The following is a 57200-nucleotide window of genomic DNA, read 5'->3' as shown; positions in this document are numbered from 1 at the left end:
GCGGCCAACTCCGCCGGCCAGGCCGCGCTGCATTTCGCGCGCTACGCCAACCGCGTCGTCATGCTGGTGCGCGGTCCCGACCTGCGGCTGCGGATGTCGGAATACCTGGTCGCGCGGATCGAGGCCGACCCCCGCATCGAGGTGCGCACCTGCAGTGAGGTGACGGCCACCGAGGGCGACGGCCGGCTGGAGCGCATCGTGATCACCGACACCCGCGACGGCGGCACGCAGACGCTGCCCGCCTCTCGGATGTTCGTGTTCATCGGAGCCGAGCCACCGACCGGCTGGCTCGGCGAGCAGTTCGTCCGCGACGAGCGCGGCTTCCTGCTCACGGGGCCGGCGCTGCTCGACGCCGACGGACGTACGCCGCACGAGTGGCCGCTGGCGCGCAACCCGTACCACCTGGAGTCCAGCGTCCCGGGCGTGTTCGTCGCCGGCGACGTGCGTGCCGAGTCTGTGAAGCGCGTCGCGTCCGCCGTCGGCGAAGGTGCCATGGCCGTCACGCTGGTACACCGCTACCTGGAGGCGACGTGACCACCGGTATGCCCATCGACGTCGAGGAGCTGCGCACGCTGTTCCTCTTCGAAGGAATGACCCCCGAGCAGCTCGCCGAGGTAGCCGCCAGCAGCGATGTCCGCGCCTACCCCGCCGGCAGCACCGTCTACCGCGCGGGCGAGCCGTCGGTGGCGCTGTGGGTGCTGCTGGAAGGCACCCTGCGGCTGGTCAGGCACGCCGACGGCGAGGACATCGTTGTCAACGAGACCGACTACCGCGGTGCGTACGCGGGTGCGGTGCGCGCCTTCGCCACGTCGGCCGCCGCGGCTGCCTACCCGACGTCGCTGCACGCGGTGACCGGCTGCCGGTTCCTGCGCTTCCCCGCCGACGCGTTCGCCGCGTTCGTGCAGAAGTGGTTCCCGATGGCGGTCCACCTGTTCGACGGGTTGTACCTGGGCATCCGGACCACCGAGGCGACGGTGCGCCAGCGCGAGCACCTGGCCCAGCTGGGCACATTGTCGGCGAACCTCGCACACGAGCTCAACAACCCCGCCGCCGCCACCGTCCGGGCCGCCGGGCAGCTGCGCGACCGCGTCGCGCACATGCGGCAGAAGCTGGGCATGATCGCCTCCGGCACGGTGGACCCGGTGGTGATCGCCCGGCTGATCGGCATCCAGGAACGCGCCGTCGAGATCGCCTCGAAGAAGCGCGAGCCGCTGACGCCGCTGCAGGAGACCGACCTCGAGGACGAGCTGACCGACCACCTCGACGACCTCGGCATCGGCGGCGCCGTCGACCTCGCATCGGTGTTCGTCGCCGCCGGACTCGACACCACGTTCCTCGACGACGTCGCCGGCGAAGTGGGCGCCGACCTCGAGGCGGCACTGCGGTGGCTCGGGTACACGCTGGAGACCGAGGCACTCATGAACGAGGTCGAGGACGCCTCGAACCGCATCTCCACGCTGGTCGCCTCGGTCAAGCAGTACACGCACCTCGACCAGGCCGCCCACCAGGAGGTCGACCTGCACCCCGGCCTGGACAGCACCCTGGTCATGCTCGGCCACAAGCTCGCCGACATCGAGGTACGGCGCGACTACGACACCAGCCTGCGGCCGGTGCCCGCGTTCGCCGCCGAGCTCAACCAGGTGTGGACCAACCTCATCGACAACGCCGTCGACGCGATGAAGGGCCGCGGCGTGCTGGAGCTACGCACCTACCGCGACGGTGACTGGGCCGTCGTCGACGTCACCGACCACGGTCACGGCGTCCCGGAAGAAGTCCGGAGCCGCCTGTTCGAGGCGTTCGTCACCACCAAGCCGATGGGCGAGGGCAGCGGCCTGGGCCTGGACAACGCCAAGCGCATCGTCGAGAAACGCCACCAGGGCACCATCACGTTCACCACCGGCCCCGGCGGCACGACGTTCACCACCCGCCTGCCGCTGACCCAGCAGCGCTGAACCGACCCGGGGCACGCCACTCGAACCGACATGGGCCAACGGTCCATGCTTCACCGATAGGTCAACTCTCGTCCATCTCGGTCGGCCAAGGTCGTGTCCCGTGACCGAGCGCAGACTCAGCAGACGGACGTTCCTCCAGCTCAGCGGGGTCAGCTCGGCCGCTCTCGCGCTGGGTGTCTCCGCACCAGAGGCGCTGGCCGCTGCCGCCGACGTGGAGGTGCCGGACGGTGTCTTCGGCCTGGGTGTCGCCTCCGGCGACCCGGCCAGCGACGGCGTCGTGCTGTGGACCCGGCTGGCGCCGCAGCCGCTGGCGCCGGACGGTCACGGCGGCATGCCGGCCCGGCCGGTGCCGGTGCGCTACGAGGTCGCCGCCGACGAGGGCTTCCGTCAGATCGTCCGGCGGGGTGCCGCAGTGGCCTCGCCGGAACTCTCCCACTCCGTGCATCCGCAGGTGAACGGACTGGAGCCGGGCCGGGAGTACTTCTATCGGTTCATCGTCGGCCGGCAGATGAGTCCGGTCGGCCGGACGAAGACGCTGCCCGGGGCGGAGCAAACGGCAGCCGGATTCCGGTTCGCCACCGCCTCCTGCCAGGCCTGGTACCACGGCCACTTCACCGCCTACCGGCACCTGGCCGCCGAGGAGCTGGACGCGGTCTTCTTCCTCGGCGACTACATCTACGAGTACGGCATCACCGCGGCCAACCTGTGGCGCGCCGGCGCCTCCGTCACGCCGGAGCACGCGGTCGAGATCCAGACGCTGGAACAGTTCCGGCTGCGCTACGCGCTGTTCAAGTCCGACCCGCACCTGCAGGCCGCGCACGCCGCCGCGCCGTGGATGGTCACCTGGGACGACCACGAGGTGCAGAACAACTACGGCGCCGACGGCTCTCGTTACGGCGTCAGCCCCGAGCACTTCGTCCACCTGCGCGCCGTCGCGTACCGCGCGTTCTACGAGAACCTGCCGGTGTCGCTGGCCGTGCTGCCCGCGGGCCCGGACAGCACGGTGCACCGGCGCTTCGACGCGGGCGGACTGGCCCGGTTCCACGTGCTCGACACCCGGCAGTACCGCGACCGGCCACCGGTCGACGTCGACGACCAGTACGCCGACGAGCGCACGCTGCTCGGACCGGACCAAGAGGCGTGGCTCTACGTCGGGCTGGTCGAGTCGAACGCGACCTGGAACGTCATCGCGAACGGCGTGACCGTCGCGGCCATCACCGAGGACCGCACCGACCAGTGGGACGGCTACCCGGCCAACCGGGCCCGGCTCCTCGCCGCTATGCGGCGCAGCAGCAACCCGGTCGTGCTCACCGGCGACATCCACAAGCACGTGGCGGCCGAGCTCAAGGCCGACTTCGCCGACCCCGCCTCGCCGACGGTAGGCGTCGAGTTGATCTGCACGTCGATCGCCTCCGACGGCGACGGCGCACCCACCGACGCCTACACGCCGGACTGGGTGCGGCACCCCTACGTCAAGCTCTACGACGGCCGTCGCGGCTACGTCCACGTCACGCTGACGCCGGACGAGATGACCTCGCACTTCAAGATCGTGCCGTGGATCGAGGCGGACGCGGACGCACCCCTGGAGACCGTCGCCACGTTCGTCACGCCGGCCGGCGCGCCGGGTCTGGAGCGTCTGGCATGAGCGGCCGCCACGTCCCCGCCGTCACCGGCCTGCGTGCCGAGGGCCAGCTCGGGCGGATCACCCTGGACTGGACCCCGGCGCCGTGGGACTTCGTCGTCGACCACTACGCGGTGTACGGCGCGCCGGACGCCGCCGACGTCGCCGTGGACCCGTCGACGCTGCTGACCAAGACCGTCTACCCGCGTTTCGTGCACCGCGGTCTGGGTGGCCGCGGCGCGAACTGGACCTACCGCGTCCTCACCGTCGACGCCGCCGGCGCCCGCAGCCGGGCCTCGGCGCCGCTGACCGCCAGCAGCCAGGAGTCGGTGACGGCGACCGGCGCGGCACTGGCCGTGGTCGGCGAGTACGACGGCACGGGCCTGGAGTTCGCGCTCTCCCCCGGCGGCTACGCCCAGTACCCGGCGACGTTCCCCGACGGAGTCGACTTCCGCCACGGCACCGACAACGCCGGCCTCGCCTGGAGCTATCTGCACCCCGGACCGGCCGACGCCTGGGCCGGCCGGCGCCCGCACGTCTTCCGGCTCCGCTTCGACCTGGCCGCGGCGCCAGCGGGTCAGGTCTGGCTGGCGCTGTGGCTGATCGACAGCCACGCCACCATCCCCGGCTCTGCGGTCCTGACGGTCAACGGCGCGACCGTCGAGCGGCTGACGTTCGAGGGTGGCGCGACCCGCGGCTCCACCGTCGGCGACAGCACCCTGCCCGGCTCGCCGCTGCGCCCGTCCTACGTCGAACGGCCGCTCCCGGCCGGGCTGCTGGTGGCCGGAGAGAACCTGCTCACCGTGACCAAGGACGACGGCTCCTGGATCGCCTACGACGCGATCGGCCTGTTCGCCCGCTGAGCTGCCTCACGCGGGTGCGACGACGCCGCCGTCGGACAGGCGCAGCCGCAGCGAGCGGACGGCGGCCGCGGCTCGTTCGCCAGCACGGTCGCCGTCGTCGACCGCGAGGACGTGGCCGAGGCGCGCGTTGTTGTCCGTCGCCCGCCGCACGGCACCGGGGACGTGGAGCTCCCAGCGGCGCACGGCAGGGTCGGCGTCCAGAGCGCCGGTGCCGTCGACCCCCGTGACCGTGGCGTCGACCGGGGACAGCACGAACGACACCGCCGCGCTGCCCGGCGCGTCGGCAGGCGGGGCGCCGACCCGCGGGGTCGCGCCCAGGGCGAGGTCGACGAGCAGCTCGAGCGGGTGCGTGCCGGTGACCAGGTGCACGAGGTCGAAGATGTAGCCGCCGGCCTGCCGGGGGTTGATCTCCACGATGCGCGGCCCGGCCGGCGTGAGCTTCAGCTCGGTGTGGCTGAGACCGTGGGTGTACCCGAGGGCGGCCAGGGCCGCGCGGACGTGCTCGGTCACCTCGGCGGCCACGCCGGCCGGCAGCGGCGCCGGGAACACGTGCCCGGTCTCGACGAACGACGGCGGGCCGGTCACGCCCTTGGCGGTGATGCCGACGACGGTGGTCTCACCGCCGCGGGTGACCGCCTCGACGCTGACCTCCGGCCCGGTCAGCACCTCCTCCAGCAGCAGCAGACGCGCGAGCGGCTGGTCGCGGGTGTTCCGCTCGACGCCGGCGACGTCCCAGAACGCGTCCTTGAGGCCGGCCTCGTCGTGGACCTCCAGCACCGACGTGCCGGAGTTGAGGTCCACCGGCTTGGCCACCAGCGGGAACCCGACCTCGGCGACCGCCGCGCGGGCCTCGTCCCAGCTGCCGGCGACGGCGAACCGCGGGCCGGGCAGCCCGGCGCGGCGCAGCGCCGCCCGCACCTCGTCCTTGCGGGTGGCCCGGCGCATCGCCTCCGGTGGCGCGCTGGGCAGGCCGAGCATCCCGCTCAAGCCGGCGACCGCCTCGAGGTAGTAGTCGCACGTGGTGAGGACGCCATCGATGCGGCGCCGGCACACCAGGTCGATGACGGCGCCCGTCATCGACGCACGGTCGTTCGTGTCGACGACGATCACCTCATCGGCGTCGCGGACGACGGGGTGCGCCCCGGCCGTGGCCGGCGGGTACAGCGCCGGGTCCCGCGTGAACAGGACGTATTGATGTCCCAGCTCACGGATCAGCGGCGGCAGCGCCAGCCCCGTGGACTGTGTCCAGCTCTCGACCATCAGCAGGGTCGCCATGTCATCTCCCGAGTGCCCGGGCCAGGACGGCGGAGTTGATCACGTCGTTGACCGGGTGGACCTGTGTGAGCAGCTCGAACCCGGCCAGGGCGGCCAGGTCGACCGGTGGGTACAGGAGCGTGCGCAGTCCGCGCGCACTGCGAGCGAGCAGGACCGCCCCCGGCCGCATTGACGCGCCCAGCCGGTCGAGGATGCGCCGCTTCGCCTCGACGGTGTCGCCGACCAGCGCGGCCAGCACCACGACGTCGTAGCCGGACAGGTCCGCCGCAGCGACGTCGACCTGGTGCGACGTGAGGTCCGGGTAGCCCAGCGCGGTCGCGACCCGGGCGCCGGCTTCGAGCGCGATGCCGTCGCGATCGAGGTTGTCAACACTCAGGTCGAGGTCGCCGGCCAGGAACAACGAGCTCAGCGGCAGCGGCCCGGAGCCGACGAACGCCAGCGAGCGGGCCCGCCGCGGCAGGGCGGAGGCCAGCACCCCGATCTCCATGCGGCTGAGCTGGCGGTAGTTGTCCAGGTACGGGAACAGCGCGAGCTCCTGACGCGGCGCCGGCGCTGACGCGATGCGCCCGGCCCAGGCCAGCTCCATCTCGCTCTCGCCACGGCCGCACAGCTCGCGCAGCCGCGGCGCGAGCTCCTGGACCTCGAGGTCGTTGAGGACCGCGGGGACGGCCTCGCCGGGTGCGGTCAGCACCAACCGGACCAGCCGGCCGAAGAGGTCGTCGACCTCCGGGCCCGGCCGCAGGTCGCAGCGGTTGTCGAGTTCCCGGTACAACCCTCGGAGCGACACAATAATCTCGCCGGCAGTGGCCCGGACGTCAGTCGGCGGAGGGACCGTGGCGGTTTGACCGAATATGTTGGTAGTGAGACTCATGTTCATCGGGAGCATGATCGCACACCGCGATCCCCGCGTGCCGAGCATCGCGAGAAATCTCCGTGCGACCCCGCGCGAGCGCATGACACGATCGGCTCCATGCCACCGTGCAGTTCGCGCCGGCCGCCGCGGCACGGTGCGGGCGAGTCGTCGGCGACGATTACGCCGAGCACGTGCGCACCGAGCACAGCACGTTCCGCTGGCTGCTGGAGCCGATGCTCGAACGCACCGGGTTCCGGATCGTCGCGTGTCCTACGGTGACGCGCTGTTCGGCGCCTACACCTGCATCAGGCGCTGACCTCGCCCGCGGTCAGCCGGCCGTGCGCCAGCAGCACGCTCACCGCCCACACCGTCTGGTAGCCGCGCCACTCCAGCGCGCCGGCCGGCGACGACGACGCGAAGTCGACGACCCAGCCGCCATCCTCCTGCTGCAAGCCGGCCAGGCGGTCGAGGTCGGCCGCGACGGCGTCCGGCGCCAGCAGGTCGCGCAACGGCGTGCCCGGCTCCGGCGACAGGTCGAGCAGGTGCATCGCCTCGCCCTCGATGCCGCCCTCGACCGGGATGCCGCCGTCGGCCGGGACCCGCTGGCCGAGCTCGCGCAGCAGCCCCGACGCCTCCGGCCTGGCGTCGTGCATCTCGACCAGGAAGCCGAGAGCGAACTGCAGCTCCATCGCCTGCAGGTGCGGCGACCGCTCGATCCGGCGCAGGCAGAAGTCGGTGACCCGAGTCAGCCACGGATGCCCGGCGACGACGGGGTCATGGCGCGCCACCCGGTGGGCCGAGCCAGCGACGGCCGCGCTGATCTGCAGCGACGACTCGTCGTGGTCGGCGTCGACCCACCAGCGGGAGCTGCCGGCCGGCTGGGTGACTGGCAGCGCGAACGGCAGCCCGCCGTCGGGACGGGTCACCGAGTTCAGCCAGTCGCACAGCGGACCGGCCAGCACGCTCGTGGCCGGCGCCACGTCGACCAGCGCCTCGAACGCGTGCAGGGCGCCGGCGGGCTGGCTCTCCGGTGACCGCAGGTCGGGCTCGAGACCCCAGCCGAAGCCGCCGTCGTCGTTGCGGTAGCCGGCGAGTGCCGCCAGCGTGGCCGTCGTCGCCTCTGGTCCGCCTCGCCCGACGGCGAGATCGAAGCGGTGCCGGTCGAGTAACCGGGCGTGGCCGGCCATGAACGCGGCCGCGCGATCGAGTACGTCGTCCATGCACCCATCCTGCCGCGCCGCCCCGCCGGCGGCTTGGAGGAATCGGACGACCTCGACTCTGTCAGACCCCCGGTGCATGCTGGACCGACACGGCGGAACAAGGAGGTTCCCCATGGACCACGCGATCTGGGCCGACGGCCTGGTGAAGCGCTTCGGCGAGACCACCGCCCTCGACGGCGTCAACCTCGGCGTCCGCACCGGCACGGTGCTCGGCCTGCTCGGGCCGAACGGCGCCGGCAAGACCACGGCCGTGCGGGTCCTCGCCACCCTGCTGCGCCCCGACGCCGGCACGGCCAGCGTCGGCGGCTACGACATCGAGCGCCAGGCGCACCAGGTCCGCCAGCTCGTCGGACTCACCGGGCAGTACGCCGCCGTCGACGAGATGCTCACCGGTGCCGAGAACCTGCTGCTCATCGGCCGGCTGCTGGGCATGCCCCGGCCCGCGGCCAAGCAACGGGCCCGCGAGCTGCTGTCCGACTTCGACCTGACCGACGCCGCCGACCGCGCGGCAAAGACGTACTCCGGCGGAATGCGCCGCCGCCTCGACCTCGCCGCCAGCCTGGTGGGCCGTCCGCAGATGCTGTTCCTCGACGAGCCCACCACAGGGCTGGACCCGCGAGCACGCAGCGAGCTGTGGTCGCTCATCCGCCGGCTGGTGTCCGGCGGTGTCACCGTGCTCCTGACCACGCAGTATCTCGAGGAGGCCGACGCACTGGCCGACGAGATCGTGGTCATCGACCACGGCCGGGTCATCGCCACCGGAACCCCCGACGAGCTGAAGGCCAAGACCGGGTCGCAGACGCTCGCGGTCCGGCCCGAGGACGAGTCGCACCTGCCGCTGGTCACCGCCGTCGTCGGCGAGCTGACCAAGTCCACGCCGGAGCTCCAGGGCTCCAGGGTCACCGCACCGGTCACCGACCCCGCCGTCCTGCCCGCGGTGGTGCGCCGGCTCGACGACGCCGGTGTGCTGGTCACGGAGCTGACGCTGCGGGGCGCCAGCCTGAACGAGGTCTTCCTCTCCCTCACCGGCCACCCGGCCGAGGACGGAGACGGGGACGAAGGGCCGACCGAGGGGAGCCTGACATGACCGCAGCCGCCACCACCGCACCGCCCCCGGCCGAGCTGAGCCCACGCGTCGGCCTCGCCGAGGGCCTGCGGCAGACCATGACGCTGGCCTGGCGCACCATCGTGCAGGTCCGGCACAACCCGTGGGAGCTGGGCGACTTCAGCATCCAGCCCATCATGTTCGTGCTGCTGTTCACCTACGTGTTCGGCGGGGCCATCGCCGGCTCCACCGGCGAGTACCTGACGTTCGCCCTGCCCGGCATCATCGTCATGAACATGCTGTTCATCACCATGTACGTGGGCACCGGGCTGAACATCGACCTCACCAAGGGCGTCTTCGACAGGCTGCGCTCGCTGCCGGTCGCGCGGTGGGCGCCCATGGCCGGGCGCATCCTCGCCGACCAGGTCAAGCAGGCATGGTCCATCTTCCTGCTGCTGGCGGTCGGCATGATCCTCGGCTTCCGCATCGGCACCGACGTCGCCTCGCTGCTGGCCGCGGTGGGGCTGATGCTCGTGTTCGCACTCGCGTTCTCGTGGGTGTCGGTGCTGGTGGGAGTGCTGGCGAAGGATCCGGAGAAGGTGCAGCTGTTCGGCTTCACCGCGCTGTTCCCGGTGACGTTCGTCAGCAACGTGTTCGCGCCCACTGACACCATGCCGGGCTGGCTGCAAAAATTCGTCGAGGTGAACCCGGTTACCATCCTCGCCGACGCCTCCCGCGCGCTGATGCTCGGCGACGAGACGACCGGCACGCAGTGGCACGTCGCGTCCGCGACGACCCCCGCGCTGCAGTCGCTGTTGTGGGCCGCGGTCATCGCGGCGGTCTTCGCGCCGCTGTCGGTATGGGCGCTGCGCCGCCGGGTCTGAACTACCGCGTCGAGTGATCCGGGAACAACTCCGGCACCAGGCGGCGCACGTCGTCGCGGGCCGGGGCGACCGCTTCGGCCGGTGCCGACGACGCCGGCCAGCGCAGCGCCACCCCGACATCGGCCCAGCCACCGACCGCCGCGAGGAACTTGTCCAGCGCCGGGTTGGACAGGCCCTGGGCCCGCAGCGGCGCGATGTGCCGGCTGAAGAACTCCGCGATGCGCTGCTCCACGTCGGCGGCCGCCGCGGGCCGCGCCGTCATCAGCCGGTACCAGTCGACGGCGCCCCGCGGCGACATCGCGGCAACATTGGAGTAGCTGCCGTGCGCGCCCCTGGCCAGCCCGGACGCGAGATGGTGACCGGCCACGAAGATCGACAGCGCGGGCACGGCGGCGGTCATCTCCGCGTACCAGGAGTCGTCGCCGCCGGCCATCTTCACGCCGATGAGCCCGGGCGCCTCGGCCGCCGCACGGGCTAGCAGGGCCGGCGACACCTGGGTCTTGGCGTGCGGCGGGTTGTAGAGCACCAGCGGCACGTCGCCGGCGGTCTCGGCCGCACCGGCCAGGAACCGCACGACCTCGTCGTCACCGAGCGGCACCCAATCGGGCAGGATCACCTGGATCGCGCCGGGCGCGAGCGCCGCCGCGCGCCGGATGCGGTCGAGCATCACCGGGGTGGCCGGGTGCGACGCGCCGAGCTGGAACGGCAGCCCGGCTGCCTCGCAGGGCCGCGCCAGCAGCTCGTTCACGCGGTCGAACTCGCCTTCGTCCAGGGCATGGAACTCCCCTGCGGTCCCGTGCGCGTAGAGGCCGTCCAAGCCGCTGGCCACGAGCACGTCGACCTGGTCGGCCAGCCGGTCCCAGGCGATCGTCCCGCGCCCCTCGATGGGTAGCAGGAGCGTCCCCCACACCCCTCGGACCTGGTCCGCGCTCAATGGCTTCATCGATGCTCCCTCCGGACGGCACGAGCTTAGAGCGCCATGATGGGCACATGCGCATCGTGGTCATCGGCGGAACCGGGCACGTCGGCACGTATCTCATCCCGCGGTTGGTCACCGCCGGGCACGAGGTGGTCAACTTCAGCCGTGGTATACGCCGCCCGTACACCGATCACCCGGCGTGGCGGGAGGTCCGGCAGGTGGTGGTCGACCGTGCCGCCGAGGATGGCGCCGGCACCTTCGCCGGCCGGGTCGCCGACCTGTGGCCCGACGTCGTCGTCGACATGGTGTGCTTCGATGTGGAGTCGGCCCGGCACCTGGTCGATGGGCTGCGCGGCCGGGTCGCGCACCTGCTGCACTGCGGCTCCATCTGGATGCACGGCCCAAGCCTGCGCATCCCCGTGGACGAGGACGACGAGTCCGAGCCGGCCGGCGAGTACGGCATCCAGAAGGCCGCCATCGCCCGGCTGCTGCGGGCCGAGACCGCCGGCGGCGGGCTGGTGACGACGTCGCTGCACCCGGGCCACATCAGCGGACCCGGCTGGCCCGTGATCACCCCGCTGGGCAACCTCGACCCTTCGGTGTGGACGCGCCTGGCCGCCGGCGAGCCGCTCCTCGTCCCCGGCCTCGGCGCCGAACTGCTACACCACGTGCACGCCGACGACGTCGCCCAGGGATTCCAGCTGGCCATCGAGCACCGCGACCGGGCGGCCGGGCAGGCCTTCCACCTGACCGCGCCGTCCGCGCTGACAGTGCGGGGCCTGGCCCAGCAGGCCGCGTCGTGGTTCGGCCGGTCCGCGGAGCTGGAGTTCGTGTCGTGGGACGAGTTCCGGGCCCGCACCGCGCCGGAGTACGCCGAGCAGAGCTGGGACCACCTGTGGCGCAGCCAGTACGCCTCGATCGACAAGGCCCGCCGCCTGCTGGGATATGCGCCCGTGTACGCAGCGGAGGCGGCGGTCCGCGAGGCGGTGGCCTGGCTCGCCGGCAACGAGAAGCTGGCGGTCACGCTCACCGGCGGATGAGGTAGGTCGCCAGCAGCACCACCGACGCCGTCGAGCTGACCAGCCGCACATGGTTCCAGCCGGTCCAGCGCGACAGGTAGTGCGGCCAGAGCTCGGCCGCGGGCCGGCTGCCCGCGTCCGCGGCGGCGAGCTGGTCGTTGAGTGGCACGTTGAACGCCATGGTCGCCACGATCGTGCCGATCAGGAAGACCACGACGGCGGTCAGCAACAGGGCCGCGGACGGCCGGTCCAGCCGGACCAGGGTGGTGACCGTCAGCACCAGCGAGAGCAGCGCGGTGCCGCCGAACACCATGCCGAAGGCCGGGTTCAGGATGACCACGTTGATCTCCTGCATGGTCGCGATCGCCTCCGCGGCCGGCCGGCGGGCCAGAGCGGGCATCAGGACGAACGAGCAGAAGAACCACAGCCCGGCCAGCAGCGCACTGCCGGTCAGCGCGGCCACGACGGCGATGGTCTCGATGCGGTCGGTTCCCATCTGGATCAGCGCTCCCAGGCGCCGCGCGCAGCCGCGTCGCGGGCGAATTCGGCGAAGTCCTTCGGCTCGCGACCCAGCGCCTGGCGTACCCCGTCTGCGAGGTAGGCGTTGCGGCCGTCGAGGACTTCGCGGAACAGGTAGGTGACCAGCCAAGTGAGCCCTGGCGGAAGGCCCTCGTCGGCCAGCGCGGCCAGGTAGTCATCCGCCGGTACCGTCACGAACGTGATGTCGCGGCCGGTGGCCTCGGAGATCTCGCCGACGGCGTCCGCGAAGGTGAGCAGCCGCGGGCCGGTCAGCTCGTAGACCCTGCCGGTGTGGCCGTCCTCGGTCAGGGCCGCGGCGGCGACGTCGGCGATGTCGTCGGCGTCCACGAACGGCTCCAGTACGTCGCCGACCGGCAGTGCAACCTCGCCGCTGAGGACCGGCTCGAGCAGGTAGCTCTCGTCGAAGTTCTGGTTGAACCACGCGCAGCGCACCACGGTCCACTCCAGGCCGGACTCCTGGACCACCCGCTCGGCCTGCTGTGCCTCCTCCTCGCCGCGGCCGGACAGCAGGACCAGCCTCCGGACGCCGGCTTCGCGGGCGGCGTCGGACAATGCCCGGACCGCGTCGACGGCGCCGGGAACCGCGAGGTCCGGGTAGTACGCGACATAGACGGCTCCGACGCTGGCCAACGCGGCCGGCCAGGTTGAGCGGTCCTCCCAGTCGAAAGGGACGACGGCGGACCGCGAGCCGACCCGGACGTCGACGCCGCGGGCGGTCAGCCGGTCGATGAGCCGGCTGCCGGTCTTGCCGGTGCCGCCGAGGACGAGAGTGGTGGCGTTCATGGTGAGCTCCTCACGGTTCGCTTCTGACAACGCGTCCAGTGAAACAGCGCTTCATTGGCGTTTCCATGACCGCTAGGCCCCAATACATGCTCGATCGTCCAGAGACGCTGGATTGCCGAGCATGACCCGATGGATACTGGCGCCATGAGCGTGACGACGGGCCACTGGGCACCGACCGATCCCCTGGGCGAGGCACTGCACCAACTGCGCATGAACGGCGCGTTCTACAGCCGCGCGGAGCTGACGGCCCCGTGGGGCCTGACCTTGCCGGCGATGCCCGGGCACATCTGGTTCCACGTGGTCACGTCCGGCCCCGCCTGGCTGCGCACCGAGGACGCCGACCCGCGCCGGCTGCTCCCCGGCGAGCTCGCGCTGGTGCCGCACGGCATGGGTCACGAGATCCTCGGCGCGCCCGGTGCGCCCGCGCCGAACGTCATGGACCTGGAGCGCGAGGCCGTCAGCGACCGGTACGAGCTGATCCGCTACGGCGGTGGCGGCGACCCCACCATCCTGATCTGCGGTGCCGTTCGGTTCGACCACCCGGCCGCGCGCAGGCTGGTCCAGACGCTGCCCGAGACCATCCACGTCGAGGTCGGCGGATCGCCGCAGTTGGACTGGGTGCACAGCACTCTGCGGCTGATGGCGGACGAGGCGCGGCAGCTGCGGCCGGGCGGCGAGGAGGTCATCACTCGACTCGGCGACATCCTGGTGATCCAGGCCATCCGGACCTGGATCGACACCGACGCGGCGGCGCGCACCGGCTGGCTGGGCGCATTGCAGGACGAGCAGATCGGCCGGGCCATCTCGCTGATCCACAAGCGTCCCGAGCACGACTGGTCGGTGGCCAGCCTGGCCGCCGAGCTGGCGATGTCGCGCTCGGCGTTCGCCGAGCGCTTCACCCGGGTGGTCGGCGAGCCGGTGATGCAGTACCTCACCATTTGGCGGATGAACCTGGCGCTGGACGCCCTGCGGCATGAGCAGGCGACGGCGGCCCAGCTCGCCCACCGCCTCGGCTACCGCTCCGAGGCCGCTTTCGCTCGCGCCTTCAAGCGCGTCATCGGCCTACCGCCCGGCGCCGTCAAGCGCGGCGCGGAAACCCCAGCATCGTGAGCAGCGATCGAGTTGTCCACAGGCCGGCAAAGGCGAGTTGAGGCTCGCACGATCAGAGACCAGGCTGATGCCGAAAGCAATGACCCCGGCGGCATGTGGCTTCTGGCGCTACCTGCTCACCTCCCGGTACGAGCGGACGCTTTGGATCCCGTCCCTCCGTCACGCCTGGCCAGGCCTCCGCGGCTGTGGCATGCGGCGAGACGCGCACAACCCTCGTCCGCCAGCTTCACCTGCTGCGCAATCTGATCGCACACCACGAACCGATCCACCACCGCGATCTGCGCCGCGATCACGCGGCCGCGACCACCGTCGCGCGGTGGGTCTGTCCCGTCTCAGCTCGGTGGGTCGACACGCTGTCGGCGATTCCCGAGGCCCTGGCGCGGCGGCCGATGCCTGCGTAGATCAGCTGACCTGCGCCACTCCCTCGACGGCACCGTCGGCCGACCCGCGCGGCTATCTGACCAGCCGGTAGCGCAGCAGCGTCCCGGTCGCGTCGAGCAGCTCGAGGTCGACACGCTCGCGTCCTGGCCCGCCGTACAGCCGGACACCGTCACCGAGCAGCAGCGGCGCGACGTTCACCAGGAGCTCGTCGACCAGTGCCGCCTCGACACACTGCAGCGCGACGTCGGCGCCGATGACCAGGAGGTCCCTGCCGTCCGCTGCCGCGAGCGCCGTCGCCACCGCGTCGCGCACATCGCCGGAGAGGAACGTCCGCGACGGGTCGCCGGCGGGCGGGTGCGTGGTGAGCACGAACTCCGGCCCGGACCACGCGCCCTCGAACACCTCTGCGTTGGCCTTGCCGGCATCGCGCTGCCCGACGTCGTAGCTGCGCCGGCCGCTGAGCACCGCGCCGACCCGCTGGACGACGTCGTCGTCGGCCTGCGGTCGGGGCTGCTCGAAGACCCAGTCCATGTCGTCGTCAGGGCCGGCGATGAAACCGTCGACCGACATCGTCACGTGCCACAGGACCTCGCCCATCCCCAGAACCTATCCGGTCCCATACTTGCGACATGCGAGCAGTGTTCGCCCATGACGCCGTCGTCGTCCTCGAGCCCGGCGGAGGCGGACGTGCGCCGGCGCATCGGCGTCGCCCTCGGCTCCGCAAGCCTCGCCGGACCGGACGGCGTCACCTCCCGCTGGCGGCTCCGGACCGAGACCGCGAGCCGGCCTCGCCCCGACGAGGCCGAGCACGCCGGCCGCCTCGTCGCACACACTGCCGGCTGACCCGAGACGGAAGGACACCGCCATGGCGTACGACGAAGGACTTGCCGTCCGCATCCGCGAGCTCGTCGATGACCGGCTCGACCTCGCCGAGAAACGGATGTTCGGCGGGCTCGCGTTCCTGGTCAACGGCAACCTGGCCTGCGGCGTGCACCACGACGACCTCATGGTGCGGCTGCCTCCCGACGAGCACGGCGAGGCCCTCGCCGAGCCCGGCGCGCGGGCGTTCGACCTGACCGGCCGGCCGATGAAGGGCTGGCTGGTGATCGACGCCGCCGCCCTGGCCGAGGACGACGACCTGCGCCGCTGGGTCGGCCGGTCGGTGGCGTTCGCCGGCTCGCTCCCGCCCAAGTGATGGTCGACGAACGCTAGCTCCGCCGAAATGACTCACTGCGCCGGCGCCGGAGCGGCCGCCGGGCGGGCGGCGAAGGGCTGGCCGAGGATCGACGACGTGAGCGCTTCGACGGGCTCGGCTGGCGAGCGTGGGTTGGCCACGAGCGTGAAGTCGATGTCGCCCAGCTCCGGCAGGCCGACCGACACGGGGAGAGCCTGCAAGTCCGGCGGCACGAGGCTGCTGGGGAACACCGCCACGCCGATGCCGGCACGGACCGCGGCGAGCACGCCGTTCACCTCCAGCGTCTTGCAGGAGATGCGCCACGGCCGGCCCGACTCTGCCAGCACCCGCAGCGCCGTCACCCGGCTGACCGACGGCGCGGAGTAGGTGATGAGCGGGATCGGCTCGTCGGGCGGCACCTGGGTGCCGGGCACGCCGATCCAGACCAGGCGGTCGCGGCGCACCACCCGGCCGACGGCCTCGCCCGGGAACTCCTTGATGAAGACGAGGTCGAGCTGGTTGGCCTCCAGCCGGCGCAGCAGCGTTCGGGTCTGGGTGACGGTCAGCTCGAGGTTGATCCGCGGGTGCAGCTGACGAAACGCCCGCAGCACCGCCGGCAGCTGGGCCAGCGCGAGGTCGTCGGCGGCGCCGAAGCGGAGCCGGCCGCGCATGGCCGAGCCGGTGAAGTAGCTGGTCGCCTCGTCGTGCGCGGCGAGGATGGAACGGGCGAAGCCGGCCATCGCCTCGCCGTTGTCGGTGAGGGTGACCGCGCGGGTGTCTCGCTGGAGCAGTTGCCGCCCGGCCGCCTCCTCCAGCCGCCGGATGTGCTGGCTGACGCTGGGCTGGCTGATGCCGAGCTGTTGCGCCGCCTGGGTGAAGCTCAGCGTCGACGCCACCGCCAGGAATGTTCGCAGATGCACCGGATCGAACACGACCGCCCCTCCACCTATTGGAGTTCCTGATGACATTTATAGCCTTTATCGGCTTAGCGAATCGGCGTTCAGCACCTAACGTAGTACTCGGTCCTGCCAACCGAGCAGGATCTTCACCCGTCCGTCATCGCACCACCAAGGAACATCACCGTGAGCTCGGCGTCCACCGCCCTGAAATCGACCTCACAAGCCACCTACCCTTCACATACCCCCGCGGCCGCCGTTCGCTGGGCCGACACCTTCGCATCGCTGCGGGTCCGCAACTACCGCCTCTACGTCACCTCCCAGGTCCTCACCAACACGTGCGGCTGGATGCAACGCGTCGCACAGGACTGGCTGGTGCTCAGCCTGACCGGCAACGTCGCCTGGGTCGGCTTGACCGTGACCCTCCAACTCGCCCCGATGCTGGTCTTCGGCCTCTGGGGCGGCGTGATCGCCGACCGCTTCGACAAGCGGAAGCTGCTCATGGTCACGCAGTCCCTGTTCGCGTGCTCCGCGCTCACGCTCGGTGTCCTGACGCTCACCGGCGCGATCCGCCCATGGCACATCCTTGTCAGCGCCACGTTCCTGGGCCTGGCCACGGTCGTCGACAACCCGGCCCGGCAGGCGTTCGTGCCGGAGGTCGCCGGCCACCAGCACCTGCGCAACGCCATCAGCATCAACTCGACGGTGTTCCAGCTCGGGGCGCTCGTCGGCCCGGCGCTGGCCGGCGCCGGCATCGCGCTGGTCGGCGAGGGCTGGGCGTTCGTCGTCAACAGCGCGGCCGGCATCACCGCCGTCGGCCTGCTGCTCATGATGCGCGCGGCCGAGCTGTCGCCGGCACCGGCCATCGCCCGCGGCCGCGGGCAGCTGCGCGAGGGCCTGCGCTACGTCGGCGGCAAGCCGGAGATCCTCTGGTCGGTGGTGCTGGTCGGCTTCGTCGCCGTCACCGGCATCAACCTCGCCACCGTCCTGGCCGCGTACGCCGACGACGTCTTCGACATCGGCTCGGGGGGCTACGGCCTGCTCAACTCCTGCCTGGCCACCGGTGCGGTGATCGGCGCGCTCGCCTCCACCCGCCGTCGCACGCTCCGGCTACGTACGCTCGTCTACACCGCCGGCGTACTCGGGCTACTCCAGGTGATCACCGGGCTGATCGGCTCGCTGGTGGCGTTCAGCGTCCTGCTGGTCGCCGTCGGCGCGGCGTCGCTGCTGTATTTGACCGGCGGCAACACCATGGTCCAGACCGCGGTGGCCACCACCATGCGCGGGCGCGTCATGGCGCTGTACATCCTGGTGCTCTTCGGCGCGCAGGCCGCGTCCGGCACGTTGATCGGCTGGATCGCCCACACCCACGGCGCGCACGTCGCGATGATGGCCAGCGGCTGCGGCCCACTGCTGGGCGCGTTGATCGTCGGCACGGTGCTGGCGCGGCGCGGCCGGCTGGCCCCGCGGGTCATCCTGCGCGACCGGCCCGGCCGGGGCGTCGTGTATGTGCTGCCCCGGTCGCACGCCACGACGACCCGCCGGCCGGCGACGGGGTCCGCGCCGGCTCGGCCCGTGCTGCTCAGCAGAGGGCTGCGCGCGGAGGTCGGGAGGCTGCGCGAACCCCGCCCCGCGGACGGCTGCACCGACCCGCGGCGGGAGCCGCCGCGGCGGCGACGGACCGGCCAGCGGGACGTCCGCGCGGCTCGCCGGACCGGCCGCGCCCGGGTCCGTGCGGCCGCGGTCCGCGCGCACCGTCGCGGGTGAGCGGCCCGATGGCCTAGCGCGGTCCGTGCAGCCAGGCTCAAGGCCGGCTACTCGCAGCCGACGCCGTCGGAGTTGGAGTCCAGGTCGTAGATGTCCGACCCGACGACGTTCACCGGCCCGTCGGCGTAGGAGGGCCCGTTGCCGCTGCCGCCGGCGCAGTCGACATCGCTGTCGATCGGGACGCAGCCACTGTAGTTGGGGTCGCAACCGTCCTGGACGGCCGCATCCACCTCCGGCTCGGGTTCTGGCTCGGGTTCCGGGGGCGGCTCGTAGGTCCCGACCGTGGTCACTTCGTCCACCGGCGCCGTCGTGACCTCGTCGCCGACGAGAGTGCGCGACGTCTCGACCCCGTCGGTCAGCACGACCTCGTACGTGAGCGTCCGCACCCCCTCGGCCCCAGTGGTGGTGACGGCGCTGGTGCCGAGCTCGATCGTCGGGTCCTCGACGGTGACCTGGTCGAACGGGACCGCCTCGGTCTCGGTCACGGTCGCGACGGTGACCACCGGCTCCGACGGCGTGGGTGACGACGGTGCCGCGGGCGACGACGGCGCCGGCGCGGCCGTGCTCGACAGCGCCGGCTCGTCGGCGCCGCAGCCGCCCAGCGTCAGCGCGACGGCGGCGAGTGCGGCGGTGCCAAGCGACGTGAGCGCGCGCGAGCGCGCGACGATGACAGACATGAGCCCCCCGGCCTTCCCGCCGCAGAACACCCCTGCTGGTGTTGATCAACCGGCGGATCAGGCCGACCGTACGCCACGATGATCACCGGGTCAAGATCGGCGGTGCCGCGGCGATCAGGACCAGCCGAGCGGCTCGGTCCGGCGCCCGCAGTCCGACGCCTCCTGTGGCTCGCCGCCGCCGGTCAGGTCGGCCAGGTACGCGGTGCCGGAGTCGGGGACCTCCGGCGAGGCGATGCAGATCAGCGCACGGCTCTCGTCCGGCGCCACGACCGACCACAGGGCGAGCTGCTCGTCGCCGCCGACAGGCACCAGCGGATCGAGCGTCACGTCCTGCGCGGCCGGGTCGATGGTCGCGTGCGCCACCACGCCGTACTCGCGGGCGGCTTCGGCGCCGTCGTCGAAGCCGATCTCGGTGGGTGCGTGCGCCACCACGATGAACTCGGCCGGCCCGACGCGCAGCTCCTCGGTGTAGGTGGCCTCCACGTTGCTCTCCGCCCACACCGAGACCGCGGGCGCGACCACGCCGCCGGCCTCGTCCAGCCAGTACGTGGCTCGCCAGTCGCCGGGCTGACCGGTGGTGTCGCCGCCGGCACCGATGGCCACCTGGGCGTCCTCGGTGGCCAGGACCGGATCGCCGGTGCTGGCGAACCGCCACTCCGGCTCGTCGGCGCCGAGCTGGCCCGCGGGCAGGCTGACGTCGGAGTCGTCCAGGTCGTCCGCCGCTGCGTCGTCCCCGACCTCGATCGAGGCCAGCATGACATCGTCGCCGCGCTGCACCTCCACCCACAGGTCCGAGCCGTTCGGCGCGAACGCGGGATTCCCGTACTGGACGCCGCCGCCCGCGTATCCGCCGTCGCCGGGATCGAGCGTGAACAGCTCGGTGTACGTGCCGGCGGCCGGGTCGAGGCGGCCGACGGTGACCGGGTCGTCGCCCCAGACCGCGTACCGCCAGTCGGCGGAGAACGACGACCGCCGCCACGTGCTCGACGGCGCGTCCGGCAGCTCGACGATGGACCGGGGGTCGCCGCCGACGTCGTCGGGGTCGTGGATCTCCAGCCGGGTCGGCACGCCCGGGATCGCGCTGACGCTCACGATGCCGCTGAACTCGACGACGGCGGAGTCCGGTGCCGCCGCGGTCGACGAGCCGCCGGGCGTCGGCGCCGCGGGGTCGCCGTCGTCGTCATCGTCGGAGTCGCCGGACCCGCAGGCCGCGACGAGAGTCAGCGCGAGGAGGGCGCTGACCAGAGAACGGTGATGCGTCCTCGGCCGGGTCACGGCGATCCTTCCGACTCGACTCGAAACGAGTCACATGATCGCACAGAGTGCCAGGCCGGCGAGACCCTCACCGCCGGCCTGGCGGCCCGGGGACGCGCGCGGCGTCAGCGGCCGACCGCGCGCTCCAGCTCCTCCTTCGTCATCTTCGAACGGCCCTCGATGCCTTTGCTCTTGGCCTCGGCGTACAGCTGGTCCTTGGTGCGGCCGCCTGGGCCGGAACCGGAACGCAACCCGCCGCGCCGTCCGGAGGAGATGTCCTTCGTCGAGGTCCTGCTCTTCGCTTTCGACTCTCCGGACCGCGCGCGCTCCTTGTTGACGGTGCGCGCCGCGATCTCCTCAGCGGTGTCCTCGCTGTAGTCGCGGTCCTCGAGCCCGGACTTGATGTGCTCGTACTGGCGCTCGCGCTTCTTGTTCCACTGCTCCTGCGGCATGTTCTTCACCTCCGCGTCTCGTACTTGTTCCGTACCCGACGACGTCGAGGTCACGCTCGCCGTTTGCCTCCCGGGCGACCGGGTAGCAGGTGAACGATGAGCACTTCGTCCGACCGTGCCGCAGTCGCCGTCGAGCGGTTCGGCACCACCTACGCCGAGCAGGCCGGGATCCGGCTGAAGGACAAGCCGGCCCCGTTGTACCAGCTCCTCGTGCTCTCGCTGTTGCTGTCGGCCCGGATCAGCGCCGACGTCGCCGTGGCCGCCGCGCGCGAGCTCTTCGCGGCCGGCTATCGCACGCCGCGGCGGATGGCCGAGGCCAGCTGGCAGGACCGGGTGGACGCGCTGGGCCGCGGCCACTACCGCCGCTACGACGAACGCACGTCCACGATGCTGGGCGACGGCGCACAGCGGCTACTGGACACCGACCGTGGCGATCTGCGCCGCCTGCACGAGCGGGCCGGCTCGACCAGGCAGATCGAGGAAGGGTTGCGGGAGTTCCCCGGCATCGGGCCGGCCGGCGCGGCCATCTTCTGCCGCGAGGTGCAGGGCGTCTGGACCGATGTCGCGCCGTACGTCGACCGGCGGGTGTCCGACGGTGCTCGCCGGCTGAAGCTGCCCGCCGGCGCGGACCGGCTGGCCGGGCTGGTGGACCGGGAGCAGTTGCCGCGGTTGACGGCCGCCTGTGTCCGGGCGGCGCTGGACAAGAGCCTGACCGTCGACTGACCCCTGGAGTTGGAGGGAGCGCCACGATGAGCGACAGCTACGACGACCCGCTCGATCCCGACGCGGAGTTCAACCGCGATCCCGGCGCCTCGTTCGAGGACGCCGGCATCCCGGAGACCGCCGACGACAACGAGCCCGACTCCGAGGCGCCCGACCCGCAGACCCCGAGTGTGCCGACCGACGCACCGGTGTCCGCCGAGCTGCCCGAGGACTACACCGAGCCCGACACCGCACGGACGGGATACGTCACCGACGAACCGTGACCAGGCACACCACCGCCCCGACGCGAAAGCCGCAGCCGACCCGAGGAGGACGAATGCGAATGAACGCCCTGGCAGGGATCCTCGACCATGAAGGGCCGTATGCGAGCGCACTGTTCGACGTAAGCCGGACGACCGAGGATGCCCGGCAGAAGTTCGACCTGCGGGCGCGCGCGGCCCGTTCCCGGCTGGACGAGGCCGGCGCGCCCGCGGCGGTGAGCGACGCGGTGGTGGAGCGACTGCTCGAACCCACCGGTGTGCCCGGAAAGGCCGGCCGATTCGTCGTGGCGACGCCCGGCGGAGTAGAGGTGGACGAGACTTTGCCGAACTGGGCCGGCACCGAGGTGCTCACCTGGGGACCGCTGCCCGACGTCACCTCGTGGCTCGCCTACCGCGACAGCACCGCGCCGGTCGTAGTCGTCGTCGCCGACCGGATCGGGGCGGACCTGTACTGCTACCGGGCCTGGGGCGACGATCCCGAGCTGACCCGGACCGTGGACGGCAGGACCCTGCACGTGTCGAAGGTGCCTGACGGCGGCATGGCCCGGGCCGACCTGCAGAATCCCACCGAGGAGGTGTGGCGCGGCAACGCCCGCGAGGTCGCCGCCGAGATCGAGCGGGTCTGCGAAACCGACCCGTGGCTGGTCGTGCTGGCCGGCGACCCCCGCGCCAAGCACGAGATCCGGGCCGCCGTCGGCCCGTCGATCGCGCACCGGCTGGTCGAGGCCGAGCACGGCAGCCGGGCCGAGGGAAGCTCGCCCGACACCCTGCACGCCGACGTCGACGCGGCCGTGCGCCGCGCCGTCGACGACCGCCGGCACGCGGCGGTGCGACGGCTGGAGGAGCACGCCGGCCGCGACAGCGCGGTCGCGGTCGGCCTACCGGACGTGCTCGACGCCGCCGTGCAGCGAAGCCTCGACACCGTGGTCCTGGACGGCGAGCGCAGCGCGGCTCGGACGGTGCGGCCGGCCGACCATCCCGACCTGCCGCTGCCGCGGACCGCGCGGTCCGCCGCCGAGCTCCGCGCAGACCTGCTCGTCCTCGCCGCCGCGGCGAGCAGCTCGGCCGAGGTCGTGTTCGCCGGGGCGGAGATGCTGCCCGACGACGGAGTCGCGGCCATGTTGCGCTGGGACCTCCCGGGCAGCTGACGCCACGGGAGGTGTCGGTCGCTCCAGCTAGAGTGACTGGCATGTCCGGCGACGAGCCTGCGCGGGAGTCCGATCCCTCCGACGACGGTGCCCTGTTCCGGGCCGCGAGCCGTCGGGCCGACGACGTCGACGATGCCCGGTCCCCCGCCGAGCGCGGCCGCGCCTGGGCCCGTTTCGTGCCCACCGCACTGAGTGCCCTGGCCGAAGGGTTCCTGCGCGACTCCATGGTCATCGGGACGGCGACGTTCTCGCTGATCATCGCGGTCGCCGGCCTGCTGTCAGGTGATACCGGCAAGGCCGTTGTCGGCGTCGTCGCGGGCGTGGGCGGTGCCGTGCTGGTGGTGGCGGCGGTCGCCCGCCGGTGGCCGACCGGACGCCAGTGGCTCACCATCGCCGTCGTGCTGGTGGTGGAGGTCGGGCTGATCGCCGCCTGGCTCGGCTGAGGCAGCGCCGCCGGGCAGCACCTACTCGCCGGCGACGATCCCCTCGGCCCGCTCGCTCAGCTTCACGCCGCGGTCGCGTGCCCTGTTGCGCAGCATCGCGAACGCGGTCTCGGCGTCCAGACCGTGCCGCTCCATCAGGATGCCCTGCGCCTGCCCGATCACGTGCCGGGCGTCCATGGCCCAGCGCAGGCCCGACTCCGCCTGCGCGGACGCCAGCGCCACGGCAGCGTGCTGGGCATAGACCCGGGCGAGCTCGGCGACGTCGCCACCGAACGCGTGGGCTCGCGGACTGTAGACGCTCAGCGCGCCGATCGCGGTCCGGCGGGTGTCCAGGCGCAGCGACAGCACGCTGGCCCACCCGGTCCGGGCCAGCGAACCGCAGGTTGCCCACATCATCGCGACGCCGTGACCCGGTGTGAGCACGACGGTGGCTGCTTCGGCACCGGTGATGGCCCGAGCGTGCCGGAGCACGACGTCAACGGTGCTCTCGACGTCCTTCTCCTCATGCAGCACGGCGGCGACTTGGGCCAACTCCGCGGATGGGCTCGACCGCACGGTTTCCACCTCCCGGCGCCTCACCCGGCCCTCCGCACGGCTGGGTGCCGGCGCTGGCGACGACGGACGGTCCTACCTGCCTATCGCGGCCCGTGACGCACTGTCAACGACGACGGATGACGGCGTCGGTCGCTCCGCTCCCGGAAGGGGGGCTTCAAGGAGCGGAGCGACGGATCCCCCGTCGACGGACCACCGGCAAGCGCCCCGTCACTTGATAAGAGGCGACGCCCCGGGCGATCAGCACGCACGCACCGCAACTTTCTCCGAACCCACATCCCGTCCGCCGCGATCGATGGATGCGTCAGAAGAGCCCGAAATGGTCACGTTCAGCACGAAATCTCGTGTCGCACCATGCTCGCAATCATGGTGATGTTCAGGGGATCCTGCTGAACGTGATCATTTCGACGCCGTTGGCATGCGCTGCGAGCGACGCCAGCCACGGACGCAGCAGAAGCACCCCATTTGGCGGCCAATGCCCCAATTGCACTGTCCCCCCGCGTGGGATACGTAGGGAAAGTATGTGGATTACCAGGATGTGCCGAAATAGCCCTGAGCGGAACCGTTTCTTCCGTGATCAGGGGTGGACGAAGTGACGAGAGAAATCTGCTGCGCCGGGTGCGGAAGGGGGACGCCGAGGCATTCGCCGAGTTGTACGAGAGCTTCGCGCCCACCGCCCGCAGGACGGCCCGCCGGATGGTCGCGGACCGGCACGACGCCGACGACCTCGTCCAGGAAGCGTTCTACATCGTGCTGCGCGCGATCCGCCGCGGCGGCGGACCGGACGACTCCTTCCTCGGTTACCTGCTGTCGACGGTCCGGCGGCTCGCCTTCCGGCAGACCAGCCGGCAGCAGCGGCTGGTCGTCACCGCCGACGTCGACCCGCAGCAAGTCGTCGGTGAGCCGGTCCCGGGGTCGACCCAGCTCGACGACATCGCCGCCGCGTGGGCGGGTCTGCCCGACCGCTGGCGCGCCGTCCTGTGGCAGCTGGAGGTCGACCGGTACTCGCCCGCCGAGCTGGCGCCGGCCCTGGACATGACGCCGAACGCCGTGTCGAGCCTGGCCAGCCGCGCCCGGAAGGCGTTGCGCACGGCATACATCGCACATCAACGTGCCGCCTACGACGTCTGAGTGCCGGTGTCGTCGGCACCGCTGACCACCATGCTGGTCAGCTCGGTGCGCGAGCGGATGCCGAGCTTGCGGAAGATCCGCCCGAGGTGCGCCTCCACGGTCCGCACCGAGACGAACAGCTCCGCGGCGATCTCCCGGTTCCGCTTTCCGCTCGCGACCAGCGCCGCGATGCGGTGCTCGGCGTCGGTGAGATCGCTCAGCCGGGCCGTCGCCGGCACCGAGCCGCCGGCAGCGCCGAGCTCCTGCCCGGCCCGGTCCACCAGCGCCGCGGCCCCGCACTCCTGGGCCAGCACGATGGTGCGCTGCAGCCAGGTTCGCGCCTCGGTGCGCCGGCCCAGGCGGCGCAGGCGCTCGCCGAAGCACAACAGCGTGCGGGCCTGCTCGACCTGCGACACCGTGTCGGTACCGATCTCCACCGCGTCGCGGAACAGCTTGAGCGCATGCTCGCCCTCGCTGACGAGCGCCCGGCAGCGAGCCAGGGTGTGCCGGGCCCAGGCCGTCGGCACCCGCTCCGCCCGCAGCTCGAACTCGGCCAGGGCGATGACGGCGCGGTCATGCTCGCCGCTGCGGGCGCAGGCCTCGATGAAGTCCGGCTCCACGCCCAGCAATGACGGGTCGGCGTGTTCCAGCGCGTACCGGCGGGCGTGGTCGAGGACGGAGAGCGCCTCGTCGAACCGGCCGAGCAGCAGCAGGAAGGCTCCGGTCTCGGCCTGCATGACCGCGGTCGCCCACGTGTCACCGTGCCGGCGGGCGCCCTCGGCGGCCTGCCGGCGCCGGTCCCACGCCTCCTCGTCCTCGCCGAGGAACGCGTGCGCCCGGATCATGTACGCGGGGACGAGGGCGCGGTGAGCGCTGTCGGCGTCGACGCGGTCCCACCAGGCCGCCGCCGACCGCGCCTCACGCAGCCGACCGGCCCTGACCTCGAGCTTCACCAGCCCGGACAGGGCCACACGCAACAGCAACGGGGAATCCCCGAACTCGCCTCCGGTCACCGCATGCAGCAACTGACGGGCCCGGTCGAACCGCTCCGCGTTCACCAGCACAGTGGCGTGGATCAGGGCGCCTACGGCACCGACGAACAGGTCCCCCTCACCCTTCTGATCGGCGTCGACGAGCTCGACGGCCCGGTCCAGCTCGCCGCTGATCGACGCGAGGACCGCGGCGACCCGTCGCCGGTTTACCCAGATGTCGCTGTCGGCGCAGTCGCCGTACTGCTCGGCGAGCGCGAGGAAGCGGGCCGACTCGGCCTGCTCCATCCGGCCGGCCAGACCCAGCGCCGCGGCCAGGTACAGTGCCGCAGCCCGGCTCGGGTCGACCGGCGCGATCTCCTCCACGTGCCGGCTGACCAGGCCGGTCGCGACCTCGCCGTCGAGCAGGTTGCGCGCCTGAACCTCCAAGAGGGCGAAGTCCGCGCGCTGCTCGACCGTCGTGTCCAGCCGGAACCGCTCCCGGGCGATGTGCACCGCCTCGTCCAGCCGGCCGGCGAGGACGGCGAACCGCCCGGTCCGCAGCAGCCGGACGATGCGCTCGCCCGGCTTGGACGTCAGCCGCACCGCCTCCCGCGCGAAGGCCAGGGACCGCTCCACCTCGCCGCGGGCCAACGACTCGGCCGCGACGCCGTCCAGCCGCGTAGCCAGCTCGTCGTCGACCTCGTGCCGGGTCTGCGCCAGGTGCCACAGCTGCCGGCCGGGGTCCGTGCCGGCGTACGCGCCGGCCAGCGCCTGGTGCGCGCGGTCCCGCTCGGCGAGTGTCGCTGCCTGCCACATGATCGAGCGCACCCCAGGACGCTTCAGCGTGAACGTGCCGTCGGCGCGGTTCACGTGCTCGGCGAAGAGCCAGGCCACGTGCGGCGAGTCCGGTGCGCCGAGCGACTGCAGCACCGGGGCGAGCCGGCCGTCCTCGCTGCCGGTCGCCACCAGCAGCGCGAACCGCTGGTCCTCGTCGAGGACGGCGAGCTCCGGCAGTTGCAGCGCCTGCAGCACCGGCGAGTGCGGGAGGTTCCGGTCCAGCTCCACCTGGCCGAGCAACTGCACGTCCGGGATGCGCGCGACGACGTCCAGCAGGGCCCGCGGGTTGCCGCCGACCCGGGCCGCGATCCGGGCGCCCACGCTGTGCAGCGTGTGTGGCCCGCCGGCAAGCCGAACCAGCTCGGCCGCGTCACCGGCGGTCAGCTCTCCGATGCTGACGACCGGAAGCCCACGCAGCGGCGCCACGTCGTCGGCGACGTCGACGACGATCAGCAGCGCGACCGGCACCGTCGCGAGCCGCCGGGCGACGAAGCCCAGCACGTCCAGCGACGGCGGGTCGAGTCGGTGCGCGTCGTCGATGGCGACCACGACCGGCTGCGACACCCGGCTCACCAGCGTCTGGACCCGCAGGGCCACCTCGTAGGCACTGCCCGCGTCGTCCAGGCGGTTGGTCAGCTCGTCGACCAGGTCCGCGGCAACGGCACGCTGGTCCGCTGCCAGCGAACCCACCACGGCCGACATCACCAGATGCAGACCGGAGTACGACCACTCGCGCTCGGCCGCGGACCCCACCACCGAGGTGACCGCGACCTCACCGAGGCCCGGCACCTCGCCAGACCTCGCCTGCCGTGCCAGTTCACGCACCAGTGCGGTCTTGCCGACGCCCGCCGCCCCCTCCACCACGACCGCGCCACCCGTGCCCGCCGCCAATCGCGACAAGACACCGCGAATCCTGCCTTGCTCCCTATCGCGACCGATAACCTGGTCGCGCGCATCGATATCCACCCAATTCCCCTAACCCTGCGATTGCAGCCATCGCCGGGCCCCCCATTCATTCGCGATCTTGAATCCAGCATCGCTCACCGGCACACACCCACGACGGCATTGCTACCAACTCGTGACGAATGGCTAGGGGTGGAACTGGGGGTGATGCATGGGGTGAAGCTAAGATCCACAACAGCGCCGCACCCGAGGATCAAGGCGAACGAATCGGGCAAAGGCGCGGGGGGAGCATATTCATGACATTTCCGGCGAGCGCTCGGCAAAGCGCCGAACACCGGCCGATCCTCATCCGCGACCGCTTGATCGAGATGGTGACCGGCACTTCCGCTGCAGCGGTCGTCGTCGTGCACGGGCCACCAGGGCTGGGCAAGTCGGTGTTGCTGCACGACGTGGTCCGCGCTCTGCAGCCGGGCGGCGTCGAGCGTATCGGTCCCGACGGCGACCCAGAGGCGCTGCGACGGGCTGTTGCCGCCGAGCCGGACACCGTCGTCGTCGACGATCTTCCCGGCCTCGACGACGACGCCGTCCGGGCGCCGCTGCGGTCGGCCCAGGAGCAGGGCCGCCGCCTGGTCGTCGCCGCCCGGTCCTTGCCGTCCTGGGTGACGGCCGACCGCGTCCTCGACGGCACCATCGACGTCGTCGGCACGCAGGACCTGCTTTTCGACGCCGATGAGATCCGGCAGCTGGCCGACCGGATGGACGTTCCGCTGAGTGCGGACGACGTCGTCGAGATCGGGCGGACGACGGAGGGATGGCCGGCTCTGGTCGTCGCGGCGCTGCGGTCGCGCCGGTCCGACCCGACGATGCCCGAGCGGCGGCTGCGCGACCTGACCGACCGGTTCGTCCGCGTCGACGTCCTCGGTGACCTGCCCGCTGCCGAACGCGACCTGCTGACCGCCGCGGCCGCAGCACCGCGGTTCGACGCGGCCGTACTCCGGCTGCTGCTGGACGGCGACGCGGTACCGGAGCGGGCCGCACCGGCACGGCTGATCGACCGCTGGGCCGCAGCGGGCTGGGTGGTGCCCGCTTCGGACACCCACTGGCGCCTGCCCGAGCCGATCCGCCACAACCTGCTGGCCGACCTCGACGTGCGGCATCCCGGCCGCCGGATCGACCTGCTCACCGAGGCGGTGCGCTTCCTGGTGGCGCACGGCCGCACCGCCGACGCGCTGCCGCTGGTCGTGGACAGCTCGCTGGACAAGGTGACCGCCGGGGGCGTGGTCCGGGCCAGCTGGGAGCCGGCCGTCGCGCGCGGCCAGTTCACCGACCTGCTGCCAGCGGTCAACACGCTGCCCGAGGACGTCCTCGCCGCCGACCCCGTCCTCCTGCTGCTCGCCGCGGTCTCGGCGCTGGCGCCGCCGCCGGACCTCACCACGTTCGCGCGCCGCGTCGGCCAAGCCGACGCGCTGGTCGACCAGGGCACGCTCAGCGCAACCCTGCTGACCATCCGGTCCTTCCAGATGGTGCAGGGCCGCAGCCTGGGCGACGCCGCGGCCGCCCAGGCCGCTGAGCGGTCCGGCCGGACCCTCGTCGACGCCGCCACCGACGCCGAACGACGAGCCCTCACCGACCGGCTGATCTACTTCGAGTGGCAGGCCGGGGCCAACCGGCTGGCCGAGGGCGACCTCGACCTGGCCGAGACCGTCCTGGGCGCCGCGGTCACCGCGGCTCGGCACGCCGGCGCCGCCTGGCACGAGGCCAACTGCGAGGCTCTGCGCTCGTACACGTCGGTGCTGCGCGGCGACCTCGCGGCCGCACGACGGCAGGTCAAGTCCGCCACTGACCTGGCCGACCGCAACGGCTGGTCGGGCAACCAGTTCACCGACCACGTCCACCTCACCCGAGGCATGCTCGACCTGGAACAGGGGCGCACCACGGGCGTCGCTGCCGTGCTGCACGAGGCGCAGCGACGGTTGGAGCACGACGCCGTCCCGCCAGCGGCACGGCTGGCGCTGGCGTGGTCGGTGCTGGCCCTGCTGCGCGGCGACGAGACCGCGGCCGGCCAAGCCGAGCTGCTGTGCGGCCACGACTACCCCTCCAACCGCCTGCCGCTGAACCGACTGCTCGCCACGATCGCCCGCGCTCACGTCCAGCTGGCTCGCGACGACCCCAAGGCCGCCGCGCTGGAACTGGAGGGCGCGATCGCACCGCACGGGCACGAGGCGGTGCTGACGGCCACCCGAGCCCGCGCCCACCTGGCGGCGGGCGACCCGCTGACGGCCGACCGCGAGCTCGCGGCCCTGGCCGATGCCGGCGGCGTCGCCCCGCTCACCGTCCGCGCCGACCTTCATGCACTGCGGGCCGAGAGCGCACTGCAGCGCGGCATCAGCGCAAGGCCGCACGTTCACCACCTGCTGGCGCTGATCGAACGGACCGGCTCGCGCCGGCCCATCCTGTTGCTGCCGGCGCTGCGCGAGGCGATCGCCGGCGGTCTGCTCGACGGCCCGCCCGCGGCGCTGGCCACCGAGATCGCCGTGCTGCACCGGGCCAACACCGGGTCCCTGCCGACACTGTCCGGGCGCGAGTCCCAGGTACTGGCCTCGCTGGTCGGCCCTGAGACACTCGCCGACATCGCCAAGGCCTTGTTCGTGTCGGTGAACACGCTGAAGACCACGACGCGGTCCATCTACCGCAAGCTCGGTGTCGCCAACCGGCACGAGGCCGTCAGGGTCGCCACGGCGCTGGCGCTGCTGCCGTCGGAATGAGCGCCGCCACCTCGCCCCGGTACGGCTCAGGCATCGGCGGCCGCGAGGTAGGCGGCCCGGAGGGCGCGGCGGGCCCGCGTGGCCAGGCTGGAGACGGCGTTGGGCGTCATCGCCATGCGCGGGGCAAGTTCTGCTGGTGCGTAGTCCTCGACGTCGACGAGCCACAGGACCTGGCGCCAGCGGGCCGGGAGGCCGGCCCAGGCGGCCGCGATGCGGTCGCCGTCGGCGTCGGCGGCCGGGGTGCGACCCAGCAGCCGGTCCCACACGACCGGGTCGTGGATGGCGACCGTGCGCTTCTGCTGGCCCGAGTGGCGGTAAGCCAGGCGCCGGACGGTGGCCAGCACGTAGCCGTGGAACGACTCGCGCGGCCCGTGTCCGGAGCGGACGGCGTTGAGCACGAGGTAGAAGGTCTCCTGCACCAGGTCGTCCACGGCGTGGCCGTCGCGCACGATCCGGCGGGCGGCGCGCCTGGCCAGCGGCGCGACCTCCCGGTAGAGGTCGACGAACGCCGCTTCGTCGCCGGCGTTGGCGCGGTCGAGCAGTGCCGTGACCTCGTCATAACGGTCCCACCCGGTGGTCATGATCAGACGCTCGCGGCCCGTGGGGGTCCACCGCGTCGGCAGTGCCCACACGAACGGCCGAGGGGGAAACACGATATTGCCGCAATGCACCGCAAATCGGCCCGCGAATTCCGTCACAAACCGCCTGGCGGCCACGGTCAGCGCGGTGTGATGTCGCGCACGGCGGGCCGCATGTGCTGGGCCCGGCACTCCGTGTGAACGGAGCACCGGGCCCAGCGTGTTCTGCGCCGCCGGGTCAGCTGGTCAGGCCGCCCGAGCCGGTGTTGCGGCGCCGGGTGAACGCCACGCCGGTGCCACCGGCGATGACGAGCAGACCGGCCGCCAGCAGCAGGAGCGTCACGTTCCCACCGGTGTCGGGCAGATCGTCGTCATCGTCGGTCGGCGGTTCCGGGTCGTCCGGGCTGTCCGGCTCGCCCGGCTCCTCGGGCTCCATGCACGCCTCGTCCTCGTCGGTGAGGTCGTTGTGCTCGATCCCGGTGCTGTTGGCCAGGGCGCCGTTCTCGCCGGAGCCGGACTCCGGGCACTGCATCGACTCCTCGGTCATGGCGTCCTCGTCGAGGGTGAAGATCACCTGAACCTGGTAGGTGTGCACCCCGCCGGCGGCGAGCGGAACGTCCTCGGCGATGACGTTCACCGGGTCGCCCTCCGGCCCTTGACCGGTCCACGTGTCCAGCGGCGTCACATCCTCCGGGGTGGTGATCACCTGGGAGTCCTCGACGTCGAAGCCCTCGCCGTAACGGAGCTGGTCGATGACGGTGTAGACGCCGTCACCCTGACCGCTGTTCGTGGCCACCAGGTCGTACGTGATGGTCCACGTGCCGTCGTCGTTGGCGGTCGGCTCGCTGCTGACCGTCTTGTCGATGTCGATCGACGGCGGTTCGGCGCAGGCTTCGTCCTCGTCTTCCAGGCCGGCCTCGTCGGTCAGCGTGGACACGTTGTTGAACGCCGTGTCCGCGTGCGGGTCCGTGCCCTCGCCCGGGCAGGCGGTCGGGTCGGAGCCGTCCTCGCCGAAGTCGAACTGCAACGGCACCTCCGCGATGACGGTCAGCTCGTACTGGTGCGACGTGTAGCCCTCGTCGTCGGTGCCCAGGAGCGGCACCTCCTCGGCGATGACGAGCTGGTCCTGCCCGTCCCACGGCGGGTCGAACAGCGTCACCTCGTCAGGAGCGGCCGTGACGTCCGCGGAGACGACCGACACCTGGTCGGTGAAGTGCAGCTCGTCCTCCAGATCGTAGAGCGTCGGCGCGACACCCTTGTTGATCACCTCGATGCCGTAGACGATCTGCCACTGGCCGTCGCCGATCGACTCGGCCGAGATCAGCGACTTGGTGTGCCCCGGGTCGCCGACCTCACGGCACTCGTTGTCGCTGTCCGGGTAGGAGTTGAACGAGCTGGTGGCGTCGTTGTACAGGCCGGTGCCGTCCTCCTCGCCGCTCACCAGCGTGCAGTCCGACGGGTCGGGCTGCGCGGGCGGGTTCGGCAGGTCGAGCGTGAACTGCACCGTGACGGTGTACTCGTGCGACTCCAGCGCCCCGATCGGCTCGTCCTCGACGATCAACAGGTCGGTGACGCCGTCGTACTCCGGCCGGGTCTCGATGGTGCCCGGCACCGTGTTCTCGGCGACGACCGAGCCGTCGACGATCTCGATGCCGGTGCCGAAGCGGAGCCGGTCCTCGAGGTCGTAGTCGGTGGGCACCTCGGTCTCGTTGGTGACGGTGAGGCCGTAGGTGATCTCCCACACGCCCGGCTGGTTCTCCCGGTCCACGACGTGCGGCTCGGTGACCACGGTCTTGTCCAGCGTGACCAGCGGCAGCTCGCTGCACTCGTTGTCGGTGAGGTCTTCATGGTTGGTCGGGTCCATCGTGGCGGTGTTGAACAGCCCAGTCGTGCCCTCACCCGGTACCTGGTCCGGCGTGCAGGCCAGCTGGTCGGGCGTCACGACCGCCTCACCGGTCTCCGGGTCGGTCTCCAGCGCGACCGTCACCGTCAGCGTGTAGATGTGCTCGGTGCCGTTTTCGACTGTCGACTGCGCTTCGATCGGCACTTCGCCGGTGACGACGTTCAGGTCACTGGTGCCGTCCCAGTTCGGGTTCAGCAGCCCGTCGGCCTCCGGCGGACCGGACACCACCTGGGTGTCGACCACCTCGATGCCCTCGCCGTACCCGGTGAGGTCGTCGGTGAGCAGGTACGCACCGTCGATCATGCCGGTGTTCTCGGCGACCAGCTCATAGGTGATGGTCCACGTGCCGTCGTCGTCGAGGTTCTCCGTCGGACCGGACACCATCCGTTTGTCGAACTCGTAGTCGATGTTCGAGTAGCCGAAGTCGATCGTGTGGTCGTTCTCGCCCGGCCCGCCCGTGGTGATGGCGGCATACGGGAACGATCCCTCCTCGGTCTCCTCGACCAAACCGTCGGAGTCGTTGCGGTCCGGGTCGACGGAGTCGGCGTCGCCGGTGTCGGGGACCGTCGGATACCAGTTCTCCAGCGGCCCGCCGGCTTCGTAGTCGACCGGGTTGTCCACGCCGACGACGTAGTCGGTGTGTGTCTGCAGCTGGTAGTCCTCGTCATTGGACGAGAAGTAGTACTGGCCGTTCGCGTCGGTCGTCGTGGTGCTGACGAGCGTGCGGTTGCCGTCGGCGTCCACCTCGTACAGGTTGACGGTGGCACCTTCGACCGGCGTCTCGTCGGGGTCTTGGATGCCGTCATTGTCGACGTCGTACCAGACGTAGTTGCCGATCTCGATCGGCGCCGCCGACGCCATCGCGGTCAGCTCACCCAGGCTGTTGCCCTTCGCCGTACGGGTCGCCGCGGTGTTGACGATGATCGCCGCACCGCGCGGCTCTACGAGCGTGCCGTTGTCTTGGAAGAACCGGCGGGTGCCGGCCTGGTAGCCGGCCTCGGCGACGTGGATGCCGGTCGCCAGGATGCCGTCCGCACGGCTCGGCACGACCAGCGTGGCACCGAGGTGCTCGGCGCTGTTCACCCACGTGTCCATGAAGAACTTGCCCGGCTGACCGTTCGGGCCTTTCAGGGTGACCTGCGTCGTGGCACCCTGCTGCCCGTTGACCTGGCCGTTCTGCTCGATGGACCAGGTGCCGTCACCGTTGGAGCCGGCCTTCAACAGCTCGCCGCCGAGCGAGCGAGCGACCACTTCTGCGTTGTTGTCCGGAGCGAGATGGGTGAGATACCCGAAAAGGTCACCACCCAGATCGCGGATACCGATGATCAGGTCACCGTGCAGATAGCGCGCGTCCGCCACGATCGGCACCGAGGAGTACATGATGATCCCCTGCTGGAATTGGAGCCAGTCCGCGGAGTTGGTGCTCCACGGTTGGTAGCTCGCGCTGTAGAGATTGCCGTTGAACAGGCCACGGTCGTAGTGGAGCGGGAACTCCAAGACCTCACGCAGATTGGTGGGGTCGGCCGGGTCGAACGCGTACACGTAGGCGTGCAGGTCAGTCCGAGGGCCACCCTCCGCGGTGTCGGTGACCGTCAGGTACATCTCGTTGGTCAGCGGGTTGGCCGAGATGCCGTGGGGCCGCAGGTTGCTGTTGTCCGGGAAGTACGCGTCCAGCTCATGCTCGGTCACGTCGAGCACCTGCGTGCCGTCACGGCTGATCTCGATCTCGACCAGGGACCGGTTGTGGAGGTTGACGGCGAACAGCGATTCCTGGTCGTTGGAGATCTCCATGGCGCCGAGGCCGACGCGGCCGACCTTGTCCCACGCCTGGGCGTCCATGATCCAGTTGTAGGCCGGGTTGTCGGTGCTCACCACCGGCCGCAGGCCGTTGGGGTCGCCCGGCAATGCACCGGGGTCGGAGTCGCTGCCGACGTCAATGCCGTAGTCCGACAGGTTGACGAAGAGGCCTGCGCTCGCAGTCGGCGAGTCCGGCGTCCCGCCGTCCGGCGTGACCCGGTAAATCGCGTCGATCCCACCGGGGCCAAGGCCAGTGTGCCGCCGTACATACGCCGAGGCGAACACCGTCCCGGTGCCGCCTGGCTCCTCGGCCCGCTGCCACGCGGTGCCGTAGGTGGCGCCGACTTGGCCGAACGGCACCTGCATGGTGGTCGGGACCGGGGTCGAGTCGTTCGGACTCATCGCTTCGTACTCATGCGCCGCCCCACCGAAGTCGGCGGACTGGTCACCGTCATGCCCGCCGAAGCGGAACGTCGGCAGGTACACGTATGGGTTGTTCTCCACGAACGTGCTGGGCACCTGGAAGGAGAAGTCGACTTCGGCGGCGGGGACGGTGTCGACGAACTGCACCGTGGTGCCGTTGCTCGACCCGGCCGCGCGGCCGACCACGGAGTCGCGCCATTCCTCCCACTCCGGGGTGTCCGGCACGTTGGCCTCGACTCGCCACGGGCCGGCGTCGCTCGTCACGGGCAGCGAGTACGTCCCGTCGGCCGCGGTGGTGACCGGGCCGGCGATGTTGCCGTCAGCGTCGTAGGCGTAAACCTCGATGCCTTCCAGCAGCCCGGAGTCCTCGAAGGTGTCCAGCATCCCGTCGGAGTCGTAGTCCTGCCAGATGGTGCCGGTGATGGCGTCGCCCGGCGCGGCCTGAGCGGCGGGCAGGGTCGCACCCGCCCCGGCCAGCGTCGAGCCGACCACGCCGAGTGCGGTCAGAGCACCTGCTGCTCGAACCGTCCGCCGTGATGCTCGTCTCACCTGGTCGTCGCCTGGTCGGTCTCCGCGTCGTTTCAGCGATCTCACTGGCAGGTCCTCCCTAGCTGTCCGTCGCACCTGCGCCGTCCCCCTGTCGAGCGGCCTGCCGGGCGGCAGGTAGATGACGGGCGCTGACTGTTAGGAGTTGGTGGCCGGCACGATCAGCACGCATTGTGACGCGGATCACGTTTGACGATCAGCCAAACCCTACGGATGCGGCGGAAACCGACCACCGAGCAGCGTCGTGCCCCGGCCTCGGGTGAGGCCGGGGCACGACGCAGGTGCGGTTCAGATCAGATCGTCGGGGCCGATGCTCCTTCCGTCCGTGGCCACCTGACGCCGGCGGACCGAGGCCGCGAGGGCCAGCCCGCCGATCAGCAGGATCAGCCCGCTGATGAGGAACCAGGTGGTGAGGTTGGTACCGGTGTCGGGCAGGTCCGGCCCGGCACCCGGCGTGTGATGCTCGGTCTCGCAGTCGGGGTTGCCGTCCGCCGCCGGGACACACTCTCCGCGGTCGTCGGGACTGGTAACCACGTTGCGCATAGTGGCGTCGGCTTCGTCACCGACGGTCACCGAGTAGGTGATCGTCACGACCTGACCCACCTCGAGGTCTCCGGTCCAGGTGAGCTCCTCGTTGTCCATGCTCACCTGGCCCGACGTCGCCGTGGCGTCGTCGTTCCAGTCCGCCACCTCAGCAACCTGGGAGAGGTCGTCGACCACGATGGCATCCTCGACGGGAGCGGTGCCGACCTGCTCGACGGTAACCGTGTACGTCACCACCTCACCCTCCTCGACCTCAGAACCTGGTTCAGGGTCGGACGTCTTCGAGAACGTGTAGGCGCCGTTGATGTGCTCTGTTGTGCACGCCTCGTCCTGACCCTCGGCCGGGACACAGTCACCCGGCGTCGTGACGACGTTTTTCAGATGCCGGTCACCGTCGGCGGTCACCGCCACCGAATAGGTCACCGTCACCACGTCGCCCTCGCTGAGGTCGCCGGCCCACGTCAGGGTTGGCTCCGCGTACGACACCTCGCCGGCCGATGCCTGCGCGTCGTCGTTGTAGGTGGCGTCGTCCAAGACCGCCGACAGGTCGTCGTCGAACGTAGCGGCGACGTCTGCGGCGCCTACGTGCGTCACGGTGACCGTGTACTCCACGACGTCACCGACCTCCACCTGTGAGCCGTCGACCGGGTCCGAGGTCTTCTCGACCTCGTAGTCGCCGATCGGGTGCATCGTCTGGCAGTCCGGATTCTCGTCCGGCGCCGGCACACAGATACCTTCGAGGCAATCCGGGTCGTCCTCCGGGCAGATCGACGTCACCACGTTGGCGAGCTGGTAGTCACCCTCACCGGTCACCGTTACCGAGTACGTGAGATCGACGACCTCACCGACGGCGAGGTCACCGGCCCAGCTCAGCGTCGGCTCCTCGTACGACACCTCACCGGACGTCGCTGTGGCGTCGTCGTTGTAGGTGGCGTCGTCCAGCACCGCGGTCAGGTCATCGTCGAGGAACGCGCCCTCGACGGCCCCTTCGCCCTTCTGGATGACCTGCACGTGGTATGTCACGACGTCGTTGATGCCCACCGTCTCACCCGGTGCCGGGTCAGCGGTCTTGGACACCGTGTAGTAGCCGACCGGGTGCTCGGTGTCGCAGGACTCCTCGTCCACACACCCCGGAGACTCGACCTGGTTGTGGAGGAACGTGTTGCTGTCGCCCTCGTCCAACTCGGTCGCGTCCTTCACCGTCACCGAGTAGGTGATCGTAGCGATCTCTCCAACCGGGATCTCACCTTCCCAGGTGATCACACCGTCCTCGAACGTCGCGGTGCCGATGTCCGCGGCGATGTCGTCGTTGTAGACGGCGTCGTCCAAGACATCGGACACGTCGTCCGTGAACACCGCACCCGACGGCACGTCACCGACCTGCGTCACCGTCACGGTGTAGGTGATGGTGTCACCCGGCTTCACCGTGGACCCGTCCTCGGGGTCCGACGACTTCTCGGTGATGTAGTCGGTGACCACCAGCGATGCCGAGGTGCGCATCACCAGCTCGGTGTGTTCGGCGCGTGCCTGTGCCTGGTTGACATAGACATCGCGCGGCTCCGCGCCGTCGGTGGAGATGACCACCTGGAACGAGAACGACTCACCGGACACGAGCTCCCCGCCGATCACCCGGATCGCGGTCGGGTTCTCCGGCCGCTCCGTCGTCCACAGGTCCGACGGAGCGCCCGGGGCACCGTTGGGCTCATCCAGCGGGTCGTCCGTCAGCGTCGTAGGGTCGGCGTCGGTGTAGTAGACCGTGCCGCCGTCCGGCGTCACCACCTCGTCCAGCGTGTAGGTACCGGAGTACGACGTCCCACGTCCATCGCCGTTGTACGGCAGGATGTCGATGGTGTCGGTGAACGCCTGCGTGATCGGGTCGTGCGACTCGATGGTCACGGTCCACGACCCGGTCCCCACACCGTCCCCGTTCCGGTTCGGGATGTACTCCACGTCGGAGGTCTTGAGGATCGTCGTGTAACCGTTCGTGGTCGTCGTCACCGTCTCCTCGACCGGTGCCGAATCCGCACCGGCCAGGCTCGACTGCGCCGTGTTCGTCAGCGGCGTGCCCGGCGGGATGCTCGAATCCGCCGTCGCCTGGTACGTCAGCTCGTGCTCGACGTTCGTCGCCACGTCATCAAGTGTCCAGGTCAGGATCTGCTGGTTCTGTCCGTTCATCGTCACGGTCGGCTCCGGGTCGGCCGACCCAGGCTTGTAGGTCATGCCCACCGGCAACGTGTCGACGATCTGGTAGCCATCGACGGTAGGCGGAACGAGGCCCGCGCCGGTGGCCGAGTACGTCAGCGTGAAGTCCGCCGGCACACCCGGCGTCACCGTCGGTTCGGCCGCGGACTTCTCGATGTACGGCTCCGCGAGGACGATCTGCAGGAAGTCGCGGCGTCCGTTGGTGTAGGCGTGCTCGGCGCCCTCGGGTGCTGGGGCCCATTGCTGCGAGTCCCAGGGCTCTCCGGGACCGAGTGTGTTCCCGTTGCGCAGCGCCGATCCGTACATCCAGGCGTCCTCACCCACGGGCGCGTCATCGTTGACTCGCGTGTACCAGTTGAGCTGGATGCCGTCGACGCCCTCGTCGCGGGGAAGCGAGTGCGGATAGAGGATTCGGACCGCGGTCACCGTCCCTATGTCCGCCGGCGGCGTCGTCGACCAGCCACCGCCGGTGAAACAGTCGAACGCGTTCGGGTCGCCCACGCCGCCGGTGTAGTACCAGATCGGCGGTGGATTGTTCAGCGGTTGGCCACTCTGGTCCGGATAGCCCGGGTTGCCGGCTCGGATCAGGCCGCGGATCTGCGCGTACGGCGCGTCGGCTGGAGGCTCCACGGCCGTCATGTACGTGGGGTCGAATACGAGGCAGTTGCCGTACTGAGTGTCCGGGTCCACCTGGTCGGAGTCGAAAACGGTGTTGACCCACTGGTTGACCGTAGTGCCGGCCGGGACCCGATACGTGTTGTCGTTCGGCGTTCCACCGGAACCGGTGTACGGCCGCCAGTATCCTGCCCGGAAGCCGCCGGGCAGCGTGTACACCTTGTTGGAGGTGTTGTTGCCAGGCAGATCGTCGTACGACTGCCCGGTGGGCGCCTCATACGTTTCCGGGGCCATCGACAGACTGATCGTCCCGGCGGCCTGGGTCGTCACCCGGAACCAGACAGAACCGCTGGCTACGTAGTCCCAGTTGGGTGGCAGCGGGTGGCCAAGGGAGTCCACCTCCGGCACGTTGGTGAGGTCATAGTTGATCCCGCTGAGCGTGAGGTCGAAGGCCGTAGGGCCGACCTGGGTCAGCGTGCAGCCGCCGACGAAGTTCGTGTGCCGGGCCGCTGGCGGGTTGCTCGAGTAAGGATGCCCGTCGGCCTGCGCGAAGTCGTACGACGTGCAGCCCTCCTTATTCCAGTTGTCTTCTACGCCCGCATTCGGGGGATGGAATCCCACCTGCACCGCCTGCGGCACGTTGGACCCGTCCTTCGCGGCGACGTTCAGCCGGAAGGTGATCGGGTCGGTGGGCCCGGGGTCGGAGCCCTTACCCAGTCGCAGGGACCATTGCAGATCGACATCCACATAGTGGGGGTCGTAGGGGTCGTCCCACCTCTCGTAGTCGGTGGTTCCGGTCCACTGCATGTCCATCACGAACGGGTTCTCGATCAGAACGGGCGGCAGCTCCACGTTCTCGCCACTCGGCGATGTGCCGTCCAGCACGATCTCCTCGCCCGTGCTGCCGTTGGCGACCACCGGGGTTTGCACCACGATCGCCGTGCCCATCTTGACGGGGCCGAAGTTGCACGTCAACGTCATCCCGTCTTCGGAGATGCTCGACGGCGGATCCACACCCTCGGTCAAGCACAGGTCCGGGATGTCGTCGAAGAACGCCTTGTCCACCGTGAACGTCGCCGTGGCGTTCTCTACCGGGTCGTTGCTCGGCGGCTCATCGGCGTCGTTGACGTTCACCCGCCACTCAGCCACCACCGGGGTACCCCGGGAGACCGGCGGCGACACATTCACCCAGTCGCCGTGGATTTCGTACACCGGCGTCGCCGCCTGCGCCATGGTCGCGCCGCCGAGCAACACGAGAAGGCTCGACATCAGCGCCAGCACCAAGCTCAGCGACAGTGGCCGCCGCCACGCACCCGGCGATGTCAGCGAGCCTCCGGGTCCCGGTGTCCGCATTGCCCTTCGTCGCAATTGGTCGTCGCCTGACCGGCTGACGCGTGGTCTCCGCAGCGATCTCACTGGCACGTCCTCCCGTAGCTGTCGTCACGCCAGCGCCGACGGCCCTCCGCCTGTGAAGCACGCCCGGCGACGGGTAGATGACGGCGCTGACTCTTAGGAGTCGGCGGCCCGCACGATCCGCACGCAGTGTGACGCAGATCACGTTTTAGCGCTTGTGAGCAACGTGGCGAAGTCTGCAAACGGCACATCACGACTGATCGCGTTTACCTACACTCGCTGCCATGAAGATCGCCGCCGCGCTGACGGCCCTGGTCATCGTGGTGCTCGCGGGTTGCGCCGATGACGACCCGGGTCCAGAGGCCGGCTCGACCACCACCGTCGCCGACGAGCCGCGGCCACTCACCGGTGACGAGGCTCAGCGGCTGTCGATGATGCGCTACGGGAACTACACGACCGGGGTTAGGTCGGTGGAGTTCGAGGTCGTCGACGGCGGCCGCACGTTCACCGTCGACGGCTGGGTCGACTTCGTCGGGCACGTCGGCTACGCAAATGTCAGCGAGGACGGCGGCGACCCGCTGCTGGCGGCGTGGACGGCGTCGAGCATCACCAGCCACGAGCCCGCCGGGCCGGCCACCGATGACGGGCCGCCGTTGCCGCCACCGGACGACGCCGCGTGGACGTCGTCGACGCTCGCGCCCGCCGAGTCGCGGCTGCACGCGACGCTGGCCGTCGTGCTGCAGGCCGGCAACGACCGGCCCGACAACGCGCTGCTGCTCCAGCAGACCGACGCGCGATGGCTGCGCTCCGACGAGCTGGCCGGCGTGACGGTGGACGTCGTCGCCGGCCCCACCGAGGACCGCGTCTACGACCCCGCGACCTCGACGGCTGCTGGCGACGGCAGCGACGCCACGCTGCGGTACTGGGTCGACGGCGACAGCGTGCTGCGGCGCATGGAGGTCCGCCTCGGCGGCGCCGGCGACTGGACCGTGATCGACCTCGGCGACGCGGCGGCCGAGGTCAGCTTCGCCGACGAGTTCCTCGCCACCACGACGGGCGGATGATGGACAGCGAGCACCCGCCAACACCACCGACCTCGGCCGGCACCCGCCGGCGCGACCTCCTGCGCGGCGCGATGGCCGCCGGCCTCGGCGCCGGAGCCGGGCTCACCGCAGGCGTGCTGGCGTCGTCGGCGGCATCCCGCGAGGACGGCGACGACGGTGACGGCGCGCGGGCGGTCAGCGCACCCGGCGGGACCGACCCACGCCGAGCCGCGGCCGTCGAGGCCGCCGGCGAGCACCAGGCCGGAATCGCCCGGCCCGGCACGCCGCAACCGCACGGGATGCTGGTCGTGCTCGATCTCGCGGACGTCCCGGCTCCCGGGGCCGCCGACGAGGCCTACCGCGTCGGGCTCCGTGAGCTCTGTGCCGCGCTCGGCCGGTCGATCGCGTCGTTGACCAGCGACGATCAAGCTGAAACCAGCGGGCTGCTCGACGGGCCGGGCGACCTCACGGTCACCGTCGGCCTCGGGCCGCGGGTGGTCGCGGCACTCGACCCGGAGCTGCCCGGCGCGCAGGCGCTGCCCGCGTTCGCAGGCGACGACGCCCTGCCGGCCGACCGCACCGGCGGGGACCTGCTGATCGCGGTGTACGGCAGCGACCCGAACGACGTCCACCAGGCCGCGCGCTGGCTGACCGGTACGGTCCCCGGCACATCGATCCGGTGGTCGCAGCGCGGGTTCCGTGCACCCGGCACCGGCACCGTGGCGCGCAACCCGCTGGGCTTCCACGACGGCGTCATCGTCCCGCACGGCGACGACGAGCTGGCCGAGCATGTGTGGATCCCGGACGGACCGCTGGCCGGCGGTACCGTCTGCGTCGTTCGGCGGCTCCGGCTGGACACGACCGCGTTCGCCGCCGAGTCGCTCGAGCACCAGCAGGCCGTCATCGGGCGGTACCGGCACGACGGTTCGCCGCTGTCCGGCGGCGGGCCGTCGGACGAGGCGGACCTGCTGGCGAAGACCCCGGACGGGCAGTACGTCACGCCGGCGCGGTCGCATGTGCGGGCGGCGCACCCGTCGTTCACCGGCAGCCACCTGATGCTGCGCCGCGGCTACGCCTTCGACGACGGTGCCACCGGCGGGGTCGCCGACGCCGGCCTGCTGTTCATCTGTTTCCAGCGCGACCTGCGCACGTTCGCCCAGACCCAGTTCCGGCTCGACGAGACCGACGCGCTCAGCGAGTACGTGACCGCGACCGGGAGCGGCACGTTCCTCATCCTGCCCGGCTTCGACGGCGCCCGCCCGCTCGGCGCGACCCTCCCGTGAGCCGGCCCCCCGGGTCGCCGTCACGGGCCGGACGCCGACCCTGGCAGCGACCGTGTCTCGATGACCTCGCGCGCCACCAGGCCGAGCTTGACGTTGTTGTCCCGGGAGTAGCGGCGCAGCACGTCGAACGCCTGCCGTGCCTCCAGCCCGTAGCGCTCCATCAGGATGCCCTGCGCCACCCCGATCCGGTGCCTGGCCTCGATCGCCTCCCGCAGGGTGAATGACTCGCGGGCGGCCGTCAGCGCGATGGAGGTGTGCCGGGCCAGCGCCTCGGCCGCCGCGACGGCCTCGGGGAGCGGCTGGTGCACCGTTGCCCAGTAGGCCGTGACGGCGCCGGTCAGGTGTGAGCCGAGGTCGAGCGGCACCGCCACCACGCCGCGCACGCCGGCCTTCGTGGCGAGCGGCGCCCAACTGGTCCAGCGCGCATCGTCCCGCGTGTCCGCGACGACGACCACGGCGCGGGTACTGATGGCGGTGACGGCCGGGCCCTCACGGAGCCGGACCTGCAGCGCATCGGCGAGCTCGGCCAGTTCCGCGGTGGCGAACGCGGTGTGCAGGCGCCACCGGCGCGGCGCGAACAGCACGCCCGCGGCGGCGTCGCAGCCGGCCAGGTCGACCAGCTGCTCGACAGCTGTGCGCAGGGCACCCTCCACTTCTGACTGGAGGGAGAGCTGGACGGCGACGGCGGCGAGCCGGCCCGCGATGTCCGATCGATTCCAGGCGACGGCGCTGTCGGACCCATTCTCGTGATCGGACGGTGGGACGGGCCCGCTCACCACGCACGGTGGGCGATGGGCCCGGAGAGGGCGAAGCGGGGACGAGCCATGTAGACCCCATGGAAGGACGAAGCGCACTGCGGCACGATTTGCCGCCGGCTGACCTCCCAACCGCTGCCGGAACCGTAGCAGACCACCGTGATCATGTTCCCTGGCGGTCGCTCAGTGACCGCGAGGGGACATGATCACGGGGAGGGCGCGGGGGTGGTCGTGCGGTGCTGGTCGATCAGGCTGCGGGCCATGGCCTTGGCCCGCTTTGCTGCGCCGGTGTCACCCTCGAGCGCGGCGATGATGGAGCCCTTCATCAGGATGTGCCAGGCCCGCGCGAACTCTTCCGGTTCGCGCAGCCCGGCCTCCTCCGCCCGGCCGCGGGTGATGGCGCGCAGGTTGGCCAGGTGCTGGATGCTGGCCTGCCCCAGCGGATGGTCCTTGCCCATCTCCAGCAGCACGGTGATGAACGCGATGCCGTCGAACTCGTCGCTGTGGAACCATTCGTCGAACACGTCGAAGATGGCCAGCAGCCGCTCTTCGGCGGTGTCTCCGCGGGCCTCGGACTCCTGCTCGACCAGCCCGTGCGTCCAGTCCTGCTCGCGCCGATCCAGGTAGGCCAGCACAAGATCGTTCTTCGACGGGAAGTGCCGGTAGAAGGTGGCCTTGGCCACGTGCGAGCGCTCGATGACCTCGTCCACACCCACCCCGTTGACGCCCCGGCGGGCGAACAATCGGTAGCTCGTGCTCAGGATGCGCTCGCGCGCGCTCAACGCGGTGCCGACCGTTTCCTGGGCGTGCATGACGCCTCATATTACCCTCGAATCGGCCAAGAAGACAGAACCGTCTGGCCAGCATAGACAGAACCGTCTGTACAAGAGACGGACTTGTCTGTACAGTGACGCAGAGTCGTCACCTGACCCGGAGGTGCACCGTGAAGCTGAGCCTCTCCTCGGGGCTAGCCACCCTGGCGGCTGATCTGCATCGCGAGCCTGACGTCGAACGTACCTGTCACGGCATCCTGCGCCACGCGCAGGCACTGACCGGCGCAGACGGAGCCGCCATGATCATCAAGCGGGGTCGACGCACGGTCGTCATCTCGACCAGCCCTACCGCGGAACAGGCCGATCTACTGCAGCTGGAGCACCGCGAGGGCCCGGCCCTGTCCGCCATGTCGCACGCCGGACACATCGTCGTCGACGACGTGTCCGCGGAGGACCGCTGGATGCGCTGGCGGGACCACGTCGTCGACACGGGCCTGCGCAGCGCCCTGTCGTTCCGCATCGGGACGACGACGTCGGCCATCGGCGCGCTCGACGTCTACGCCACCCGGCGCGGCGCGTTCGCCGCCGACACCGCCACCGTCGCCCGCCTCTACGCCCAGCACGCCTCGGTCGCGCTGGCCGCCGCCCAGCACGAGTCCGGGCTGCGTCGTGCCATCGACGCCCGCCAGGCCATCGGCCAAGCCCAAGGCATCCTCATCGAGCGTCATTCCCTGGATCCCGATGCCGCCTTCGCCATGCTGCGCAACGGCGCGCGCGAGCGGAAGATCACCCTCAGCGAGCACGCCCGCCAGATCGTCGCCACCCACCACAGTGCGGCCTGACCGTCACCCACCCCTGGCTCATACGAGCGGCTGCTCGGCGAGCAAGCCGGCCAGCGCCGGATTGTCGATGTCGGCCGCCAGCGACCGGGCCGACCTGAGCGCCGTCGGATCGCCTAGCCGGTGCCGGTGCACCTGCGCCCGGACCACCAGCTCGCGCAGCTCGCACCGGGCGGCCAGCGGCGCCAGGGTCGCCACCAGCGGCCCGGCCCGCTCCGGCTCGTCGCGGTCCAATGCCACCTCGATCGCGGTATCCAACACATGTGCGTGCAGCCAGTGGTAACGGTCGGGCATCCGGTTGCACCGCACCGTGGCCTCGCCGAGCCAGCCGGTCGCGGCCGCGTCGTCGCCACGGCCGGCGTTGAGCAGCCCGAGGCCGCGGGCGGCCATGCCCTCCCAGCAGGGGTCGCCCACCTGACAGGCAAGGGTCCAGGCCCGCTCGAGTGTGTCCGCGGCCGTCTCGAAGTCGCCGGCGCGCAGGTCGAGCTCCGCGCGCAGCGTCTGCGGCCAGGGCAGGAAGACCATCCACCGCTGCGCCCGCACCACGTCGAGACAGTCGGCCAGTGCGACCGCGGCCTGGCTGTGCTCGGACCGGAGCAAGTGCGCCCGCGCCAGGATCGACTGCGACCACGCCCGCTGCCTGTCGTCGCCGCACCGGCGGGCCCGCTCGATCGACTCGCCCAGATGTGCGAAGGCCTCCGGATAGTCGCCGACGTCGGACGCGTTCTGGCCGCGCACGCCAAGAATGCCGGCCAGCTCGGCGTCGTCGGTGGCGAGCATCTGCGCCGACGCGAGCCAGGTGTCCGCCGTCGCCCGCCGACCGGCCTGCACCTCGACGAAGCCCAGCTCGCGTTGGGCGGTCACGGCGAGGGCGCGGTCACCGGCCCTGGTGGCGTGGTCGAGTCCTTCGTGCAGAACCAGCGCGCCCTCCTGGTCCCGTCCACGAACGGCGTGCACCAGCGCGGCACCCAGGGCGACCAGGGCGCGAGCGCGCAGCGCGGTGTCGCGGGTCCGGCCCGCCTCCACCACCGCCCGGCGCAGGCATTGGACGCCCGCGTCGACGGCGCCGGCGACGATCGCCGCGCGCCCGGCCTCGAGCTGGCTCAGCGCGGCCGACCGCCCACCCAGCGGCGGTGTCCGGCCCGACTCGATGCCAACGGTCGCCGCGTCGTGCAGCGCCGCGGAGGCTGTGACGCCCAGCTCACGCCGGAGCACGTCCTCGGCCAGCGCCACCTGGCGCCGCGCGGCGACCCCGTCCCCCGTCATCGCCAGGCTGCGAACGAGCAGCTCGTGGTTGCCCTCATCGACGGGGTTGCTCAGGACCGCCCGCTGGGCGTACCGCAGCGCCTCGCCCGCCCGGCCCGCGGCAAGCAGCGCGACCGCCGCCTGCCGCAACCGCGCCTCGACCATCCCGGCGACCCGATAGCGCTCCACCGACAGCCACGACTCGAACTCCGGGCTGTACGGCAGGTAGACGCCTTCGAGCAGCTCGCCGGCGGCGTCCAGCAGGGGGGCCGGATCGGCCAGCTGGTCGGCGGCGACGCCGACGTCGACGACGACATTCTCGAGCCCGCCGACCGGATCGCCGGTCAGCACGTCGGACCGGCCGAGCGAGCGGCGCAGCTCCGCGAGCGTCCAGCGCAACGCACCCAACGGATCGTCGGCCTCGCCGAACAGCAGCTCCGCCAGCCGCTGCCGGCTCGGCGGGCGCTCGGACAGCAGCACGTAGGCCAGCAGGGCCCACGCCTTGCGTCCGCGCGGCGACCGGCCCGGCCGGCCGTCGTGCTCGATGGCCGGCCGGCCCAGCAGCCGGATGGTCAACATGCTCCCCCCGCGAGCCGGGCGCGCCCGGCGGCGGTACGCCGGCCCGTCTCGATTGTGCCGCCGATCGCGCCGGCTGGCTACAGTCCGGGGGTGACCAGCCGCGTGATCCCCGTGGCCGTGCGGTCAGCGGACATAGCGGTCGTCTGCGGCGAGCGGCGGCACGTGGTCCCAGCGGGTACCGTTGCGCCGCATCGCGTTCTTGACCAGCTCGCGACGGCGGACGCTGCGGGCAGCGGCGGTGTGCAGCGTCGCAGGATCGAACCGCTCGGTGAGCAGGGCGTGCAGCTCGGCCCGGACGCCGGCGGCAACGGCATGGCTGGAGAGGTCGTGCCGCTCCGACGGATCGGTGGACAGGTCGAACAGCTGAGAACCGTGGCCGTGGATGTGCACGTACTTGTGGTCGCCGCGACGCACCATGAACGCCGGCGCGTGGACCTTCTCGGCGTGGTACTCCGAGTACACGACGCGGGCACCGGCCCGGGCATCGTCGCTGCCGCCACGGTCGCCGTCGAGCAGCGGCAGCAGGCTCTCGGCGTCCATCGGCGTCCGGTCCCGCGGAGCGACACCGGCCAGGTCGACGAGGCTGGGCGCGAGGTCCATCATCGACACCGGCGTGACGACCCGGCTGCCGGCGCCGCGTCCATCGGGAAACGAGATGATCAGCGGTACCCGTGCCGACCACTCGTAAAAGCAGCGCTTCTGCACCATGCCTCGTTCGCCCAGCATGTCGCCGTGATCGCTGGTGAAAGCAACGACGGTGTCGGCCAGCTGACCGGTCGCGTCCAACGCGTCGACGATCTCCCCTACCTTCCGGTCGACATAGGTGACCAGTCCGTAGTAGGCCCGGCGCAGCGCCCGCATCGCATCGGGGTCCGCGAGATCGACCCCGGAGGTGTCGTGCGCGTCGTCGAGCCAGCGGTCCAGGGCCGACCGATCGATGCCGTCCCACGCTTCGGGCAAGTCGATCGGCGCACCGTCGTACAGGTTCCACAGCTCCTCGGTGACGTGGAACGGGTCGTGCGGGTGATGGAACGACGCCAGCAGGAAGAACGGCTCCGCCGCCGGGCGCCTGGCGCGTTCCCGGATGAACTCGGTGGCGCGGAACGCCGTCTCCTCGTCGTAGGTGAGGAACTTGGTCCACGGCCGCACGCCCACCTCCGGCGGGACGTATGAGTGCGCGTGCCCGCCACGTGGGAAGCGGCCGTGCTCGTCCACCGTCGGGACCCAGTCCATGCCGGCGGGGAAGATGTCGGGGTTGAGGCGGTGCCGGAAACCGTGCAGCTGGTCCGGCCCGACGAAGTGCATCTTGCCGCACAGCGCCGTCTCGTAGCCGGCGTTGGTGAGCAGGTGGGCGATGGTGGGCTCGTCGACAGGGAACGGCGCGGCGTTGTCGAAGCAGCCGATCGACGACGCGTACCGCCCGGTCATCAGCGCCGCCCGAGCCGGCGCGCACAACGGGTTCGGCGTGTAGGCGGCGTCGAAGCGCACGCCGCGCTCGGTCAGCCGGTCCAGGTTCGGCGTCCGGACCACCTGGTGGCCGTACGCGCCGGTGAGGAACGGCACCAGCTGGTCGGCCATGATCACGACGATGTTCGGTTGCGCGGGCGAGGGCATGACGGGACGGCCTCCTGACGGGCACGGGATCGCGGCGCGGTACTGGTCATGGGCCGGCGGCGTGTTTGCCGCAGCAGCCGGCTCTCAGGCATCCTTCCACGGTCGGCCGGCCGCAAAGGAGTGGCATGTGAGCGCTGCTGAAGAACGCGTCGTGCTGCTCGACGAGCGCGGCGAGTCGGTCGGCACCGCGCTCAAGCGCGAGGTCCACCACCGGGCGACGCCGCTGCACCTGGCGTTCTCCTGCTACGTGTTCGACGACGCCGGCGCGCTGCTGGTGACCAGGCGCGCGGCGGCGAAGACGACCTGGCCGGGATCATGGACCAACAGCTTCTGCGGCCACCCCGGCCCGGACGAGGACATGCGATCCGCGGTCGAGCGGCGAGCGGCCGACGAGCTGGGGCTCCGGCTCAGCGGGCTGCGGCCGGTGCTGCCGGCGTTCCGCTACCGCGCGGTCATGCCCAACGGCGTCGTCGAGAACGAGATTTGCCCGGTCTTCGCGGCGGTCGCGGACGGCGAGCCGGTGCCGGACCCTTCCGAGGTCGGCGACCACACGTGGGAACCGTGGCCGGGCTTTCGCGACGCGGTGCTGGCCGGCCGGCGCGAGGTGTCGCCGTGGTGCGCCGAGCAGGTGCCGACGCTGGCCTCGTTGCCGGACGACCCCCGCGACTGGCCGGCAGCCCCCTGGGCCGCGCTGCCCCCGGCGGCCCGGACCTGATCACGCGGAGTCCAGGCAGCCGAACTGCGCCCGGGCCTGGTCGGTGAGAGCTCGACGAGGCTCACGGCCGGCTCCGAGCGGCGGCCGCGATGCGCTCGCGCAGCACCGGCACCCAGTGGTCGCCGTAGACGGCCCGCAGCTCCGGGCGCCGCCAGTCCGTGCCGGTGACGGTGCCACGGCAGCTCGCCGTGCCGCACCGGCAGGCGAGCTCGTAGCCCGCATCGTCGGTGACGGTGCCGTAATCCAGCGTGAGCTCGGCGCCGGCCGGCACGGCGTGCCGTGTCCGCAGCGCGTACGGGTCCTCCCACCACAGGTTCGGCTCGCACGAGTGGTTGCCCCAGTGCAGCGGCGAACCCGGCGGCAGGACCAGGTTGACGCCGTCGCCGACGGAGACGGTGTCGACGTAGCCGGTGGCCGGGTCGGCGAAGAGCGCACGCAGCTCGTCGTCGGCAACGAGCCGGCCGCCCAAGCGTGCCACGAGGGCGTCCGCCGGCAGCTCGACCCGCGCGAACAGGCCCCAACCTTCGATGTCCGACGCCCGCGGCTCCATCTCGGAACTGAGCCAGCAGTCCGGTTCCGGCACCGTCGCCACCCGCCAACCCTCTCAGGTGATCGCCGTCGTCAACGAGACCTCCCGCAGACCGCCCTCGGCATAGGCCCGCCACGCCCGCGCCAGCCGAAGCACGCCCTCCCGCAGCACCTCGGGCGGCAGGGCGTACGGGAGCCGGGTGTGGTCGTCGGTGTGCCGGTCGGCAGAGAAGACCGCACCGGGCAGCAGTGCCACCCCGAACCGCAGTGCCACCTGCGCCAGGTGCGTCGCGTCGCCATTGGGCAGCCGGACCCAGAGCGAGGCGCCGGCCCGCGGCTCCCGCCAGGTCCAGTCCGGCAGGTGCTCGGACAGCAACCCGGTCAACAGCTCGAACCCGGCCGCCAGCGACTCCCGCCGGGCCGCGGCCGCCTCGTCCACCCGGTCGAGCAAGCGCAGCGCGATCTCCTGGCTGACCAGCGAGGTCCCCAGGTCGGTCACGCCCTTCACCTGTGCCAGTCTCGACGTGACCCGCGCCGAGGCCCGGATCCAGCCGATCCGCAGGCCACCCCAGAACAGCTTGCTCATGGAGCCGACCGTGACGATGCGATCACCGCTGCCCAGGATCGGCGCTGGCGCCGGCCCGCGGAACACCGTGCCGGCCAGCGACGTGTCGTCGACGAGCACCGCTGACGAGGCCTGTACGGCCGCGGCGAGCCGGCGGCGGCGCTCCTCCGCGAGCACCGCGCCGGTCGGGTTGTGCGCCACCGCCTGGACGTAGACCAGCCGCGGCGTCCGGGCGGCCAGCATCTGCTCCAGAGCGCCGACGTCCATACCGTCCTGGTCCGCGCGGACGGTCCGGATACGGCTGCCGGTGTGCGCGAAAGCCTCCAGCGCGCCGCGGTAGGTGGGCTCCTCGACGACGACGCCGTCGCCGGGCTGCAGGCAGCCGCGCGCGATCAGCTCCAGCGCCTGCTGGGCACCGGAGGTGATCAGCACCTCGTCCGGCGTGGTCGGTGTGCCCAGCCCGGAGTACCAGCCGGCGACCCGTTCGCGCAGTGCCGGCAGGCCGCGCGGGTGGTAGCCGTGGTGCGCGCTGCCCAGCCGCCGGTAGTCGTCGTGGGTGAGGCCGGCCGCCACGTCCGCGACCAGGTCGAGGCTGGGCAATGCGGCGTTGGCGAAGTCGATCGTGGCCAGCGGGCCATTGAGGAACGGCGAGGCCACGTGGTCACCGGCCAGCAGGTCGCCGGAGACGGTCTCGCGCTCGCCGCCGGGCGCACCGGAACGCACCCAGGTGCCGCTGCCGCGACGTCGCTCCAGCCGGCCAGCCTCGCGCAGCGTCTGGTACGCCGTCACCACCGTGGTCCGGCTGAGGAGCAGAGCATCGGCGAGGGCGCGTTCGGACGGCAGCACCGCCAGCGGCGGCAGCTCACCGCGGTCGATCAGCTCGGCGATGCTGGTGCTCAGCCGGTGGTACAGGGGACCGGACTTGGCGCCGGTCTCCACGATCATCCGGGCCAGACGGTTGGCCGAATATTTCTTCTGCGTATCCAACCAGAGTCCAATTCCGGCGTTTTGGCTATGGCATGCGTCACGAAAGTCCTGCCAATCTAGCGCACCACACAGCCACCGGACGCACCAGGCCCAACAGCGCGTCGAATTGGCACCGACGGAGAGGAGTCGGCATGTCGCCCATCCGCGGACGGCTCACGGCCGGCTGGCTGCTGGCTCTGTCGATCACGATCGCGGCTCGAGCGACGGTGTCCGCGCCGGACGGCGGCACCAGGCCGTCGACGCGGCCCGGGGCACGTCGTCGGCGCTGCGGATCATCGGGCCGGACTTCGCCTACACCGCGGCCAGCGTCGAGGAGTTCACGCGCGGGCTCGTCGCCGGCGCCCTGAAGTGAGGAACCCACCCGACATGGTGACCTACCAGTTCGAGTACCCCGAGCGGATCCGCTGCGCGTTCATCGGAGCCGGCGGCCACTCCTACCGCAACGTGTACCCGGCGTTCCAGTACGCGCCCGTCGACCTGGTCGCGGTGTGCGACGTCGACGGCGACCGCGCCAGCACCTACGCGCGATCGTTCGGCGCGCCCGCCTCCTACACCGATCACCGGGAGATGCTCGAGCGGGAGCGGCCGGACGCGGTCTTCGTCGTGACCAGCTACACCGGCGACGGGGACGTCCAGGCCACGGCGCTGGCCGAGGACGCGCTGCGCGCCGGAGCCCACGTCTGGATGGAGAAGCCGACGGCGTCCAGCCTGGCCCGGCTGGACGCGCTGGCGGCCGCCGCGACCGGTGCCGGGCGGTACGTGATGACCGGGCTGAAGAAGATCTTCACCCCGGCCGTCGAGAAGGTGAAGGAGATCCTGGACAGCGAGGAGTTCGGCACGCCGTCGTCGATCTCGGTGCGCTACCCGCAGGGCCTGCCGGCGATGCCGAACCGGAACGACGGCCGCCACATGATCGGCTTCCTCGACCACATCTATCACCCGGCCGCGGTGCTGCACCACCTGATGGGCCCGGTGGAGCGGATGTCGTACGAGTGGGAGCCGCGCACTGGAGCCAGTGTGACCAGCCTCCGGTTCGCCTCCGGCGCCATCGGGACGCTGCACCTCACCGCCGGCTCGGCCGTCACCAGCCCGCTGGAACGGGTCGAGGTGGTCGGCGAGGGCGCGAACGTCGTCGTCGACAACGGCGTGCGGCTGACGTACTACCGACGCGGCGCGTCGCTGCCGTACGGGCGCAGCGCGTCGTTCGTCGTCGACGACGACGTGGCGCCGCTGACCTGGGAGCCGGAGTTCTCCCTCGGCCAGCTCTACAACAAGAACCTCTTCTACCTGGGCTACGTCCCGGAGATCCTGCACTTCTGCACGGCGGTGCTGAAGGGGACCCCACCCACGAAGGGGACACTCGCCGACGTGCGCTTGATCATGCGGCTCTACGAGGCCTACCGGCGCACCGAACCGGGCACCGTCACGACCATCGAGAGGTGAGTACCGCGGCATGGAGGAGTTCGACATGGTCCAGCACGAGGTCCGGCTGACCCGCACCAGCGACGCGGTCGCCGAGGAGCAGCCCTGGGGCCGGCTGGTGTGGATGGTGTCCGGCGCGCTGGGCAACTCCGACGCCATGACCGTCGGCCGCTGCCACATCGCGCCAGGCCAGGCCAACCCGCGGCACTTCCACCCCAACTGCGACGAGGTGCTGCACGTTCTGCAGGGCACCATCGAGCACAGCCTCGACGACGAGCTGGTGCGGATGGGCCCGGGCGACACCATCAGCATCCCCACCGGCGCCTGGCACAACGCCCGCAACGTCGGCACCGACGAGGCGATCTTCGTCATCGCCTTCTCCACCGCCGACCGGCAAGCCGTCGGGGAGTGACAGTGTCTCCGACGAGGCCCTGTTCGACGCGGTACGGTCGCAGGCCGACCGGTCCGTCGTCGACATCGTCGAGCTGGACCACGCCGTGAACGACCCCGAGTTCGCCGCGGCCATGGCGTCCCGCCTGGACGCCTCGTGGCCACAGCGGCCCCGAGAGGAGAGCGCTGACATGCCCCGATTCGACCGTGCCGAAATTCTCGCGAGACTGCGCGCCAAGCGAGCCCGCGGCGAGCTGGTGATCGGCGGCGGCGCCGGCACCGGGCTGTCGGCCAAGTGCGAGGAGGCCGGCGGCATCGACCTCATCGTGCTGTACAACTCCGGCCGCTACCGGATGGCCGGACGGGGGTCGCTGGCGGGGCTGCTCGCCTATGGCAACGCCAACGACATCGTCGTCGAGATGGCCCGCGAGGTCCTGCCGGTGGTGCGTGACACGCCCGTACTGGCAGGTGTCAACGGCACCGACCCGTTCTACGACCCCGCGGTGTTCCTGCCGTCGCTGGCCGCGATGGGGTTCTCCGGGGTGCAGAACTTCCCGACCGTAGGGCTGATCGACGGCACGTTCCGCGCCAACCTCGAGGAGACCGGCATGAGCTACGACCTCGAGGTCGAGCTGATCCGGCAGGCCGCGGCCATGGACCTTTTCACCACGCCGTACGTCTTCTCCGCCGATGACGCGGTCGCGATGACCGAGGCCGGCGCGGACGTCGTCGTGGCGCACCTGGGCCTGACCACCGGCGGAACCATCGGCGCGGAGTCGGCCCGGACGCTGGAGGACTGCGTGCCGCTGATCTCGCAGTGGGCCGCGGCGGCCCGGTCGGTCCGGCCCGACGTGCTGGTGCTGTGCCACGGCGGCCCCATCTCGGCGCCGGCCGACGTGCGCTTCGTCGTCGACCGGTGCCCCGAGGTCGACGGCTTCTACGGCGCCTCGTCGATGGAGCGGCTACCGGTGGAGAGCGCGATCGCCGCGACCGTCGCGGAGTTCAGCGCCATCCGCCCCGCGGTCCCGCAGGGATGACCGCCGTCAGCGGCCCTGGTTCTTGACCGCCTCGATGGCGGCAGCGGCGGCGTCGGGATCGAGATACTCGCCGCCCCGCGTGACCGGGCGCATGGAGTCGTCCAGCTCGTACAGCAGCGGCACGCCGGTGGGGATGTTCAGCCCGGCGATGGCGTCGTCGGAGATGTCGTCCAGGTGCTTCACGAGCGCGCGCATGGAGTTGCCGTGCGCGACGACGGCGACCGTGCGGCCCAGGCGCAGGTCGGGCACGACGGCGTCGTACCAGTACGGCAGGAACCGGTGCAGCACGTCCTTCAGGCACTCCGTCGCCGGAAGCAGCTCCGGCGGTAGGTCGACGTAGCGCGGGTCGCCGGTCTGGGCGAACTCGTCGTCCGGGTCGATGGCCGGCGGCGGGGTGTCGTACGAGCGGCGCCAGAGCATGAACTGCTCCTCGCCGAACTCCGCCAGCGTCTGCTTCTTGTCCTTGCCCTGCAGCGCGCCGTAGTGGCGCTCGTTGAGCCGCCACGACCGGCGCACCGGGACCCAGTGCCGCTCGGCGACGTCGAGGGTGATGTTGGCGGTGCGGATGGCCCGCCGCAGCACGCTGGTGTGTACGACGTCGGGCAGCACGCCGCGTGACTTCAGCAGCTCGCCGCCGCGCCTGGCCTCGTCCTCGCCGGCGGCCGTGAGGTCGACGTCGACCCAGCCGGTGAAGAGGTTCTTCGCGTTCCATTCGCTCTCGCCGTGGCGGAGCAGCACCAGCCGAAAGGTCATGCGGTCAGCTTACGGGGGCGGTCGCAGGTGCTCGAAAGCGGCTAGGTTGCGGGTGGACTCGCCGCGCGACAGGCGCCAGGCCCACTCCCGCCGGATCGACGAGGAGAACCCGAGCTCCAGGATCGTGTTGAACGAGCCGTCGGCGGTGTCCAGCACGACGCCGAGGAGCCGGTCGAGCTCGTCGGCGGTGACGGCGTGCAGTGGCAGCCGGCCGACCAGATAGATGTCGCCGACGCCGTCGACGGCGAAGGCCATACCGGACAGCCGGGCGTTGCGCTCCAGGAGCCAGCGGAACACCGCCTCGTGGTTCTCGTCCGGCCGGCGCGCGACGAAGGCGTTGACGACGAGGCTGTGGTCGCGTACGGCCAGCCCGCACGACGTCTTCAGCTTGCGCTCGCCGGGCAGCTCGACGGAGAACGTGCCGGGCGCCGACTCCTCCCAGGGCTGGCCGGTGCCGGCGAGGTAGTCGCGGACCACCGCCGCTGGGGCCTGCTGATCACTCATGCGGTCACCATCTGCCGACGCCGGATCGCTCGCGCGTAGACGTCGAGCATACGGTCGGCCGTCCCGTCCCAGCCGAACCGGGCGGCGTGCGCGACGGCGCCGGCACCCAGCGCGCGCCGCCGGGCCGGGTCGGCGATGAGCCCGCCGAGCACGCGGGCCCAGTCCGCCGGGTCGTGCCCCTCGACCAGTACACCGGAGAAGCCGTCGGATACGGCCGTGCGCAGGCCGCCGACCGCGGCGGCGACCACCGGCGTGCCGCAGGCCTGCGACTCCAACGCCACCAGACCGAACGACTCGCTGTACGACGGCACCGCGGTCAGGTCCGCGGCCCGGAACCAGTCGACCAGCGCGGACTGGTCCACCGGCGGCTCGAACCGGACGACGTCGTCGACGTCCAGGGTGCGGGCCAGCCGGGTCAGGCCATGGGCGGTGTCGCCAAGCGGGCCGGACGGACCTCCCACCACCGCCACCACGAGCCGGTCGCGCAGCGCGGGATCCGCGGCGATCAGCAGCGACGCCGCACGCACCAGCACGTCGGGTGCCTTGAGCGGCTGGATGCGGCCGGCGAACAGCAGCACGACCGCGTCACGCGGCAGACCCAGCCGGGCCCGTGCCGCCGCCCGCGACGCCGGGGCGAACCGGTCGAGGTCCACGCCCGGCGGCACGGTCACGACCCGCTGCGGCACCGCACCGTACAGCGTCGTGAGCTGATCAGCTTCCTCGTCGGTGTTCGCGACCAGCAGGTCGGCGGCGGCCACCACCTGCTCCTCGCCCAGCTCGCGCTCCGGCGACTCGGGAACATCACCCTCGGCGAGCGCGGCATTCTTGACCTTCGACATGGTGTGCATGGAGTGCACAAGCGGCACACCCCACCGCAGCGAGGCCAGCCAGCCGACGTGGCCGGACAGCCAGTAGTGCGAGTGCACCAGGTCGTACCAGCCGGGTTCGTGGCGCGCCTCGGCCCGCAGCACCCCCGCCGTGAACGCGCACAACTGGGCCGGGACCTCCGCCGTCGGCAGCAGCTCGTACGGACCCGCGGCCACGTGCCGGACCGTCACACCCGGCATCGTCTCCACCCGCGCGGGCTGGTCCGACGCCGTGGCCCGGGTGAACACCTCCACCTCGACATCGCGCGCGGCCAGCCGCCGGGCCAGCTCGACGACGTAGACATTGAGGCCGCCGGCGTTGCCGGCACCCGGCTGTTCCAGCGGCGACGTGTGCACGCTGAGCATCGCCACCCGGCGCGGTCGGCCTCTGCCCGGCATCACGGTCGGCACAACCGCACACCGACCCGCGGACATTCCCCGGGACGTTCCCGCGAGCCGTCGCGCGGCTGCGGGCCGCCACCTGACATCACCATTGATGATCATTGCGGAAACGGTGCGCGGAACGAACACAACAGCGAGGGGACCGGCGACCGCCTTCGCCCGTGATACCGCTGAACGTTCGATACCTATTCGTGATACAAATTGCGCCGCCTCCGGGGCAACCTTGTCCGGGCATCACGAGTCTTTCTGGGTGGGAGCGGCGTCGACGGGGCGCCGGTTTGAGGGGGAGGAAACATCGTGACGCGAGGCAGGAAAGCCGGACTGGGCGTGTTCGCGGTCCTGCTCGTCGCCGCCGTGGTGTCGGCCGTCGTGTTCGGCCTGAACCGCCTCGGTGGCGACGAGCCGGCATCGGCCGCGCCGGCCGGCTCTGGCCGCGAAGCGACGCAGTCGCCGGAGGAATCCCCGACCCCGACGGCGACCCCGATTCCGACACCGACCGCGACGCCGACTCCCGCCACGACGCCTGTCTCTTATACACAGCTG

The 57200-nt window shown here is 71.4% G+C and carries 50 protein-coding genes and 1 pseudogene (1 of these 51 running past the window's edge); 26 read left to right on the top strand and 25 right to left on the bottom strand.

Annotated features, from left to right (window positions below; genetic code table 11):
* From E1269_RS21650 to E1269_RS21635, 4 genes are all read left to right on the top strand, one after another.
* A protein-coding gene (locus E1269_RS21650; protein WP_239000984.1) for an NAD(P)/FAD-dependent oxidoreductase crosses the window boundary here: on the top strand, positions 1–534 show its final stretch. The gene continues 1125 nt to the left of window position 1, outside the view; the window shows 534 of its 1659 coding nt (coding positions 1126–1659); its start codon lies off the left edge, out of view; the stop codon is at positions 532–534.
* Positions 531–1952: an ATP-binding protein gene (locus E1269_RS21645; protein WP_203433955.1), complete on the top strand. Its 1422-nt coding sequence runs from the start codon at positions 531–533 to the stop codon at positions 1950–1952. The genes E1269_RS21650 and E1269_RS21645 overlap by 4 nt, the downstream gene beginning before the upstream one ends.
* Before the next feature lie 100 nt (positions 1953–2052).
* Positions 2053–3597 (top strand): alkaline phosphatase D family protein, encoded by a 1545-nt coding sequence (locus tag E1269_RS21640; protein WP_131898402.1) that lies wholly within the window; start codon positions 2053–2055, stop codon positions 3595–3597.
* Positions 3594–4436 (top strand): polysaccharide lyase family protein, encoded by an 843-nt coding sequence (locus E1269_RS21635; RefSeq protein ID WP_131898400.1) that lies wholly within the window; start codon positions 3594–3596, stop codon positions 4434–4436. Before E1269_RS21640 ends, E1269_RS21635 begins: the two co-directional genes overlap by 4 nt.
* 6 nt (positions 4437–4442) lie before the next feature.
* Here E1269_RS21635 and E1269_RS21630 read toward each other — a convergent pair whose 3' ends face one another.
* From E1269_RS21630 to E1269_RS21620, 3 genes are all read right to left on the bottom strand, one after another.
* A complete protein-coding gene (locus E1269_RS21630) occupies positions 4443–5711 on the bottom strand; it encodes an ATP-grasp domain-containing protein (RefSeq protein WP_131898398.1) in 1269 nt (422 codons plus the stop codon).
* A 1-nt stretch (position 5712) separates the two neighbouring features.
* Positions 5713–6582 (bottom strand): nicotianamine synthase family protein, encoded by an 870-nt coding sequence (locus E1269_RS21625; RefSeq protein WP_275264617.1) that lies wholly within the window; start codon positions 6580–6582, stop codon positions 5713–5715.
* A 287-nt stretch (positions 6583–6869) separates the two neighbouring features.
* A complete protein-coding gene (locus E1269_RS21620; protein WP_131898394.1) occupies positions 6870–7784 on the bottom strand; it encodes a hypothetical protein in 915 nt (304 codons plus the stop codon).
* Between the two features lie 112 nt (positions 7785–7896).
* Here E1269_RS21620 and E1269_RS21615 point away from each other — a divergent pair, with 112 nt between their 5' ends.
* Together E1269_RS21615 and E1269_RS21610 are read left to right on the top strand one after the other, a co-directional pair.
* Positions 7897–8871: an ATP-binding cassette domain-containing protein gene (locus E1269_RS21615; protein WP_131898392.1), complete on the top strand. Its 975-nt coding sequence runs from the start codon at positions 7897–7899 to the stop codon at positions 8869–8871.
* Positions 8868–9713 (top strand): ABC transporter permease, encoded by an 846-nt coding sequence (locus E1269_RS21610; protein WP_131898390.1) that lies wholly within the window; start codon positions 8868–8870, stop codon positions 9711–9713. Before E1269_RS21615 ends, E1269_RS21610 begins: the two co-directional genes overlap by 4 nt.
* 1 nt (position 9714) lies before the next feature.
* Here E1269_RS21610 and E1269_RS21605 read toward each other — a convergent pair whose 3' ends face one another.
* Positions 9715–10656: a dihydrodipicolinate synthase family protein gene (locus E1269_RS21605; RefSeq protein ID WP_131898388.1), complete on the bottom strand. Its 942-nt coding sequence runs from the start codon at positions 10654–10656 to the stop codon at positions 9715–9717.
* Between the two features lie 47 nt (positions 10657–10703).
* On the opposite strand from E1269_RS21605, the gene E1269_RS21600 reads away from it, so the two are divergent.
* The gene (locus E1269_RS21600) at positions 10704–11672 is read left to right on the top strand and encodes an NAD-dependent epimerase/dehydratase family protein (protein WP_131898386.1); all 969 of its coding nucleotides are present in this window, start codon (positions 10704–10706) and stop codon (positions 11670–11672) included.
* On the opposite strand, the gene E1269_RS21595 is transcribed toward E1269_RS21600, so the two are convergent.
* Together E1269_RS21595 and E1269_RS21590 are read right to left on the bottom strand one after the other, a co-directional pair.
* Positions 11659–12147, bottom strand: a complete 489-nt coding sequence (locus E1269_RS21595; RefSeq protein WP_131898384.1) for an anthrone oxygenase family protein — start codon at positions 12145–12147, stop codon at positions 11659–11661. The two genes, E1269_RS21600 and E1269_RS21595, sit on opposite strands and share 14 nt — an antisense overlap.
* Positions 12148–12152: 5 nt before the next feature.
* On the bottom strand, positions 12153–12974 hold the full coding sequence (locus E1269_RS21590; RefSeq protein ID WP_131898382.1) for an NAD(P)H-binding protein: 822 nt from the start codon (positions 12972–12974) through the stop codon (positions 12153–12155).
* Between the two features lie 144 nt (positions 12975–13118).
* Here E1269_RS21590 and E1269_RS21585 point away from each other — a divergent pair, with 144 nt between their 5' ends.
* Positions 13119–14084, top strand: coding sequence for an AraC family transcriptional regulator (locus E1269_RS21585; RefSeq protein ID WP_131898380.1), 966 nt, complete (start codon positions 13119–13121; stop codon positions 14082–14084).
* A gap of 453 nt (positions 14085–14537) precedes the next feature.
* Here E1269_RS21585 and E1269_RS21580 read toward each other — a convergent pair whose 3' ends face one another.
* Complete coding sequence (locus E1269_RS21580) at positions 14538–15062, bottom strand: dihydrofolate reductase family protein (RefSeq protein WP_131898378.1); 525 nt, start codon at positions 15060–15062, stop codon at positions 14538–14540.
* A 51-nt stretch (positions 15063–15113) separates the two neighbouring features.
* On the opposite strand from E1269_RS21580, the gene E1269_RS21575 reads away from it, so the two are divergent.
* Together E1269_RS21575 and E1269_RS21570 are read left to right on the top strand one after the other, a co-directional pair.
* Positions 15114–15308, top strand: coding sequence for a hypothetical protein (locus E1269_RS21575; RefSeq protein WP_131898376.1), 195 nt, complete (start codon positions 15114–15116; stop codon positions 15306–15308).
* Positions 15309–15330: 22 nt separating this feature from the next.
* On the top strand, positions 15331–15660 hold the full coding sequence (locus E1269_RS21570) for a TfoX/Sxy family protein (RefSeq protein WP_131898374.1): 330 nt from the start codon (positions 15331–15333) through the stop codon (positions 15658–15660).
* A 32-nt stretch (positions 15661–15692) separates the two neighbouring features.
* On the opposite strand, the gene E1269_RS21565 is transcribed toward E1269_RS21570, so the two are convergent.
* Entirely contained in the window at positions 15693–16571 is an 879-nt protein-coding gene (locus E1269_RS21565) for a LysR substrate-binding domain-containing protein (RefSeq protein ID WP_131898372.1), read from the bottom strand.
* A 150-nt stretch (positions 16572–16721) separates the two neighbouring features.
* Here E1269_RS21565 and E1269_RS21560 point away from each other — a divergent pair, with 150 nt between their 5' ends.
* Positions 16722–18302, top strand: a complete 1581-nt coding sequence (locus E1269_RS21560) for an MFS transporter (RefSeq protein WP_203433953.1) — start codon at positions 16722–16724, stop codon at positions 18300–18302.
* 47 nt (positions 18303–18349) lie between these two features.
* On the opposite strand, the gene E1269_RS21555 is transcribed toward E1269_RS21560, so the two are convergent.
* The 3 genes from E1269_RS21555 to E1269_RS21545 form a co-directional block, all read right to left on the bottom strand.
* Complete coding sequence (locus tag E1269_RS21555; RefSeq protein ID WP_203433952.1) at positions 18350–18979, bottom strand: G5 domain-containing protein; 630 nt, start codon at positions 18977–18979, stop codon at positions 18350–18352.
* Between the two features lie 114 nt (positions 18980–19093).
* Positions 19094–20254, bottom strand: coding sequence for a hypothetical protein (locus E1269_RS21550; RefSeq protein WP_131898371.1), 1161 nt, complete (start codon positions 20252–20254; stop codon positions 19094–19096).
* A gap of 104 nt (positions 20255–20358) precedes the next feature.
* Complete coding sequence (locus tag E1269_RS21545) at positions 20359–20685, bottom strand: plasmid stabilization protein (RefSeq protein ID WP_131898369.1); 327 nt, start codon at positions 20683–20685, stop codon at positions 20359–20361.
* A gap of 96 nt (positions 20686–20781) precedes the next feature.
* On the opposite strand from E1269_RS21545, the gene E1269_RS21540 reads away from it, so the two are divergent.
* The 4 genes from E1269_RS21540 to E1269_RS21525 are packed head-to-tail and all read left to right on the top strand — an operon-like array spanning position 20782 to position 23259.
* Positions 20782–21408, top strand: coding sequence for an HhH-GDP family DNA glycosylase (locus E1269_RS21540; protein ID WP_131898367.1), 627 nt, complete (start codon positions 20782–20784; stop codon positions 21406–21408).
* Between the two features lie 26 nt (positions 21409–21434).
* Positions 21435–21671 (top strand): hypothetical protein, encoded by a 237-nt coding sequence (locus E1269_RS21535; RefSeq protein WP_131898365.1) that lies wholly within the window; start codon positions 21435–21437, stop codon positions 21669–21671.
* A gap of 53 nt (positions 21672–21724) precedes the next feature.
* Positions 21725–22816, top strand: a complete 1092-nt coding sequence (locus E1269_RS21530; protein ID WP_131898363.1) for a baeRF2 domain-containing protein — start codon at positions 21725–21727, stop codon at positions 22814–22816.
* A 41-nt stretch (positions 22817–22857) separates the two neighbouring features.
* Positions 22858–23259, top strand: coding sequence for a hypothetical protein (locus E1269_RS21525; RefSeq protein WP_131898361.1), 402 nt, complete (start codon positions 22858–22860; stop codon positions 23257–23259).
* Between the two features lie 21 nt (positions 23260–23280).
* Here the strand turns inward: E1269_RS21525 and E1269_RS21520 are convergent, their stop codons facing one another.
* Positions 23281–23814: an ANTAR domain-containing protein gene (locus E1269_RS21520; RefSeq protein WP_131898359.1), complete on the bottom strand. Its 534-nt coding sequence runs from the start codon at positions 23812–23814 to the stop codon at positions 23281–23283.
* 615 nt (positions 23815–24429) lie between these two features.
* On the opposite strand from E1269_RS21520, the gene E1269_RS21515 reads away from it, so the two are divergent.
* Complete coding sequence (locus E1269_RS21515) at positions 24430–24942, top strand: RNA polymerase sigma factor (RefSeq protein WP_162606556.1); 513 nt, start codon at positions 24430–24432, stop codon at positions 24940–24942.
* Here the strand turns inward: E1269_RS21515 and E1269_RS21510 are convergent.
* A complete protein-coding gene (locus tag E1269_RS21510) occupies positions 24930–27695 on the bottom strand; it encodes a helix-turn-helix transcriptional regulator (RefSeq protein WP_131898355.1) in 2766 nt (921 codons plus the stop codon). The genes E1269_RS21515 and E1269_RS21510 overlap by 13 nt on opposite strands.
* 233 nt (positions 27696–27928) lie before the next feature.
* Between E1269_RS21510 and E1269_RS21505 the strand changes: the two genes are divergently transcribed.
* Positions 27929–30397, top strand: a complete 2469-nt coding sequence (locus tag E1269_RS21505) for a LuxR C-terminal-related transcriptional regulator (RefSeq protein WP_131898353.1) — start codon at positions 27929–27931, stop codon at positions 30395–30397.
* A 26-nt stretch (positions 30398–30423) separates the two neighbouring features.
* Here E1269_RS21505 and E1269_RS21500 read toward each other — a convergent pair whose 3' ends face one another.
* From E1269_RS21500 to E1269_RS21490, 3 genes are all read right to left on the bottom strand, one after another.
* The gene (locus tag E1269_RS21500; RefSeq protein WP_131898351.1) at positions 30424–30978 is read right to left on the bottom strand and encodes an RNA polymerase sigma factor; all 555 of its coding nucleotides are present in this window, start codon (positions 30976–30978) and stop codon (positions 30424–30426) included.
* A 235-nt stretch (positions 30979–31213) separates the two neighbouring features.
* Positions 31214–35590 carry an SdrD B-like domain-containing protein gene (locus E1269_RS21495; RefSeq protein WP_131898349.1) on the bottom strand — a complete coding sequence of 1459 codons (4377 nt, stop codon included), beginning with the start codon at positions 35588–35590 and terminating at the stop codon, positions 31214–31216.
* 342 nt (positions 35591–35932) lie between these two features.
* A complete protein-coding gene (locus tag E1269_RS21490) occupies positions 35933–40273 on the bottom strand; it encodes a DUF7927 domain-containing protein (protein WP_162606555.1) in 4341 nt (1446 codons plus the stop codon).
* A gap of 368 nt (positions 40274–40641) precedes the next feature.
* Between E1269_RS21490 and E1269_RS21485 the strand changes: the two genes are divergently transcribed.
* Both E1269_RS21485 and E1269_RS21480 read left to right on the top strand, forming a co-directional pair.
* Positions 40642–41421 (top strand): hypothetical protein, encoded by a 780-nt coding sequence (locus tag E1269_RS21485; RefSeq protein ID WP_131898345.1) that lies wholly within the window; start codon positions 40642–40644, stop codon positions 41419–41421.
* On the top strand, positions 41418–42683 hold the full coding sequence (locus tag E1269_RS21480) for a Dyp-type peroxidase (protein WP_203433951.1): 1266 nt from the start codon (positions 41418–41420) through the stop codon (positions 42681–42683). Before E1269_RS21485 ends, E1269_RS21480 begins: the two co-directional genes overlap by 4 nt.
* Positions 42684–42703: 20 nt before the next feature.
* Here E1269_RS21480 and E1269_RS21475 read toward each other — a convergent pair whose 3' ends face one another.
* Both E1269_RS21475 and E1269_RS21470 read right to left on the bottom strand, forming a co-directional pair.
* Positions 42704–43459 carry a GAF and ANTAR domain-containing protein gene (locus tag E1269_RS21475; RefSeq protein WP_131898343.1) on the bottom strand — a complete coding sequence of 252 codons (756 nt, stop codon included), beginning with the start codon at positions 43457–43459 and terminating at the stop codon, positions 42704–42706.
* 185 nt (positions 43460–43644) lie between these two features.
* Positions 43645–44250, bottom strand: coding sequence for a TetR/AcrR family transcriptional regulator (locus tag E1269_RS21470; RefSeq protein WP_131898341.1), 606 nt, complete (start codon positions 44248–44250; stop codon positions 43645–43647).
* Positions 44251–44345: 95 nt separating this feature from the next.
* Between E1269_RS21470 and E1269_RS21465 the strand changes: the two genes are divergently transcribed.
* Positions 44346–45053, top strand: a complete 708-nt coding sequence (locus tag E1269_RS21465; protein ID WP_338033585.1) for an ANTAR domain-containing protein — start codon at positions 44346–44348, stop codon at positions 45051–45053.
* Positions 45054–45071: 18 nt separating this feature from the next.
* Here E1269_RS21465 and E1269_RS21460 read toward each other — a convergent pair whose 3' ends face one another.
* Complete coding sequence (locus tag E1269_RS21460) at positions 45072–46874, bottom strand: AfsR/SARP family transcriptional regulator (RefSeq protein WP_131898337.1); 1803 nt, start codon at positions 46872–46874, stop codon at positions 45072–45074.
* Positions 46875–46997: 123 nt separating this feature from the next.
* Positions 46998–48488: a choline-sulfatase gene (gene betC, locus E1269_RS21455; protein ID WP_131898335.1), complete on the bottom strand. Its 1491-nt coding sequence runs from the start codon at positions 48486–48488 to the stop codon at positions 46998–47000.
* Positions 48489–48615: 127 nt separating this feature from the next.
* Here betC and idi point away from each other — a divergent pair, with 127 nt between their 5' ends.
* Positions 48616–49203 (top strand): isopentenyl-diphosphate Delta-isomerase, encoded by a 588-nt coding sequence (idi, locus tag E1269_RS21450; protein ID WP_239000983.1) that lies wholly within the window; start codon positions 48616–48618, stop codon positions 49201–49203.
* 61 nt (positions 49204–49264) lie between these two features.
* Here idi and E1269_RS21445 read toward each other — a convergent pair whose 3' ends face one another.
* Both E1269_RS21445 and E1269_RS21440 read right to left on the bottom strand, forming a co-directional pair.
* A complete protein-coding gene (locus tag E1269_RS21445; protein WP_131898331.1) occupies positions 49265–49795 on the bottom strand; it encodes an SET domain-containing protein in 531 nt (176 codons plus the stop codon).
* Positions 49796–49807: 12 nt separating this feature from the next.
* On the bottom strand, positions 49808–51283 hold the full coding sequence (locus E1269_RS21440; protein WP_131898329.1) for an aminotransferase-like domain-containing protein: 1476 nt from the start codon (positions 51281–51283) through the stop codon (positions 49808–49810).
* Between the two features lie 106 nt (positions 51284–51389).
* Between E1269_RS21440 and E1269_RS21435 the strand changes: the two genes are divergently transcribed.
* The 4 genes from E1269_RS21435 (at position 51390) to E1269_RS21420 (ending at position 54132) form a co-directional block, all read left to right on the top strand.
* Positions 51390–51635, top strand: coding sequence for a hypothetical protein (locus E1269_RS21435; RefSeq protein WP_131898327.1), 246 nt, complete (start codon positions 51390–51392; stop codon positions 51633–51635).
* A 14-nt stretch (positions 51636–51649) separates the two neighbouring features.
* Positions 51650–52726 (top strand): Gfo/Idh/MocA family protein, encoded by a 1077-nt coding sequence (locus tag E1269_RS21430; RefSeq protein ID WP_131898325.1) that lies wholly within the window; start codon positions 51650–51652, stop codon positions 52724–52726.
* A gap of 10 nt (positions 52727–52736) precedes the next feature.
* Positions 52737–53117, top strand: coding sequence for a cupin domain-containing protein (locus E1269_RS21425; RefSeq protein WP_203433950.1), 381 nt, complete (start codon positions 52737–52739; stop codon positions 53115–53117).
* A 169-nt stretch (positions 53118–53286) separates the two neighbouring features.
* The gene (locus E1269_RS21420; RefSeq protein WP_131898323.1) at positions 53287–54132 is read left to right on the top strand and encodes a phosphoenolpyruvate hydrolase family protein; all 846 of its coding nucleotides are present in this window, start codon (positions 53287–53289) and stop codon (positions 54130–54132) included.
* 6 nt (positions 54133–54138) lie between these two features.
* On the opposite strand, the gene E1269_RS21415 is transcribed toward E1269_RS21420, so the two are convergent.
* The 3 genes from E1269_RS21415 to mshA are packed head-to-tail and all read right to left on the bottom strand — an operon-like array spanning position 54139 to position 56654.
* On the bottom strand, positions 54139–54885 hold the full coding sequence (locus tag E1269_RS21415; protein ID WP_131898321.1) for a phosphoglyceromutase: 747 nt from the start codon (positions 54883–54885) through the stop codon (positions 54139–54141).
* Between the two features lie 9 nt (positions 54886–54894).
* Positions 54895–55389 (bottom strand): type III secretion system chaperone family protein, encoded by a 495-nt coding sequence (locus tag E1269_RS21410; protein ID WP_131898319.1) that lies wholly within the window; start codon positions 55387–55389, stop codon positions 54895–54897.
* The gene (gene mshA, locus E1269_RS21405) at positions 55386–56654 is read right to left on the bottom strand and encodes a D-inositol-3-phosphate glycosyltransferase (RefSeq protein WP_239000985.1); all 1269 of its coding nucleotides are present in this window, start codon (positions 56652–56654) and stop codon (positions 55386–55388) included. The genes E1269_RS21410 and mshA overlap by 4 nt, the downstream gene beginning before the upstream one ends.
* Before the next feature lie 300 nt (positions 56655–56954).
* Here mshA and E1269_RS21400 point away from each other — a divergent pair.
* Positions 56955–57200: pseudogene (locus tag E1269_RS21400) on the top strand (plastocyanin/azurin family copper-binding protein); the annotation flags it as partial.

This window comes from Jiangella asiatica, from assembly GCF_004349065.1.
In the GTDB taxonomy this organism is placed as follows: domain Bacteria; phylum Actinomycetota; class Actinomycetes; order Jiangellales; family Jiangellaceae; genus Jiangella; species Jiangella asiatica.
Note: the sequence above shows the minus strand (reverse complement) of the source record. Positions and strands in the feature narration are given on the sequence as shown.

Excerpts from the sequence above, each read along its gene's own strand:
- E1269_RS21635 (WP_131898400.1), top strand. The coding sequence starts at position 3,594 with ATGAGCGGCCGCCACGTCCCCGCCGTCACCGGCCTGCGTGCCGAGGGC.
- E1269_RS21630 (WP_131898398.1), bottom strand. The coding sequence starts at position 5,711 with ATGGCGACCCTGCTGATGGTCGAGAGCTGGACACAGTCCACGGGGCTG.
- E1269_RS21625 (WP_275264617.1), bottom strand. The coding sequence starts at position 6,582 with ATGAGTCTCACTACCAACATATTCGGTCAAACCGCCACGGTCCCTCCG.
- E1269_RS21620 (WP_131898394.1), bottom strand. The coding sequence starts at position 7,784 with ATGGACGACGTACTCGATCGCGCGGCCGCGTTCATGGCCGGCCACGCC.
- E1269_RS21615 (WP_131898392.1), top strand. The coding sequence starts at position 7,897 with ATGGACCACGCGATCTGGGCCGACGGCCTGGTGAAGCGCTTCGGCGAG.
- E1269_RS21610 (WP_131898390.1), top strand. The coding sequence starts at position 8,868 with ATGACCGCAGCCGCCACCACCGCACCGCCCCCGGCCGAGCTGAGCCCA.
- E1269_RS21605 (WP_131898388.1), bottom strand. The coding sequence starts at position 10,656 with ATGAAGCCATTGAGCGCGGACCAGGTCCGAGGGGTGTGGGGGACGCTC.
- E1269_RS21600 (WP_131898386.1), top strand. The coding sequence starts at position 10,704 with ATGCGCATCGTGGTCATCGGCGGAACCGGGCACGTCGGCACGTATCTC.
- E1269_RS21595 (WP_131898384.1), bottom strand. The coding sequence starts at position 12,147 with ATGGGAACCGACCGCATCGAGACCATCGCCGTCGTGGCCGCGCTGACC.
- E1269_RS21590 (WP_131898382.1), bottom strand. The coding sequence starts at position 12,974 with ATGAACGCCACCACTCTCGTCCTCGGCGGCACCGGCAAGACCGGCAGC.
- E1269_RS21585 (WP_131898380.1), top strand. The coding sequence starts at position 13,119 with ATGAGCGTGACGACGGGCCACTGGGCACCGACCGATCCCCTGGGCGAG.
- E1269_RS21580 (WP_131898378.1), bottom strand. The coding sequence starts at position 15,062 with ATGGGCGAGGTCCTGTGGCACGTGACGATGTCGGTCGACGGTTTCATC.
- E1269_RS21575 (WP_131898376.1), top strand. The coding sequence starts at position 15,114 with ATGACGCCGTCGTCGTCCTCGAGCCCGGCGGAGGCGGACGTGCGCCGG.
- E1269_RS21570 (WP_131898374.1), top strand. The coding sequence starts at position 15,331 with ATGGCGTACGACGAAGGACTTGCCGTCCGCATCCGCGAGCTCGTCGAT.
- E1269_RS21555 (WP_203433952.1), bottom strand. The coding sequence starts at position 18,979 with ATGTCTGTCATCGTCGCGCGCTCGCGCGCGCTCACGTCGCTTGGCACC.
- E1269_RS21545 (WP_131898369.1), bottom strand. The coding sequence starts at position 20,685 with ATGCCGCAGGAGCAGTGGAACAAGAAGCGCGAGCGCCAGTACGAGCAC.
- E1269_RS21540 (WP_131898367.1), top strand. The coding sequence starts at position 20,782 with ATGAGCACTTCGTCCGACCGTGCCGCAGTCGCCGTCGAGCGGTTCGGC.
- E1269_RS21535 (WP_131898365.1), top strand. The coding sequence starts at position 21,435 with ATGAGCGACAGCTACGACGACCCGCTCGATCCCGACGCGGAGTTCAAC.
- E1269_RS21530 (WP_131898363.1), top strand. The coding sequence starts at position 21,725 with ATGCGAATGAACGCCCTGGCAGGGATCCTCGACCATGAAGGGCCGTAT.
- E1269_RS21525 (WP_131898361.1), top strand. The coding sequence starts at position 22,858 with ATGTCCGGCGACGAGCCTGCGCGGGAGTCCGATCCCTCCGACGACGGT.
- E1269_RS21505 (WP_131898353.1), top strand. The coding sequence starts at position 27,929 with ATGACATTTCCGGCGAGCGCTCGGCAAAGCGCCGAACACCGGCCGATC.
- E1269_RS21500 (WP_131898351.1), bottom strand. The coding sequence starts at position 30,978 with ATGACCACCGGGTGGGACCGTTATGACGAGGTCACGGCACTGCTCGAC.
- E1269_RS21490 (WP_162606555.1), bottom strand. The coding sequence starts at position 40,273 with ATGTCGAGCCTTCTCGTGTTGCTCGGCGGCGCGACCATGGCGCAGGCG.
- E1269_RS21485 (WP_131898345.1), top strand. The coding sequence starts at position 40,642 with ATGAAGATCGCCGCCGCGCTGACGGCCCTGGTCATCGTGGTGCTCGCG.
- E1269_RS21480 (WP_203433951.1), top strand. The coding sequence starts at position 41,418 with ATGATGGACAGCGAGCACCCGCCAACACCACCGACCTCGGCCGGCACC.
- E1269_RS21470 (WP_131898341.1), bottom strand. The coding sequence starts at position 44,250 with ATGCACGCCCAGGAAACGGTCGGCACCGCGTTGAGCGCGCGCGAGCGC.
- E1269_RS21460 (WP_131898337.1), bottom strand. The coding sequence starts at position 46,874 with ATGTTGACCATCCGGCTGCTGGGCCGGCCGGCCATCGAGCACGACGGC.
- betC (WP_131898335.1), bottom strand. The coding sequence starts at position 48,488 with ATGCCCTCGCCCGCGCAACCGAACATCGTCGTGATCATGGCCGACCAG.
- E1269_RS21430 (WP_131898325.1), top strand. The coding sequence starts at position 51,650 with ATGGTGACCTACCAGTTCGAGTACCCCGAGCGGATCCGCTGCGCGTTC.
- E1269_RS21425 (WP_203433950.1), top strand. The coding sequence starts at position 52,737 with ATGGAGGAGTTCGACATGGTCCAGCACGAGGTCCGGCTGACCCGCACC.
- E1269_RS21420 (WP_131898323.1), top strand. The coding sequence starts at position 53,287 with ATGCCCCGATTCGACCGTGCCGAAATTCTCGCGAGACTGCGCGCCAAG.
- E1269_RS21415 (WP_131898321.1), bottom strand. The coding sequence starts at position 54,885 with ATGACCTTTCGGCTGGTGCTGCTCCGCCACGGCGAGAGCGAATGGAAC.
- E1269_RS21410 (WP_131898319.1), bottom strand. The coding sequence starts at position 55,389 with ATGAGTGATCAGCAGGCCCCAGCGGCGGTGGTCCGCGACTACCTCGCC.
- mshA (WP_239000985.1), bottom strand. The coding sequence starts at position 56,654 with ATGCCGGGCAGAGGCCGACCGCGCCGGGTGGCGATGCTCAGCGTGCAC.